The organism is Vibrio sp. 11986-1-5, assembly GCF_963878025.1.
Lineage (GTDB): Bacteria > Pseudomonadota > Gammaproteobacteria > Enterobacterales > Vibrionaceae > Vibrio > Vibrio injensis.
Genome location: NZ_CAWNVW010000044.1, coordinates 171,877 through 229,547 on the forward strand (window position 1 = coordinate 171,877; position 57,671 = coordinate 229,547).

The 57,671-nt window shown below is 44.3% G+C and carries 59 protein-coding genes and 2 tRNA genes (2 of these 61 only partly in view); 30 read left to right on the top strand and 31 right to left on the bottom strand.

The annotated features are described in order from the left end of the window. The 4 genes in view from AACS00_RS10810 to AACS00_RS10825 are tightly spaced (at most 50 nt apart) and all read right to left on the bottom strand, a layout consistent with a single transcriptional unit that may run on beyond the window. Positions 1-354: the 5' portion of a substrate-binding domain-containing protein gene (locus AACS00_RS10810; protein WP_072670698.1), read on the bottom strand. Its footprint begins 738 nt before the window's first position; only the first 354 of its 1,092 coding nucleotides appear in the window; the start codon lies at positions 352-354; the stop codon falls past the left edge of the window. 50 nt (positions 355-404) lie between these two features. Beyond that, entirely contained in the window at positions 405-686 is a 282-nt protein-coding gene (locus tag AACS00_RS10815; RefSeq protein WP_110167411.1) for a GIY-YIG nuclease family protein, read from the bottom strand. Positions 687-688: 2 nt separating this feature from the next. Continuing rightward, positions 689-1,321, bottom strand: coding sequence for a YceH family protein (locus tag AACS00_RS10820; RefSeq protein WP_110167412.1), 633 nt, complete (start codon positions 1,319-1,321; stop codon positions 689-691). 42 nt (positions 1,322-1,363) lie between these two features. Beyond that, positions 1,364-1,567, bottom strand: a complete 204-nt coding sequence (locus AACS00_RS10825) for a hypothetical protein (protein WP_072670701.1) — start codon at positions 1,565-1,567, stop codon at positions 1,364-1,366. Between the two features lie 100 nt (positions 1,568-1,667). Here AACS00_RS10825 and AACS00_RS10830 point away from each other — a divergent pair, with 100 nt between their 5' ends. From AACS00_RS10830 to AACS00_RS10840, 3 genes are all read left to right on the top strand, one after another. After that, positions 1,668-1,907, top strand: coding sequence for a hypothetical protein (locus AACS00_RS10830; RefSeq protein WP_139299841.1), 240 nt, complete (start codon positions 1,668-1,670; stop codon positions 1,905-1,907). Positions 1,908-1,965: 58 nt separating this feature from the next. Further along, positions 1,966-2,289, top strand: a complete 324-nt coding sequence (locus AACS00_RS10835; RefSeq protein ID WP_072670702.1) for a DUF496 family protein — start codon at positions 1,966-1,968, stop codon at positions 2,287-2,289. 327 nt (positions 2,290-2,616) lie between these two features. Then, the gene (locus AACS00_RS10840; protein ID WP_072670703.1) at positions 2,617-2,868 is read left to right on the top strand and encodes a YgjV family protein; all 252 of its coding nucleotides are present in this window, start codon (positions 2,617-2,619) and stop codon (positions 2,866-2,868) included. A gap of 104 nt (positions 2,869-2,972) precedes the next feature. Here AACS00_RS10840 and glpK read toward each other — a convergent pair whose 3' ends face one another. After that, the gene (glpK, locus tag AACS00_RS10845) at positions 2,973-4,493 is read right to left on the bottom strand and encodes a glycerol kinase GlpK (protein ID WP_072670704.1); all 1,521 of its coding nucleotides are present in this window, start codon (positions 4,491-4,493) and stop codon (positions 2,973-2,975) included. A 50-nt stretch (positions 4,494-4,543) separates the two neighbouring features. After that, on the bottom strand, positions 4,544-5,398 hold the full coding sequence (locus tag AACS00_RS10850; protein ID WP_072670705.1) for an MIP/aquaporin family protein: 855 nt from the start codon (positions 5,396-5,398) through the stop codon (positions 4,544-4,546). A 652-nt stretch (positions 5,399-6,050) separates the two neighbouring features. On the opposite strand from AACS00_RS10850, the gene glpA reads away from it, so the two are divergent. Genes glpA through glpC form a run of 3 tightly spaced genes read left to right on the top strand, consistent with a single transcriptional unit; the run spans position 6,051 to position 10,233 of the window. After that, on the top strand, positions 6,051-7,703 hold the full coding sequence (glpA, locus tag AACS00_RS10855) for an anaerobic glycerol-3-phosphate dehydrogenase subunit A (protein WP_110167413.1): 1,653 nt from the start codon (positions 6,051-6,053) through the stop codon (positions 7,701-7,703). Further along, positions 7,700-9,010: a glycerol-3-phosphate dehydrogenase subunit GlpB gene (gene glpB, locus AACS00_RS10860; protein WP_110167414.1), complete on the top strand. Its 1,311-nt coding sequence runs from the start codon at positions 7,700-7,702 to the stop codon at positions 9,008-9,010. Before glpA ends, glpB begins: the two co-directional genes overlap by 4 nt. Continuing rightward, entirely contained in the window at positions 9,007-10,233 is a 1,227-nt protein-coding gene (gene glpC / locus AACS00_RS10865) for an anaerobic glycerol-3-phosphate dehydrogenase subunit GlpC (protein WP_110167415.1), read from the top strand. Before glpB ends, glpC begins: the two co-directional genes overlap by 4 nt. 115 nt (positions 10,234-10,348) lie before the next feature. Here glpC and AACS00_RS10870 read toward each other — a convergent pair whose 3' ends face one another. Further along, complete coding sequence (locus AACS00_RS10870; RefSeq protein ID WP_110167416.1) at positions 10,349-11,440, bottom strand: ketoacyl-ACP synthase III; 1,092 nt, start codon at positions 11,438-11,440, stop codon at positions 10,349-10,351. Between the two features lie 179 nt (positions 11,441-11,619). Between AACS00_RS10870 and trxC the strand changes: the two genes are divergently transcribed. From trxC to AACS00_RS10885, 3 genes are all read left to right on the top strand, one after another. Further along, entirely contained in the window at positions 11,620-12,054 is a 435-nt protein-coding gene (gene trxC, locus AACS00_RS10875; RefSeq protein WP_110167417.1) for a thioredoxin TrxC, read from the top strand. A gap of 194 nt (positions 12,055-12,248) precedes the next feature. Further along, positions 12,249-13,403: an MFS transporter gene (locus AACS00_RS10880; protein ID WP_110167418.1), complete on the top strand. Its 1,155-nt coding sequence runs from the start codon at positions 12,249-12,251 to the stop codon at positions 13,401-13,403. Positions 13,404-13,499: 96 nt separating this feature from the next. After that, positions 13,500-13,691: a DUF2986 domain-containing protein gene (locus AACS00_RS10885; RefSeq protein ID WP_110167419.1), complete on the top strand. Its 192-nt coding sequence runs from the start codon at positions 13,500-13,502 to the stop codon at positions 13,689-13,691. Here AACS00_RS10885 and AACS00_RS10890 read toward each other — a convergent pair. Next, entirely contained in the window at positions 13,680-14,153 is a 474-nt protein-coding gene (locus AACS00_RS10890) for a LabA-like NYN domain-containing protein (protein ID WP_072670713.1), read from the bottom strand. The two genes, AACS00_RS10885 and AACS00_RS10890, sit on opposite strands and share 12 nt — an antisense overlap. Before the next feature lie 328 nt (positions 14,154-14,481). Here AACS00_RS10890 and AACS00_RS10895 point away from each other — a divergent pair, with 328 nt between their 5' ends. Both AACS00_RS10895 and AACS00_RS10900 read left to right on the top strand, forming a co-directional pair. Continuing rightward, a complete protein-coding gene (locus tag AACS00_RS10895; protein ID WP_110167420.1) occupies positions 14,482-16,062 on the top strand; it encodes a BCCT family transporter in 1,581 nt (526 codons plus the stop codon). A 209-nt stretch (positions 16,063-16,271) separates the two neighbouring features. Continuing rightward, positions 16,272-17,573, top strand: a complete 1,302-nt coding sequence (locus tag AACS00_RS10900; protein ID WP_110167421.1) for a methyl-accepting chemotaxis protein — start codon at positions 16,272-16,274, stop codon at positions 17,571-17,573. 66 nt (positions 17,574-17,639) lie between these two features. Here AACS00_RS10900 and AACS00_RS10905 read toward each other — a convergent pair. From AACS00_RS10905 to AACS00_RS10940, 8 genes are all read right to left on the bottom strand, one after another. Then, positions 17,640-17,713: transfer RNA gene (locus AACS00_RS10905), tRNA-Cys, on the bottom strand. 26 nt (positions 17,714-17,739) lie between these two features. After that, positions 17,740-17,826: transfer RNA gene (locus tag AACS00_RS10910), tRNA-Leu, on the bottom strand. Beyond that, positions 17,814-18,089 (bottom strand): hypothetical protein, encoded by a 276-nt coding sequence (locus AACS00_RS10915; RefSeq protein WP_110167422.1) that lies wholly within the window; start codon positions 18,087-18,089, stop codon positions 17,814-17,816. The genes AACS00_RS10910 and AACS00_RS10915 overlap by 13 nt, the downstream gene beginning before the upstream one ends. Positions 18,090-18,177: 88 nt before the next feature. Beyond that, positions 18,178-18,522, bottom strand: coding sequence for a helix-turn-helix domain-containing protein (locus tag AACS00_RS10920; protein WP_072670715.1), 345 nt, complete (start codon positions 18,520-18,522; stop codon positions 18,178-18,180). 363 nt (positions 18,523-18,885) lie between these two features. Beyond that, a complete protein-coding gene (locus AACS00_RS10925; RefSeq protein WP_110167423.1) occupies positions 18,886-20,052 on the bottom strand; it encodes a D-alanyl-D-alanine carboxypeptidase family protein in 1,167 nt (388 codons plus the stop codon). A gap of 233 nt (positions 20,053-20,285) precedes the next feature. Further along, entirely contained in the window at positions 20,286-21,212 is a 927-nt protein-coding gene (gene speB, locus AACS00_RS10930; protein ID WP_072670717.1) for an agmatinase, read from the bottom strand. After that, positions 21,213-23,123: an arginine decarboxylase gene (gene speA, locus AACS00_RS10935; RefSeq protein WP_072670718.1), complete on the bottom strand. Its 1,911-nt coding sequence runs from the start codon at positions 23,121-23,123 to the stop codon at positions 21,213-21,215. Between the two features lie 303 nt (positions 23,124-23,426). Beyond that, complete coding sequence (locus tag AACS00_RS10940; RefSeq protein WP_110167513.1) at positions 23,427-24,251, bottom strand: tetratricopeptide repeat protein; 825 nt, start codon at positions 24,249-24,251, stop codon at positions 23,427-23,429. 550 nt (positions 24,252-24,801) lie between these two features. Between AACS00_RS10940 and AACS00_RS10945 the strand changes: the two genes are divergently transcribed. Then, positions 24,802-25,374: a mechanosensitive ion channel domain-containing protein gene (locus AACS00_RS10945; protein ID WP_110167425.1), complete on the top strand. Its 573-nt coding sequence runs from the start codon at positions 24,802-24,804 to the stop codon at positions 25,372-25,374. A gap of 80 nt (positions 25,375-25,454) precedes the next feature. Here the strand turns inward: AACS00_RS10945 and hutZ are convergent, their stop codons facing one another. Together hutZ and hutX are read right to left on the bottom strand one after the other, a co-directional pair. Further along, entirely contained in the window at positions 25,455-25,985 is a 531-nt protein-coding gene (gene hutZ, locus AACS00_RS10950; RefSeq protein WP_110167426.1) for a heme utilization protein HutZ, read from the bottom strand. Between the two features lie 22 nt (positions 25,986-26,007). Continuing rightward, a complete protein-coding gene (hutX, locus tag AACS00_RS10955; RefSeq protein ID WP_072670721.1) occupies positions 26,008-26,511 on the bottom strand; it encodes a heme utilization cystosolic carrier protein HutX in 504 nt (167 codons plus the stop codon). Positions 26,512-26,791: 280 nt separating this feature from the next. Here hutX and AACS00_RS10960 point away from each other — a divergent pair, with 280 nt between their 5' ends. Genes AACS00_RS10960 through AACS00_RS10970 form a run of 3 tightly spaced genes read left to right on the top strand, consistent with a single transcriptional unit; the run spans position 26,792 to position 29,462 of the window. Next, complete coding sequence (locus AACS00_RS10960; RefSeq protein ID WP_072670722.1) at positions 26,792-27,646, top strand: heme/hemin ABC transporter substrate-binding protein; 855 nt, start codon at positions 26,792-26,794, stop codon at positions 27,644-27,646. A 17-nt stretch (positions 27,647-27,663) separates the two neighbouring features. Further along, positions 27,664-28,683 carry a FecCD family ABC transporter permease gene (locus tag AACS00_RS10965; protein WP_375152954.1) on the top strand — a complete coding sequence of 340 codons (1,020 nt, stop codon included), beginning with the start codon at positions 27,664-27,666 and terminating at the stop codon, positions 28,681-28,683. Then, positions 28,683-29,462, top strand: a complete 780-nt coding sequence (locus tag AACS00_RS10970) for a heme ABC transporter ATP-binding protein (protein ID WP_110167428.1) — start codon at positions 28,683-28,685, stop codon at positions 29,460-29,462. The genes AACS00_RS10965 and AACS00_RS10970 overlap by 1 nt, the downstream gene beginning before the upstream one ends. Here AACS00_RS10970 and AACS00_RS10975 read toward each other — a convergent pair. Next, positions 29,459-29,929 (bottom strand): TetR family transcriptional regulator, encoded by a 471-nt coding sequence (locus AACS00_RS10975; protein WP_110167429.1) that lies wholly within the window; start codon positions 29,927-29,929, stop codon positions 29,459-29,461. The two genes, AACS00_RS10970 and AACS00_RS10975, sit on opposite strands and share 4 nt — an antisense overlap. A gap of 387 nt (positions 29,930-30,316) precedes the next feature. Between AACS00_RS10975 and AACS00_RS10980 the strand changes: the two genes are divergently transcribed. Further along, positions 30,317-30,616 (top strand): DUF406 family protein, encoded by a 300-nt coding sequence (locus tag AACS00_RS10980; RefSeq protein ID WP_072670726.1) that lies wholly within the window; start codon positions 30,317-30,319, stop codon positions 30,614-30,616. 125 nt (positions 30,617-30,741) lie between these two features. Next, positions 30,742-31,341: a hypothetical protein gene (locus AACS00_RS10985; protein ID WP_110167430.1), complete on the top strand. Its 600-nt coding sequence runs from the start codon at positions 30,742-30,744 to the stop codon at positions 31,339-31,341. Between the two features lie 27 nt (positions 31,342-31,368). Here AACS00_RS10985 and AACS00_RS10990 read toward each other — a convergent pair whose 3' ends face one another. Further along, positions 31,369-31,977 (bottom strand): AraC family transcriptional regulator, encoded by a 609-nt coding sequence (locus AACS00_RS10990; RefSeq protein WP_110167431.1) that lies wholly within the window; start codon positions 31,975-31,977, stop codon positions 31,369-31,371. 178 nt (positions 31,978-32,155) lie between these two features. Here AACS00_RS10990 and AACS00_RS10995 point away from each other — a divergent pair, with 178 nt between their 5' ends. After that, entirely contained in the window at positions 32,156-33,262 is a 1,107-nt protein-coding gene (locus AACS00_RS10995) for a 1-acyl-sn-glycerol-3-phosphate acyltransferase (RefSeq protein WP_181397555.1), read from the top strand. A 69-nt stretch (positions 33,263-33,331) separates the two neighbouring features. Here the strand turns inward: AACS00_RS10995 and AACS00_RS11000 are convergent, their stop codons facing one another. Further along, positions 33,332-35,155, bottom strand: a complete 1,824-nt coding sequence (locus AACS00_RS11000) for a hybrid-cluster NAD(P)-dependent oxidoreductase (protein WP_110167433.1) — start codon at positions 35,153-35,155, stop codon at positions 33,332-33,334. Between the two features lie 201 nt (positions 35,156-35,356). Between AACS00_RS11000 and pyrC the strand changes: the two genes are divergently transcribed. Together pyrC and AACS00_RS11010 are read left to right on the top strand one after the other, a co-directional pair. Next, positions 35,357-36,385 (top strand): dihydroorotase, encoded by a 1,029-nt coding sequence (pyrC, locus tag AACS00_RS11005; RefSeq protein WP_110167434.1) that lies wholly within the window; start codon positions 35,357-35,359, stop codon positions 36,383-36,385. Between the two features lie 74 nt (positions 36,386-36,459). Further along, positions 36,460-37,392: a M14 family metallopeptidase gene (locus tag AACS00_RS11010; RefSeq protein ID WP_072670732.1), complete on the top strand. Its 933-nt coding sequence runs from the start codon at positions 36,460-36,462 to the stop codon at positions 37,390-37,392. A gap of 123 nt (positions 37,393-37,515) precedes the next feature. Here AACS00_RS11010 and AACS00_RS11015 read toward each other — a convergent pair whose 3' ends face one another. Then, positions 37,516-38,307, bottom strand: coding sequence for an AraC family transcriptional regulator (locus AACS00_RS11015; protein ID WP_072670733.1), 792 nt, complete (start codon positions 38,305-38,307; stop codon positions 37,516-37,518). Between the two features lie 97 nt (positions 38,308-38,404). On the opposite strand from AACS00_RS11015, the gene AACS00_RS11020 reads away from it, so the two are divergent. The 3 genes from AACS00_RS11020 (at position 38,405) to AACS00_RS11030 (ending at position 41,216) form a co-directional block, all read left to right on the top strand. Then, complete coding sequence (locus tag AACS00_RS11020) at positions 38,405-39,307, top strand: DMT family transporter (protein WP_072670734.1); 903 nt, start codon at positions 38,405-38,407, stop codon at positions 39,305-39,307. Between the two features lie 174 nt (positions 39,308-39,481). Next, complete coding sequence (locus tag AACS00_RS11025) at positions 39,482-40,246, top strand: DeoR/GlpR family transcriptional regulator (protein WP_072670735.1); 765 nt, start codon at positions 39,482-39,484, stop codon at positions 40,244-40,246. 247 nt (positions 40,247-40,493) lie between these two features. After that, positions 40,494-41,216, top strand: a complete 723-nt coding sequence (locus AACS00_RS11030) for a LuxR family transcriptional regulator (RefSeq protein ID WP_072670736.1) — start codon at positions 40,494-40,496, stop codon at positions 41,214-41,216. Positions 41,217-41,218: 2 nt separating this feature from the next. Here AACS00_RS11030 and AACS00_RS11035 read toward each other — a convergent pair whose 3' ends face one another. Continuing rightward, positions 41,219-41,800 (bottom strand): acyl-homoserine-lactone synthase, encoded by a 582-nt coding sequence (locus AACS00_RS11035; protein WP_072670737.1) that lies wholly within the window; start codon positions 41,798-41,800, stop codon positions 41,219-41,221. A gap of 410 nt (positions 41,801-42,210) precedes the next feature. Between AACS00_RS11035 and AACS00_RS11040 the strand changes: the two genes are divergently transcribed. The 4 genes from AACS00_RS11040 (at position 42,211) to AACS00_RS11055 (ending at position 44,170) form a co-directional block, all read left to right on the top strand. Beyond that, the gene (locus AACS00_RS11040) at positions 42,211-42,705 is read left to right on the top strand and encodes an acyl-CoA thioesterase (protein ID WP_004396713.1); all 495 of its coding nucleotides are present in this window, start codon (positions 42,211-42,213) and stop codon (positions 42,703-42,705) included. A 219-nt stretch (positions 42,706-42,924) separates the two neighbouring features. Next, a complete protein-coding gene (locus AACS00_RS11045) occupies positions 42,925-43,173 on the top strand; it encodes a DUF3297 family protein (RefSeq protein ID WP_072670738.1) in 249 nt (82 codons plus the stop codon). Between the two features lie 118 nt (positions 43,174-43,291). Further along, positions 43,292-43,543, top strand: a complete 252-nt coding sequence (locus AACS00_RS11050; protein WP_072670739.1) for a DUF2999 family protein — start codon at positions 43,292-43,294, stop codon at positions 43,541-43,543. A gap of 375 nt (positions 43,544-43,918) precedes the next feature. Next, positions 43,919-44,170, top strand: coding sequence for a hypothetical protein (locus AACS00_RS11055; protein WP_072670740.1), 252 nt, complete (start codon positions 43,919-43,921; stop codon positions 44,168-44,170). A 298-nt stretch (positions 44,171-44,468) separates the two neighbouring features. On the opposite strand, the gene malG is transcribed toward AACS00_RS11055, so the two are convergent. From malG to malE, 3 genes are all read right to left on the bottom strand, one after another. Continuing rightward, complete coding sequence (malG, locus tag AACS00_RS11060; protein ID WP_004396716.1) at positions 44,469-45,359, bottom strand: maltose ABC transporter permease MalG; 891 nt, start codon at positions 45,357-45,359, stop codon at positions 44,469-44,471. Positions 45,360-45,370: 11 nt separating this feature from the next. Next, complete coding sequence (gene malF, locus AACS00_RS11065) at positions 45,371-46,948, bottom strand: maltose ABC transporter permease MalF (protein WP_072670741.1); 1,578 nt, start codon at positions 46,946-46,948, stop codon at positions 45,371-45,373. Positions 46,949-47,026: 78 nt separating this feature from the next. Further along, positions 47,027-48,208: a maltose/maltodextrin ABC transporter substrate-binding protein MalE gene (gene malE / locus AACS00_RS11070; RefSeq protein WP_072670742.1), complete on the bottom strand. Its 1,182-nt coding sequence runs from the start codon at positions 48,206-48,208 to the stop codon at positions 47,027-47,029. Between the two features lie 712 nt (positions 48,209-48,920). Here malE and malK point away from each other — a divergent pair. After that, positions 48,921-50,042 carry a maltose/maltodextrin ABC transporter ATP-binding protein MalK gene (gene malK / locus AACS00_RS11075; protein WP_110167436.1) on the top strand — a complete coding sequence of 374 codons (1,122 nt, stop codon included), beginning with the start codon at positions 48,921-48,923 and terminating at the stop codon, positions 50,040-50,042. Between the two features lie 55 nt (positions 50,043-50,097). On the opposite strand, the gene AACS00_RS11080 is transcribed toward malK, so the two are convergent. Beyond that, positions 50,098-51,000 (bottom strand): DMT family transporter, encoded by a 903-nt coding sequence (locus tag AACS00_RS11080; protein WP_110167437.1) that lies wholly within the window; start codon positions 50,998-51,000, stop codon positions 50,098-50,100. Positions 51,001-51,095: 95 nt separating this feature from the next. On the opposite strand from AACS00_RS11080, the gene AACS00_RS11085 reads away from it, so the two are divergent. After that, positions 51,096-52,514 (top strand): aminotransferase-like domain-containing protein, encoded by a 1,419-nt coding sequence (locus tag AACS00_RS11085; RefSeq protein WP_110167438.1) that lies wholly within the window; start codon positions 51,096-51,098, stop codon positions 52,512-52,514. Between the two features lie 99 nt (positions 52,515-52,613). Further along, complete coding sequence (gene speG, locus AACS00_RS11090; protein WP_072670746.1) at positions 52,614-53,141, top strand: spermidine N1-acetyltransferase; 528 nt, start codon at positions 52,614-52,616, stop codon at positions 53,139-53,141. Between the two features lie 104 nt (positions 53,142-53,245). On the opposite strand, the gene AACS00_RS11095 is transcribed toward speG, so the two are convergent. The 4 genes from AACS00_RS11095 to AACS00_RS11110 all read right to left on the bottom strand — a co-directional run. After that, positions 53,246-53,854 carry a 2OG-Fe(II) oxygenase gene (locus AACS00_RS11095; protein ID WP_072670747.1) on the bottom strand — a complete coding sequence of 203 codons (609 nt, stop codon included), beginning with the start codon at positions 53,852-53,854 and terminating at the stop codon, positions 53,246-53,248. 209 nt (positions 53,855-54,063) lie between these two features. Continuing rightward, entirely contained in the window at positions 54,064-55,719 is a 1,656-nt protein-coding gene (locus AACS00_RS11100) for a dihydroxyacetone kinase subunit DhaK (RefSeq protein WP_110167439.1), read from the bottom strand. 329 nt (positions 55,720-56,048) lie between these two features. Further along, on the bottom strand, positions 56,049-56,690 hold the full coding sequence (gene dhaL, locus AACS00_RS11105; protein WP_072670749.1) for a dihydroxyacetone kinase subunit DhaL: 642 nt from the start codon (positions 56,688-56,690) through the stop codon (positions 56,049-56,051). A gap of 3 nt (positions 56,691-56,693) precedes the next feature. Then, positions 56,694-57,671: the 3' portion of a dihydroxyacetone kinase subunit DhaK gene (locus AACS00_RS11110; RefSeq protein WP_072670750.1), read on the bottom strand. 15 nt of this gene lie beyond the right edge of the window; 978 of the gene's 993 nt are visible here — the last part of the coding sequence; the start codon falls outside the window, past its right edge; its stop codon occupies positions 56,694-56,696.

Here is a 57,671-nt window from a genome sequence, read left to right on the forward strand (position 1 = left end):
AATGCTTTGCTGTCGGGTATCTAAACTTGGCCGAGTAAAAACTTGGTGTAATTGATATTTAATACCGAGTTCATGCATACGAGCTTCAAACGCTTTGATGTTACGTATCCAGTAGTCTGACACTTGCTGACCCGGATAGATGACTGAAATCGTGACGGGGCGCGTTTGCTCAAGTGGTAATGGCTCGGCTCTATTCTGGACACTTTCTGCCAATAAGTCAGTTAATACCTGTTGTTCGGGATGCGCATCCAAAAAGGCTTGATAATGCCAATAGTCACTCAGGATTTGCGAGGGATAGGCAAAGGCCGTGATGGGTAACCAGCTCAATAACAAAATCAGCAGTCTTTTCTTCATCCCACTTGTTATTCCTTATGGCTCGGTTTCGGTTATCTGCAACTCAGTGCTCAGGGAAGATCAAATCCCCCCATAACTAAACGCTCTTTTTGCGCTTTGGTCAGGCCTTTGATCCGATGTTCTAATTGCAAAGCTTGGCTTTTACTCGGTCCAACATGGTGCTGCCACACTAAGCTAAGCGGGCCTTTACCACGCAAAGCTTTAGCGCCACGTCCTTGTTGATGTTGAATAAAACGCCGATCGATATCGGTTGTTATTCCACAATATAGTGCATTTCTAGACGTTCGGATCAAATAGACCCACCAATCTGAGTATTGAATGGGATCAGACATACTTAGTGATTGGTGATCAACGCACGTAATTCAGCCACTTCATGACGTAACATCGCCACTTGTTGCTCCAGTTCATCAATACGTGATGATGGTAACTCCGTCTCTGTGCTTGCAGCGACACTGTGCATATCGACTTCACCGCAAAATAAATGTTGATAACGCGATTCTCGTTTCCCTGGTTCGCGAGCTAACTTAACCACCAAACCGCGCTCTAATAACTGCTCTAAAATACTTTCGGTTTCTTTCACATCACTAAAATGGCACAAACGGTTAGTACGAGTGCGCAATTCCCCCGGTGTTTGCGGGCCACGCAACAGCAAACAACAAATAACCGCTAATTCTTGGTTATTGAGCTTTAGATCACCAAACTCTGTGTTACAAAAACGATGCTGATACTTAGGCGTGCGACTATTAAAACTACTTTCATCACTGACTAGGCGACGGGCAATCAGCGCTTCAACCGTATCTTGTACCTGCGCCTCTGATAAATTGACTACCGGATCGCGATTACTCTTTTGATTACAAGCAGTCATCAAACTGTTCAGAGTTAATGGATAATATTCTGGCGTCGTGATCTCTTTTTCTATCAAACAACCGATAACCCGTGCTTCTAAAGCGGATAGTTCACTATGCATGTTGATTTCCTTCTAGTTAGCATCTGCACCTTGTACAGTAAATTAATGTTCAAGCATCAAACTCAAGCGGATGATTCTTCCTTGCTCATCAATGACAATCACTTTCGAACGGTTGAGCTCAATCTCACAAGCTAATAATTGCTCTCTTTCATGAAGATAAGCTTGGCGAAGCTGTTGATGGGCTTTGCTTTCATGGTGGGACGCAGATTGTTTAGGAATGACAATGTCTGAAAAACTAAGTAGCAAAGTATTGTCCTGTTATACGTTAAGGCAAAGAGAGATGACCGAATGGCTGAGACCAGTCGGAGCAATAGGCATACTTTATCTCCATACGCTGAGATAATCCATGCATCCGCAGAAATACGTATTGCAAAGCTGGTCAACGCAGCAAGTGGAAGGGTATAGCGTATTTCAAGTCCACAATACAAGCCCCGATAAAATAAAATCGATTTACTCGCTATTTATTGGTGATTTCTTGGTCAATACGGAAATAGGTTTGATCTTAGGTCTGTTATGCGCCTTTGCAATGTGTTTTAATTTCTCTGCCCAAGTTACCTCAAGAGGCAATGCATTCGTACCACGCTGAATTTGGCGTCTTGATATCGCCTGGGTAGATAGTGGCACTCATTATAGGAAAGGGATCTATGAACAGCGTATTTGAAATTGTGAGCTTGGCTCGTCGTAAGAACAAACTGAAGCGTGAACTGCTCGATAACGAGAAAAAAGTTCGCGATAACCGTAAACGTGTAGATTTACTGGAAAACTTAGTCGATTACATCAAGCCAGATATGACTCAAGAAGAGATCATTGAGATTGTGAAAAACATGAAGTCTGACTACGAAGATCGCGTCGATGATCATATCATCAAAAGTGCTGAAATTTCTAAAGAGCGTCGTGATATTAGCCGCCGGATCCGTGAGTTAACTGAGCAAGATAAACTCATGACACAAGGTGGCGCTAAAAAATAATTGATTTCATATCAGTAAGCCGAATAAACATGAGATTTATTCGCTGCGATGCAAGTCCGCTATCAAGCGGACTTTCTTTTGTCATTGATTCAATAATCAACAAAATATGTAATAACAAAACTATTATTAGCATTAATCGTTTGCGTAATCGCTAACCCTCTCCGAAGCTATTTTTGAGGGTTTTATCACACATTCACCGTTGCTATAGTTTTAGTTAGTTAAATTAATCCAGCCATTATCGGTAAAGCGTTGTTCATTTTTCATCGTGAAAAGCAGCGTAGCGCGACTGACCCGGCTTGGGCCAACGGCAAGAGGAACACACAAATAATGGATATGAATATGGTTGATATCATGGGCTATGCGGCCTCTATCATGGTTGCAATTTCCCTAACGATGAAAGACATCGTAAAACTTCGCGTACTTAACTTTATTGGTTGTAGCTTATTTGTCGGCTATGGACTGATGATCGATGCTTGGCCAGTGGTCGCAACCAACGCCTTTATCGCTTGTGTTAATGTCTACTTTTTAGCTCGGATGCAACAAGCAAAAAAGAGTGAAGGCGTACAGAACGCCGCTTAAACTCTGTAACCAATTAAAAAACCACGCGCCGAACAGTAAGAGACTCCGAGCGCGTGGTTTATCTTCACTAGTTTTAGGCTAGTTTATCCATCAGCGATATCGATTTAGTCCTCTTCGTGATGCTCAGCCGCCCATGATTGAGCGCACTTCACCGCACGTTTCCAACCTTTATAACGACGTTGACGTTTTTCTTCATCGTGGTGTGGCATAAAGGAGCGATCAATTTCTGCTTTATTTTTCAGCTCATCCAAACTATCCCAAAAGCCAACCGCGATACCCGCTAAGTAGGCGGCACCTAACGCAGTCACCTCGGTCACTTTTGGACGATGAACTTCAGTATCTAATACATCGGATTGGAATTGCATCAAGAAGTTATTGGCGACAGCTCCGCCATCAACTCGTAAAGCAGCCAATTTAATGCCTGAGTCCGCTTGCATGGCATCCAAAACATCTCGAGTCTGATACGCAATACTTTCTAATGTGGCTCGAATGATATGGTTCGAATTCACACCACGCGTTAAACCGACAATAGTACCGCGAGCGTAAGCATCCCAGTATGGCGCACCTAAACCTGTAAAGGCAGGCACCACATAAACGCCATTGGCAGTATCGACCTTAGTAGCAAAATATTCTGAATCGTGAGCATCGGAAATTAATTTCAACTCATCACGTAGCCACTGAATGGATGCCCCACCCATAAACACCGCGCCTTCAAGAGCATAACTTGGCTCACCTTTAGGACCACAAGCCAACGTCGTCAATAGACCATTTTTTGAAGTCACTTTCTCTTTGCCCGTGTTCATCAACAAAAAGCAGCCCGTACCATAGGTGTTTTTTGCTTGTCCTGCTTCAACGCACATTTGACCGTAAAGTGCCGCCTGTTGATCGCCAGCAATCCCAGCAATTGGGATACGAGTTCCGCCTTTACCACCAATGTTGGTTTGGCCATACACTTCTGAAGAAGACTTCACTTCAGGCATCATGCTTAATGGAATATCAAACTCTTTGAGGATTTTCTCATCCCAGTGTAAGTTATTGATATTAAATAGCATCGTCCGAGAAGCGTTGGTGTAATCCGTAACATGAACACGACCTTGAGTCATCTTCCAGACCAACCACGTATCTACCGTACCAAACAGCAGTTTACCCGCCTGCGCATCTTCACGGGCTCCGGGGACGTTATCTAAAATCCATTTGACCTTAGTGCCTGAAAAATAAGGGTCAAGCAGTAAGCCAGTATTCTCACGCACATACGCTTCTAACCCATCACGCTGTTTTAGTTGCTCACAAATTTCAGCGGTACGGCGACATTGCCAAACAATCGCATTATAAACGGGTTTCCCCGTCTCTTTGTTCCAAACAATGGTGGTTTCACGCTGGTTGGTAATACCAATCGCGGCAATTTCATCACTACGGATGCCCGATTTGCCCAGCACCTCAATCAATGTTGAACTTTGTGTAGCATAAATTTCCATTGGATCATGTTCGACCCAACCAGCTTGTGGATAAATCTGAGTAAATTCACGCTGAGAAACACTGACGATATTGGCATCATGGTCAAGCACGACCGCCCTTGAGCTGGTTGTACCTTGATCCAATGCAACCACATATTTTTGCTCAGTCATGGTCTATTCCTTATTTACGTTCTAATAAATGGGTTAATAAATTATGCACGTTAAACATGTGCTTGTTCGTTATCTTCTACCACATCGCATTGATTAGGTATGGTACAGCCCGTACCTTCTGTTGGCAGGTAAGCAGCGATAAATTTAGGGTAAGCCCATGCACCAAAACAAGCTCCAGCAATCGGCGCAATGATCGGCACAATAAAGTATGGGATCTCTTTCGCTCCGGTTAGGGCATAATCCCAACCAGCAAAATAAGCAAATAATTTAGGTCCAAAATCACGAGCAGGGTTCATTGCAAAGCCAGTTAGTGGGCCAAGAGAGCCACCAATGACAGCAATCAAAATACCAATCAATAGTGGGTTCATCGCGTTACGATGCGCACCATTATTCTCATCACCGAGAGCGAGAATGACAAACATCAGTACTGCGGTGATCACAAACTCTACGGATATTGCCCCAAAGAAAGAGAGAGAAGGATGAGAATAGGTCGAGAAAATCCCTGCGGTCGCTAAACCAGCTTCACTGCTACGGACAAAATTGTGGGCGATTTCATAATCGACAAAAAGGTTGCTGTATAAACCGTAAACCAGCGCAGCAGAACAGAATGCTCCAAGCAATTGCGCGATAATGTAGGGCAGTACTTTCGCTTTATCAAAACCATGAAATGCAGCTAAAGCGATGGTCACCGCTGGGTTAATGTGTGCACCGGAAACACCTGCGGTACAATAGATAGCAATGGCGACCCCAAGTCCCCAGATAATACTAATTTCCCACTGACCAAATTGCGCTCCAGTCAGTACTAGCGCAGCGACACAGCCTACGCCAAAAAATATCAGCAATCCTGTGCCGATAAACTCTGCGATACACTCTCCTAAAAGAGTCTGTTGTTTTGTTCGAGCCATAAGTAAGTGTCCTTTTCCGTTTACACCGTTATTGCACACCGCCACAGGGTGATACGGGGCAAAATCTCGCATAAAAAGATCACTTCGAAAATGAAAAAACCTCACAAATGAGCGTTCGAACACAATTTTGTAATCAATAAGAGTAGTTTTTGTTAATTAGAGCCGTATTTTGATCTCAAAAAATATCGCCATCACGGTGAAAAATCACCGCTATTAACGCAGACGAATTACGTGATGTGAAGAATGCTTTGATGGTAATGAAAGGCGTACTTATAACTAAATATTAGCAAAAAATGATATAAACATCGAAGATATGTCAAATCGGAAGGCAGAAACCATTAAAGCAATGATCAAGTAACAAAGTTTAAATCAAAGACCAAGATACTTTTTATTCACTCATTTAAAAAAATTTGCGTTTACGTTCGTGACTCTACGCTTTATCACTCACCAGCCCACCATGTGAACAATAAGTAAATAAATGTCGTCAAACATTGCTCATTTTGTTTATTTATTCTCTATCAATAAGCAACTTGATGACAAAAACCTACTATTAAATTTTCGTTCGAGCTTTTGTGAGCAACCTATCGAACATTTTAAGCTTAAAATGACACACTAATGGTAAGTTTATTGTAAATAGATTGAGGCAGAGGTCATGACGACGAAGCAAACCATAGAAACCGATGTGGTGATCATCGGCGGCGGCGCGACAGGAACTGGAATTATGCGTGATTGTGCCTTGCGAGGCATTCGCTGCATTTTGGTTGAAAAAGACGATATCGCCTCTGGTACAACCGGAAGAAACCATGGTCTACTCCATTCCGGCGCTCGTTACGCCGTCACTGACCATGAATCCGCCAAAGAATGTATTCAGGAAAACCTGATTTTAAAACACATTGCTAAACATTGTGTGGAAGCAACGGAAGGCCTATTCATCACACTGCCAGAAGATGATATCGCGTTTCAAGATACCTTTATCTCCGCTTGCCAATCAGCAGGCATTGCCACCAAACGACTCAGCGCAAAAGAAGCGCTGCGCCTTGAACCAAATGTCAACCCAGCTTTAATTGGCGCGGTGCAAGTTCCTGATGGCACTTTAGACCCCTTTCGGTTATGTGCGGCTAATGTGCTTGATGCCAAAGAGCATGGCGCGCAAATCCTTAACCGCACTGTCGTTACCGGCCTTATTCGTCAGGGTGATACTGTGCTCGGTGTCCACTGCCAGCAACTTGGCACTCAGCATCAATTTGATATTGTTGCCAAACAAGTGATTAATGCCGCTGGTATCTGGGGACAAAATATCTGTGAGTATGCTGATCTCAATATCAAAATGTTCCCAGCCAAAGGCTCACTGCTCATCCTCGATTATCGCATCAATAACCTAGTGATCAATCGCTGCCGAAAACCCTCCGATGCCGATATTTTAGTGCCCGGAGATACCATTTCTTTGATTGGTACCACTTCAGAACACATTGACTACGACCAGATTGACAACTTACACGTCAGCGAGCAAGAGGTGGATATTTTGCTTTCTGAAGGGGCAAAATTAGCTCCCATCATGGCCAATACCCGAGTATTACGTGCTTACGCAGGAGTAAGACCATTAGTGGCGGTGGATGATGATGGCAGTGGCCGCAATATCAGCCGCGGGATTGTGTTATTAGATCACCAAGAGCGCGATGGCCTGAAAGGGCTAACCACCATTACTGGCGGTAAATTAATGACTTATCGCTTAATGGCTGAATGGGCGACCGATATGGTTGCCAAAAAATTAGGCAATACGGTTGCCTGCACCACTCATACTCGCCCTCTTCCCGGCTCCAACCAAGCAGAAAAACCCATCAAAAAAACTGCTAGCCTAGCTAAGCCTGTTTATGCATCGGCGCTTTATCGTCACGGTGAGCGAGCTGAACAGTTTTTGTCGGCGGATAGCAAAAGCCAAGCCATCATTTGTGAATGTGAAATGGTCACCGCGGGTGAGATTGAGTACGCCATTAAACAGTTAGATGTTAATAATCTCGTTGATCTGCGTCGCCGTACACGCCTGGGTATGGGGCCATGCCAAGGGGAATTATGCAGTTACCGAGCTGCCAGTTTATTTCAAGACTATGCAGGCGTCTCCGGCCAACAATCAAGCCAACTATTAGTCGAGTTTTTAGAAGAACGCTGGAAAGGTATTAAACCCATTTTCTGGGGAGACGCACTGCGCGAAGCAGAATTCAGTTATTGGATTTATGAAGGACTATTGGGTGCGAGCGATCTCCCTCCCTCTGCAACGCAACCTAATCAAGAGGAGACGCTAGGATGAAATATGATGTGATCATTATTGGGGCTGGCATTGCAGGTTATAGTGCTGGGATCCGCTGCTTGCAAGCGGGGTTAAAGACCGCCTTGATCAGCCAAGGACAAAGCGCGCTGCACTTTTCATCCGGTTCCATTGATGTCCTGGCTAAGTTACCTAGCGGACAACTGGTTGATTATCCTTTTCAAGGGATCACCCAACTGAGCGAACAAGAACCGAATCACCCTTATAGTAAAGTCGGCGCCTCAACGTGCCGCCAAGCCCTGTCTTGGTTTCAAGCCACACTTCAACAACATGGTCTGCCATTAAAGCAGCAAATGGATGACAGCAATCATTGGCGTATTACTCCTCTGGGAACCTTGAAAGCGACTTGGCTATCACAACCTTATGTCTATCAACATAAAAAGTCGTGCGATTTTAAACGGCTTGTGTTGGTGTCCATCGAAGGTTACCGAGACTTTCAGCCACCGATGCTACAAGATAACTTACGTTATTTACCGGAGTTCTCAACCATCCCCAGCACGATTGTCTCAATCTCGATTCCTGGCTTTACTGAGCTACGGCATAATCCCCATGAACTGCGCTCGATTGATATCGCAAGGCTACTTAAAACGCCCACGGCATGGCAGGCATTTTGTGATCAATTAACGCAAGCAGCTAGCAGTGATGATTTAGTCATTCTACCCGCGATTATGGGTAACGGTGATGGGCTGCAGTTACTCAATAAATTACATTCCACGACGGGTTTAACCTTGCATGAAGTGCCGACCATGCCGCCGTCATTGATGGGAATAAGAATCGAAGAGTCGCTGAACCGAACGTTCTTATCCCTTGGTGGTGTTCATTTAAAAGGCGATAAAGTCTGCAAAGGCGAGTTTAGCCATCAGCGCTTGAACGCGATATACACTAAAAACCTAACGGATATGCCGCTTTACGCTGATCATTTTGTCATGGCGACAGGCAGTTATTTCAGTCAAGGCTTAGCCGCTAACCATCAGGGGATCCGTGAGCCTGTCTTTGAGCTGGATATGAGCTGTATTCAGGATCGGAAACGATGGCGTAACCACGATTTTTTTGCTCAGCATCCTCATCCTTTTATGGGCTTTGGCGTCACCACTACCGCTTCCTTGCATCCGAGTCGTCAAGCTGAAGTGATTAATAATCTCTATTGCTGTGGCTCGATGCTTGCGGGCTATGATCCCGTCTTCGAAGGCTGTGGCGGCGGTGTTGCCATTGCGACCGCTTACCATGCGACATCGCAAATCATCACTCAATATCAGGCACAAGCATCGACTCAGGAGGCTCTGGTATGAACCATTCTTTTGTTGCCAATGCACCGAAAAACACCTCATTTGATCAGTGCATCAAATGTACCGTGTGTACTGTGTACTGCCCGGTTGCCAAAGCGAATCCACTGTATCCTGGACCCAAACAGTGCGGCCCAGATGGCGAGCGCTTGCGGATCAAAAGCGCGGAATACTACGATGATTTACTAAAATTGTGCACCAATTGTAAACGCTGTGAAACCGCGTGCCCTTCTGGTGTGCGCATTGGTGATTTGATTGCCGTTGCACGAGGTAAATACGCGAAGAAAGCTTTAAATCCTAAATTAATGCGTGATTATGTACTCAGCCATACCGACTTGTTTGGCTCTCTCGCGACACCTTTTGCTCCCGTCGTCAATTTTGCCACCTCACTGCCGCTGGTGAAAAAAATCATGCACAAAACCATCGGTGTGCATGATCACAAAGCTCTACCGAAATATTCTCATGGCACCTTTCGTCGTTGGTTCAAACAACAAAAACAGCAACAAGCCAGCTATCGCCGCCAAGTCAGTTACTTTCATGGTTGCTATGTCAATTACAATCATCCCCAATTAGGGAAAGATTTTGTGAGAGTGATGAACGCGATGAATATTGGCGTCAGCTTGTTGGATAAAGAAAAATGCTGCGGCGTACCTTTGATTGCCAATGGCTTTCACGATAAAGCGCGCAGTAATGCTCTACTGAATGTCAAAAGCTTAGAAACCGCAGTGTTGGAAAGACAGACCAAGGTGCTCTCAACCTCATCGACCTGCTCTTTTACTCTGCAACAAGAGTATCCTCATGTGCTAGGCGTTGATAATAGCCAAGTGGTGGCAAGCATTGAGTATGTCACGCGTTTTTTACTCAAAGAGTTTATGAGTGGCAATGCGCCGAAGATGAAGCCCGTTAATCTCAAAGTGGTTTATCACACCCCTTGCCATTTAGAACGCAGTGGTAATGTTATCTTTACGATTGAACTTCTGAAAATGATCCCAGGTTTAGAGCTGGTGGTTTTAGATAGTGAGTGTTGTGGTTTAGCCGGTACTTATGGCTTTAAAGCGGAAAACTACGATGTGTCAATGAAGATCGGCTCACACCTGTTTGATTCCATCAACACGGCCAAGGCAGATTTCGCGGTCACCGACTGTGAAACCTGTAAATGGCAGATAGAAGAAAACACCACCGCCGAAAGCATTCACCCGATCACACTGCTGGCAATGGCGTTAGCCTAAAACAGGATAGCCAGCGTATTCATGTACGCTGGCTATCAACAGTGGCGCTCATTCATTGAACCCCAAAAGGGTTACCGTTGCCACTAAACTGCTATTGAGCTATTGAGCTATTGAGCTATTGAGATAATGGGCGCTGCTGACAATGCTCAATCGCTTTTTCTAGCAATTGCAATGCGCTTTGCTCACAGGCCGGTAAGTGGGCATCACTACGGCCTAAAGGCGTTACCCGTGAACCCCACTTAATATGGCCAGCGCCCCAGGTTAAGCCTGCACCGAACGCGGCAAGTAACACATTATTATTCGGTTGAATCTTACCTTGTTCCAATGCTTCACACAGGGCAATCGGCACGGTTGCGGCTGATGTATTGCCGTATTTTTGAATATTGATAAACGCTTTATCTTGGCTGATCCCCGACAAATCACACAAGGTTTGGATAATGCGAATATTCGCTTGGTGTGGGATAACCACATCCACATCCTGCTGCGCTAAACCACTGGTGGTTAATACTTGCGCCGCCGCCGCGCCCATCCCTTTAACGGCTCTTTTAAAGATCTCTTTGCCAACGAAATCAAACGCCCAATAACCATTATCTGCGGCAAAACGATCCATTGAGCTACCAAATTTCGGTACCGCTAAAATGTCACGTCCTTGGGCGTCACAGCCAATTTTGGCTTCTTGTAGACCGACTGCTTGCTCTGTACGGCTTAACACCACGGCACCAGCACCATCACCAAATAAAACAGCGGTGTCACGCTTAGTCCAGTCAATATAAAAAGACAGTCTTTCTGCACCAATGACTAAAGCATGTTGGTAGCGCCCCGCCTGCATCAAGCGAGTCGCGGTTTCTAAACTGTAGATAAAACCAGTACAAGCAGCATTAAGATCAAAAGCGGCTGCACTGTCTATGGCTAAGTTCTGCTGGATTTTTGAAGCAATATTAGGGATGAGCGAATCGGGTGAACAACTGGCGACAATAATTAAATCGATATCTTGCGCATCAATCCCGGCACAAGCCATTGCGTGTTGAGCTGCCACGGTAGCCAAATCAGAGGTGTTCACGTGGCTAATACGACGAGATTCAATTCCTGTACGAGTACGGATCCACTCGTCATTGGTCTCTAAAAAGGTGCTTAAATCATCATTTGAGAGCGTGGCAGGTGGCAAACATTTACCCCAACCGGTAATTTCAGCATAATATTGAGTCATTATAATCCTGCTTTTCGTTGTTATGCTCTTGCTACTGGTGAGATCAAATAGCAAAGAAATAGGCATTTATTGTTTGGAATGTTCAGCACATTCACTTAACCAAACGGCTAGTATACGCTGATTTGCCTCATCGCGCTAAGCGCGGATTGGCAAAGCAACACCATTATAAAGAGGAAACCATGTCAACGTTCACCACTCGCTGCCCAGCTTGCCATGGGCTTAATCGTATCCCAACAATCCGTGTGTCTGAAAGCCCACGCTGTGGAAAATGCCAAGCCACACTGCTTGATGGCGCTCCGATTGAAGGGACAGCAGATAATATCGAAGCACTGTTAGCCAGTGAACAGCCGATCGTCATCGACTTTTGGGCACCTTGGTGTAATCCCTGCGTCGGTTTTGCCCCCATTTTTCATGACGTAGCCGTCGAACGTCAAGGGCAAGTGAGATTTATCAAAATCGATACTGAAGCTCAGCAGGCGTTGGCAGGAAAATATCAGATTCGTAGCATTCCCACCCTGATGGTATTTAAACAAGGCAAAAGAGTCGATGTTCTCAATGGCGCTTTACCAAAAAGTCAATTCGAACAATGGTTAAACCAAGCATTAACCAAATAAATTTCATCGAAAAATAAAATGAAAAGTTGGCATTTTTCTGCCGATTATGTCAACTTTACTACACTTAATCATGGCTTATGAATTGATAAATTTATTTTATCGTCATGAGCATTATTTTTCGTTTTACCTTTCTATTTTTAAGTCCCATATTCGCCGCGAAACCCCAGTCCAATTCTTCATTCGAGGCGATAACTATGGACATGATTACTTCTCCCGTTCATCGTATTTCAGTACCTGTTATTGCACTCACTTTGTATGCTATCGCTTCAGGATATCTGATGAGTGTTATCCCACTCATGCTGCCACATTATGGGTTAGAGCTTTCTTTAGCCAGTTGGCTAGCCAGTGTTTTTTACGCTGGCTTGTTACTAGGAGCGCTGTTTATGGAGCAGTTAGTCAATCGCTTTGGGCACCGTAATACCTTTATTGGCTGTCTATTAGTGCTATTAACTTCTATCGTGATTTTGCCCGTTTTTGCCAATAGTCTAACTTGGCTTAGTGCACGTTTTATCGCGGGCATTGCGGTGGCGGGTGTCTTCGTTGTGGTTGAGTCGTGGTTACTGCATGGTAATGAAAGTGGTCGCGCAAAACGGTTAGGTATTTATATGGTATCGCTCTATGGCGGTACTGCGATGGGACAACTGGGAATTGGTTACTTAGGCGTAAATGGCTTGATTCCATTTATTGCAATTGGCTCCTTATTGTGCTTCGCAACGGTGATTTTAATCTTTGGTCAATCTGAACAACCGTCTACCGAAGCAGGACAAAGTCTGTCTTGGAAACAAGTGACCAAATTAAGCCATGCTGCCATCATTGGTTGTTTAGTTTCAGGGCTGATATTGGGCGCTATTTATGGCCTCATGCCAGTAGAGTTAACACAACGAGGCATTAGTCACTCAGAAATCGGCAGCTTAATGGCACTGATTATCCTTGGTGCAATGGTCGTTCAACCGATTGTTCCTTGGCTATCCAAACATCTGGGTAGAACCTTATTAATGGCTTTCTTTTGTTTATTAGGGGCTTCTGCGGCGGTATTACCACTATTAGACAGTAGTGTTACAACGCTCGCGATCAGTTTATTTGTGCTCGGTATGGCCACCTTTGCTCTCTATCCAATCGCAATTAATCTAGGCTGCGACAAATTAGATGCCCATTATATTGTCTCAGCCACTCAAGTGATGCTGTTTAGCTACAGTATCGGTTCTGTTTTAGGACCCGTTATCGCTGATTGGTTCATTTACACCAATCAAAGCTTACTCGGTTACCTTTTTGTGACGTTATTGATCACTTGTTTATATATGTTGATGGCAAGTCTGAAAACCAAGCGTCAATGGGTGGCCGGAGAATAGCCACACAACAAACTTGATTGAGTTCGCTATTAAAAACCAGTATGCTGCGCGGCTTTAGGGCCACTTGGCCCTAAATTGATCGTCGAGCAGATAAATATGAACCGTAAAAAGAAAATCAATCAAACACTACAAAAGCATCTTAAAAAGAAAAATGCCAAGCTACATGGTACGAATAAACCTCGTTATATTTCTAAAGCGGAACGTGCCAAATTAGAAGCCGAACAAACCGCTTTAGAAACCACAACAACCGATGCTGAACCGCAGGCCGATAACGGGTTACAACAATAAGTCTTGCTCTATTGGCACAAATTGACTGGCGACATCAATTAAGCTTTGTGCCGTCAGTCTTGGCACACCATACACCTCAACCTTAACCTGAAAACGCTGCTGAATGCGTTCTACTAAAGGTTCAAAATCGCCATCACCGGACACTAAAACGATCGTATCCACTTGTTGAGCTAGCTCATAGGCATCAAGCGCAATTCCCACATCCCAATCTCCTTTCGCGCTGCCATCACTCCGTTGGATAAAAGGTTTCAACATCACCTCAAAACCTACGCCACGTAAAATATGATGAAATTGCCGCTGTTGAGGTTCTTTACTAGCAATTGCATAAGCGTTCGCTTTGAATACATGACGACCTTGCGTTACTTGTCGCCAGAACTGATTATAATCAAAATGACGCCCGTATCGCTCTCGACAAGTGTAATAAACGTTTTGTACATCAACTAAAATGGCAATTTTTTCCATCTCATCCTGCTTATTGTATTAAATTCAACCTAGCTCCAATCACTTGGAGTTGCGAAAAAAAAGATGAGAGCAAATTATCGCACTCACCCTGCTACGAATGATGCAAACTTTACCACAGCAAACGAAGTTTACTGACATAAAATAAGCAACTATTTTAGTATTTTAAACAGCATAAAAATTTATAAATTTGACTTTTAAACAAAATTGTCGCTATTATCTGCATCGAAAAATGATTTGTACTCTAATCATTTATTTACCTTTTGACGTATTCATCACTGGTCTACACGTAGACGAGTGACGAATGCGAAGAACATGTTTGAGTCATCGTATGCAAAACACATTAAAAAAATACAGTATTGAAACAACCGATTATCATGTCGGTAGGGATAATGTACAAAAATGGGGATTTGATGTTCATAATCCCGTCTTCGGTATCAGTGCCGGATTCATTCTACTATTCCTTCTCTCCATTATCTGGGTCGGCCCTGAGATTGCTAAATCCGCACTCGACACACTTAAAAATGGCATTATTGAACAATTTGATGCCTATTTCATGTGGATAACCAATTTCTTCCTTCTCTTTGCTATGGGATTAATGCTCTCTCCTTTAGGTAAAATTCGCCTTGGTGGACGAGACGCAACCCCTGATCATTCTAGAATATCTTGGCTATCGATGCTTTTTGCCGCAGGTATGGGCATTGGTTTATTATTTTGGAGTGTCGCCGAGCCAACCGCTTACTATACCAATTGGTGGGGAACGCCCTTTAATGTCGAGGCTTATACGCCAGAAGCAAAATCTCTTGCTATGGGCGCGACCCTATTTCATTGGGGAATACATGGTTGGGCGATTTATGCGATTGTCGCCTTAGCATTAGGCTTTTTCTCTTTTAATAAAGGTTTACCACTTTCCATTCGCTCGGTCTTTTACCCTATTTTTGGTGACCGCGCATGGGGCTGGCTTGGTCATGTTATTGATATTATGGCCGTATTAGCCACTTTATTTGGTTTAGCGACCTCGCTGGGTTTAGGGGCTCAGCAAGCCACTAGCGGTATTAATTACGTTTTTGGCACCCAAGGTGGGATCGGGATGCAATTTGCTGTGATTGTCTTTGTGACCTTCATCGCGATCATTTCTGTCGTACGCGGTATTAATGGCGGCGTTAAAGTATTAAGTAATATCAATATGGCTTTTGCTCTTGCTTTATTGATTTTTATTATCAGTGTCAGCTTTCATACCGCATTACAATCGATCCCTGCGACCTTCATGGCTTATATCGAAAACATTCTTCCCCTAAGTAATCCTCACGGTCGTGATGATGAAATCTGGATGCATGGCTGGACAGTCTTCTATTGGGCTTGGTGGATCTCATGGTCACCATTTGTCGGTATGTTTATTGCGCGAGTATCAAGAGGCAGAACGGTCCGTGAATTTATTCTTGCGGTGATATTTATTCCAACCTTACTGATCATCGTTTGGATGTCCGTGTTCGGCGGTATTGCTTTAGATCAGGTTTCTAATAACATTGGTGCGCTGGGAGCACATGGGTTGACGGACATTTCGTTAACATTATTTCATGTCTACGAGCAGATACCATTGGGTAGCGCACTGTCGCTAATCTCGATTGTGCTGATCCTAATATTTTTCATTACTTCAGCCGATTCAGGCTCTCTGGTCATCGATAGTATTACCGCCGGAGGAAAAGTCGATGCTCCAGTATTACAACGTATCTTCTGGGCAACGGTAGGCGGTTCCATTGCTGCCGTACTACTCTGGGTTGGCGGCTCAGAAGCGCTACAAGCACTGCAATCCGGCGTTGTCGCTACAGCCCTACCTTTTAGTTTTGTCTTGTTACTGATGTGCGTAAGCTTAATCCAAGGCTTAAGAACCGAGCAAGGGCTTTACTCTTAATCCATCTGATCAACATAAAAAAGCCAGCCACGATTAATGGGCTGGCTTTTTTTATTAATGCATCTGTTCTCAAATCAAATGATCATTTCTAACGTTTGATAAATCAGGGGGACTGAAAAATATAGATTATATATTCAGCCCAACTTGATACTCTCTGTTGCATAGACTAAAAATAATATGAATACTTTTGCATCTTAATGGAGTTAATGATGTTTGTCTCAAAGCGTCGTCATACTAAAATAGTTTCAGACTTAATGATCGATTCATCATCGGCAGGAGCCTTTAGAGAATCATTAAAAAAAACCGTTCCTTATATCGAATTTACCCCTAGCGGCCACATTATTTATGCTAATGAGTTACTTTTAAAGCCACTTGGGTATGAGTTAAGCGAAATCATCAATAAACATCACAGCATGCTTTGCTTCCCCGAAGATGTAGAAAAAAAAGAATACCATGAACTTTGGAAAACCTTAGCGAATGGCACCCCAACAAGTTCAAGATTTATTCGTCGAGATAAAAATGGAGCCGCTATTTGGCTTGCTGCCACTTACTTCCCAATCATCAATAATGGGAAAGTAGAATACGTAGCTAAAGTTGCTTCTGACGTAACCAAAGAACAAATGGAGCTAGAACGAAATCAAGCGCTATTGAGTGCTCTAGATAAATCACTCGCTGTCATTGACTTTACTCCGGATGGTATCGTTCTTGCTGCCAACAAAAACTTTTTGACTTGCTTTAACTACTCACTCAATGAGGTCGTAGGCAAACATCATAAGCAATTTTGTGATAGTGATTTTTATAGTCAAAATCCAAATTTTTGGCGAGATTTAGCGCAAGGTAGAATTCAAAGCGGCTTATTTAAGCGTACTGATAAACATGGAAAGACAGTATGGTTAGAAGCCACTTATAATCCCATTTATAATCATGCGGGAAAAGTCATTAAAATTATCAAGTTAGCTAGTGATATTACTGAACGTGTAGAAAAAGCAATGAGAGTAAAAGAAGCTGCACTAATTTCACACCAAACCGCTCAAAAAACCGTTCAATCAGCTGCTAAAGGGAAATCAACTATTGAAGTGTTACTCTCAAACTCACAAGATATTAATCAATCTGTCGAGGGGGTGAACGAATTAATCACTCAACTTAATGAACAATCTAAAAATGTGGATGCTATCGTATCTACAATTAGCTCCATTGCTGATCAAACGAATTTATTGGCTCTCAATGCAGCGATCGAAGCCGCTCGAGCAGGGGAACAAGGAAGAGGTTTTGCAGTCGTGGCTGACGAAGTAAGACAACTAGCAGCTCGCACATCTCAATCAACAGCAGAAATCGCCGATGTCATTACTAAAAACTCGAATATTGCACAAAATATTGATGTAAATATCCAAGTGGTACTTGAGAAAACATTATATGGAGAAAAGCAAGCAATAGAAATAAAAGACGTTATCGATGATATGGTTGCAGATGCAAGTTTAGTCTCAGAGTCCGTTAAAGGGTTATCATTATAAACTTGAATATTTATATTACCTACCATAATTACAAAAAAACCAGCATCTAGGCTGGTTACTTTATAATGGAGGCGCGTCCCGGAGTCGAACCGAGGTTCACGGATTTGCAATCCGCTGCATGGCCACTCTGCCAACGCGCCTTTGTATCAGTATGTATCTTGGCTGATGGTGCCCCGGGCCGGACTTGAACCGGCACGACTCGAAAGTCGAGGGATTTTAAATCCCTTGTGTCTACCAATTTCACCACCAGGGCAACGCAAATTGCGGTATGGCAACACCATCTGCTCTTTCGGGCTTTGCCCTGAGAACGAGGCGTACTTTACCGCATTCCTCAGCAAGGTCAATAAAAAAATGTGATTTATCAATCAAGTGATCAATAAATGAACCACGCCGTATAATAGACAACCGAACCGAACAAAGTTCAAACACCGAGTAGGCTTTATTCTCTAGATTGGGATTTTCAAATAAAAGTAGGATTTCAGGATTACTCGATAAACATGGGGCCAGCCGCATCATCGAAGCCTCTCAGCGTTTCTGACCTCAAGGTATTAGCCCATCAAATTGTTTTCATTTTTAGACTGCCGAACTTTATTCTTTACCGCCATTAAGCATAATGAACATATTCGATAATGACTTGATTACCTTCTATCGACACATTCTGAATATCACCATCAATGATCACTCGACTTTTGAGACTGATTACCTGCTTATCATAAGCAGATGCCGTTTTTAAGCTCGGTATCACCCTATGAGGCTCAAGGTGCAAATGCCGACAAAATTGGCTAATGAAGCTCATCGATAGCGGTCTATCGCCCCGCAGCAGTTGAGAAAACTCTATCTGAGTTAAGTTGAGTTGTTTCGCCATCTGCATCTGAGTTAAATGCATTTTCGCTTTTTGTGACATCCATACATTATACAAGGCTTGGCGATCTTCGGCGCTAAACTCCATTTTTCATCCTTTAATGAGTGCAATAGATAATACTTTACACAGGGTGACAAAAAGGACTCGTGATAATGTCAGTGGCAAGTTAAGGTCTGTTTAAATTTAGCTTGCTTAATATTGAATATTATTCAGCCGCCAGCATTTACTGAGCGCTGGCTAATCAAAAATGAGTAAGATATGTAATCAATATTGCCTTTCTACTTGACGCTGCAACGGTGTTGGCTAGGCCCGTTATCCCAATCACATAGTCTGCCTATGCTCATAGGGCTGCATTCACTTACCGCCTACCTGCAACTTCAAATAATTTGGGTATCGAAGTGTAACAGCAGAGAAAATGTCTCTCTGCTGTTACATGATGAGAGAGGGGGCTTAGAACCAGCTAGCGAATAAACGCTTGATTCTATCGACTGTTCGCTTAAACCAACTGCCTTGCTCAACGCTTTCTAAAGCAACCAAGGAAACCTCACCGACCTTGCGATCATCGACTTGGTATATCACTTTACCAACGATATCACCTTTTTGGATCGGAGCTTGTAAATCCTTATTCATCTCGATCAAGCCACTGAGTTTAGGTAACTCACCTTTAACGACGGTTAAATAAGTTGTCTCTGCAACCCCAACAGGCAACTGATCTTTTTTGCCCATCCACACCCTCGCCTGCTCAATCGGCTCTCCTGCTTGATGAGGCACTATGGTTTCAAAGAAACGGAAGCCATAGCTTAGCAACTGCTTACTGTCGGCTTCTCGGCCTTTAGCGCTATTGGAACCCATAACCACTGAGATCAAACGCATGTTACCATTGGTCGCCGAGGTGGTTAGACTAAAACCAGCTCCGCTAGTGAACCCTGTCTTCATACCGTCAACATTCATGCTCCGATCACGCAATAAACCATTACGGTTATATTGAGTGATGCCATTATAAGTAAACGATGTTTCACTGTAGAGTGGGTAAATTTCCGGTAGATCACGAATAATCGCTTGCGCCAGCTTAGCAATATCATAAGGCGTACTGTATAGACCTGAGCTGTCTAAGCCATGAGGATTAGTAAACGCCGTATTGGTTAGTCCAAGTGTGGCTGCCCAAGAATTCATTAAATCAACAAACGCGTTTTCAGAGCCAGCGACGTGTTCTGCGATAGCCACACTCGCATCATTACCAGATTGAACAATCAAGCCGCGATACAAATCCATCATATTGACTTTGGTACCGACCTCAATAAACATTTTTGAGGAATCGGGAAAGTTTCTTGCCCATGCTCTTTGGCTAATCACCACTTGATCATCAGGGCTAATGTTACCCCGCTTCATTTCTTGTCCGGCAACGTATGACGTCATCAGTTTCGTTAAACTCGCTGGATTCAATTTATTATGAGCATTGTGTTCAACTAAAACCGTACCCGTATGGTAATCCATCAAGACATAACCTTTCGCAGAAAGCTGCGGAGGATTGGGTACCACAATCGGTGTTGCATTACTTACCAGGGGAATAAAAGACAAGCACGTCGCAGAAACGACAATAGACTTGATATTTTTCATAACTCGCATCCCAAAATCAAAGAGAAAAATAGTATAACTAACTGACTAGATTACCCTGTTTTTCTTTACTCACTCTTACAGTAGTGTAAATGAACGTAACAAGCCTTCCCATACTTAACCACTGGAAAAGCGAAAAGTGCCAATAATTCGTCTTTATCACTGAGAATGTGTGCGTTAGTTAACAAAAAACCGAGCCTGATGACTCGGTTTTAAAGTAGATACCGCCAAACAATTTAGGCTTTATTTTGATTGGCAGACCAAACGTACAGCAGCTCCAATGCGATGGTAGCCCCCGCTAACGCGGTCATTTCACTTTGATCGTAGGCCGGAGCGACTTCAACCACATCCATCCCGACTAAGTTGATGCCTTTCAATGCGCGAATGATCTTCAAAATTTTATCGGTGTTCAGTCCGCCACACACGGGTGTACCAGTACCTGGAGCAAACGCAGGATCGAGGCAATCGATATCAAAGGTTAAATATACTGGTTTGTCTGCAATGATAGTGCGAATTTGTTGCACAATCTCTTCCACCGACATATCGTTGGCTTGCATCGCATTGATAACATTAAAACCATGCCCTTCTTGCTTATACTCAGTGCGAATGCCAATTTGCACCGAATGTTTAGGGGAAATCAACCCCTCTTTCGGCGCATGATAAAACATCGTCCCGTGATCGTAAGCACTACCATTGGCATAAGTATCGGTGTGTGCATCAAAATGAATCAGCGCCATTTCACCAAACTGTTTAGCATGAGCACGTAAAATCGGTAGCGTCACAAAGTGATCGCCGCCGAGTGCCAGTAAGGTTTTACCACTTTTGATAATTTCACCCGCCGCCGCTTCAAGGCGATAAGTAAAATCTTCCGCATCACCGCAATCAAACACCAGATCACCAGCATCAATCACTTTTGTCTGAGCAAATAAGTTGAAATCCCATGGGAATTTCTTTCCTTCCCAAGCAAGATTCACCGAAGCACGACGAATGGCGTCTGGCCCCATACGTGCACCAGAACGACCTGAAGTGGCCATATCTAAAGGCACACCCAGTACGACCACATCCGCATCGCTATCGATCGGGTTTCTCATATATGGACGACGGACAAAGGTCATCGCATTGGAGTAGAGTGAATAATCAGTTTTCGTAAACAAATCATTCATTTAAAAGTCCTCTAAATAAGTATAACCACTCAAGCCCTGCTCTAGCTCTGCTAAAACAATCGCTTGTTCTTCGGTCGCCACACGTTGGCTAACCAATTGACGATAATTGGCACGAATCGCATCAACATCGATATGCACATAACGCATCATATCTTCTACGGTATCCCCTTCATTGATCGAGGTAATTTCCGCGTCTCCGTTATCAGTAATATTGACCACGACACTGTGGGTATCACCAAATAAATTGTGCATATCACCCAAAATTTCCTGATAAGCACCCACTAAGAAAAATCCCATCAAATAAGGCTTATCTTTTGACCAAGCCGGTACTGGAAGGGTGGTTTCAATCCCTTGCCCCTCGACATACTGTTCAATCGCACCATCTGAATCACAGGTGATGTCTAGCATGACAGCACGACGATCTTCAACATTATGCAAGTCTGATAAAGGAAGTACGGGGAACACTTGATCGATACCCCAGGCATCCGGTAATGATTGAAATAAAGAGAAGTTGACAAAGAATTTGTCGGCTAATCTTTCTTGCAACTCATCAAGTATTGGGCGATGGAAACGATTCTTAGTGCTCATTTTCAAGCGTAATTCATAGTAAATACGCAGTGAAAGCTGCTCAATCCATGCACGATGTTGTAAGTTGATCACACCTGAAGCAAACAGAGTATGCGCTTCTGATAAATCACTTTGCGTATCATTATAAATTTCAATTAATGCACGCGCATCAGTACCTTCACGTAAGGTTTCCCAGCTACGCCACATATTTTGCATCAAAATTGGATCATCGGTTTCTGGTTCGCTGATCTGCTCAGGCATATACGCTTCAGTACCAATAACATTGGTAATCAATACCGCATGGTGAGCGGTGATTGAGCGACCAGATTCAGAAATGATGATCGGTTTCGGTTGCTCATACAGATTACACATATCGGCAACAACATTGACAATATTGCGAGCGTATTCTTGTAGACCATAGTTCATCGAGTTCGATGATTGGCTCCGTGTACCGTCATAATCTATCGCTAAACCGCCACCGACATCAAAGTAATCAATCTTGGCACCAAGTTCTCTGAGTTCACAATAAAAACGAGCGGCTTCATTGACGCCATTACGTACGTCACGAATATTGGCCATTTGCGATCCCAAATGGAAATGCACTAACTGCAGAGCTTCAAGTTGGTCTTCAGCTCGTAGACGCTCAACCACCGTTAATACTTGTGAAGCTGCTAAACCGAACTTAGATTTTTCACCACCACTGGATTGCCATTTACCAGCGCCCTGCGACGCTAAACGAATGCGTAAGCCTAAGCGAGGTTTTACGCCAAGGCTTTTGGCTTCTTTTAGGATCAGATCGAGCTCGGAAAGCTTCTCCAAGACGATGAAAACTTTATGACCTAATTTCTCACCGATCAACGCAAGACGAATGTATTCGCGATCTTTATAACCATTACAAACAATGACTGAACTGGCCTGTTGCGCCATCGCGAGTACGGCAAGAAGTTCTGGTTTACTGCCCGCTTCCAGACCAAGTTGCTTAGTTTCAAGTTCAGCTTGACTGGCGAGTATCTCATCCACCACTTCTTTTTGTTGGTTAACTTTAATCGGGTAAACCAACAAATATTTATTAGGGTAATCACACTCTTCAATCGCTTGATTAAAAGCGTCACAAATATTGTGCACACGTTGGTGCAGAATCTGTGGGAAACGAACCAATACCGGAAGATTAAGATTACGAGCTTCAAGTTGTTTGACTATCGAACTCAATGCGGTTGGATGAGCATTATCTTTTCTTGGTGAAACGATCACTTCACCATGGTCATCAATGCCATAAAAACCTTGGCTCCAATAATGAACATTATAATCCGCACGAACACGATCTAATTTGGATGATTTTTCCACTTGATATCTCACAAAAACAGAGAGAATGTAGTGATAGCCACATTATGCCATCACACCTGACACCCTAAATGTCACGCGCTTTATCGGCGAAAAGAGAGGGTGTGTCTAATGATAATAATTTGTCGTAAAGACAAGCTTTAGTTATGGCTACCACTGATTAATTAAAGTCATCAAAACCTCCGTATCCTATCGCTCCATAGAGAGTTAACCAACTCATCGACATCGATAGACGAACCCAAGCCATTCGGTATGCCGATCGTCTAGGTGATTCACACGACGTCACGTGAACGACCCAGCTCAAGCTTAACCGTGGTTAATCAGCGCATTAAAGTTTTTGTTACCGTACAGCGATTCAAAATCAGGCTCTTCAAGAATTAAATCACGCATTGATGGGCTTATCTCTATTGCTCGTTGAATATCTTCCAATGCTTGATCTTCTGCTCCTAAACGAGCATAAGCACACGCACGCTGATACAACGCTGGTCCATTATCGTTATCCAGCTCTAACACTCGATTACAGAGACTCATCGCCCAGTGATACTCTTGCATTTCCATTACCGCATCAGCTTTATAAGTCAATGCTTCAAGATCGCCGGGGCGAATTTTGAGTATTTCGTCATAGACATCGATGCGCTGCTCTGCCGTCTGTACACTTTGCGATCTCAGCCATAAATTATGGATCTCATTAATCACTTCAATTTCACGGTTATTTTCAGTAATGATGCGGCTTTTACGCTTTAAATCTTGCTCTAAGGCGACAAACTTTCGTTCATATTCTTGAGCGATTTTATTAATGCTTTTATCGGCCATTTCCCTGGTATTGTGTTTAACTTCCCGTAACGATTGCCAACCAATCAAAGCAACTAAAGAAGCTACACCAGCGATAACATAGAAAAAATAAGTCACGGTAACATTGGAATAACTGAGCGACCGATCGGCGACGGATAATTCACGGTCAGTGATTTGAATGGTTAAGCGGCGCTCTAAATCTTGCTGATCCTGACGTAACGCTCTTAATTCATCGAGGATATAACGTTCAACTAATGGTCTATCCAAAATCGGCGATTCTGAATACAGAGGCTCACGCTCTTCCTGTGCCCAAGCCACTGAACCGATCAGTATCATCATGGCAAAAATTACTCGGCAAATGTGTCGCACGTGCAAGGCTCCTTAATAGCTTTACTGCCACGTAGCGTTTCATGGTTGGTCTAGCTTGAAGCGATGACGATAGATATGGACCATCTGGTTTTGACATTCTTCACTAACCAGTCAGCCGATGTTACGTGAAGATATCGATCACCAAAAAACATTTCAATTCAAAGCATCAACAACCAAAAACTGGGCATATTTTTTATAATTAAGCGGTAACATTAACAAACTTAAGTCAAAAAATCATCAAACTGCTTAACAAGCAGCACAAAAAAGTGTTTCGAACTCTATCAATACTTCATCTACCTTGTCTCAACGAAAAGAATTCGATTGAAATTACGCACAGTTCAGTTATTTTCACCCCCATTTAATGGGTTAAACCCAAGCCACTTGTCATTATGAGTAAGTGGTGGATAAGCGTCCACTATGGCACTCCTGAGCGTTATTAATATAGATAAACAGTAGGGTTGGAGATAAACGAACGTCGTCAGTACCGCTGCGTTTCAAGTAGAAAGGGGATAAATGTATTATGCAATTGCTTTCTTTATTACAAGAGAATTACCAATGGGCACTTTCTGTGCTCATATTACTGCTCTACCCTAAACTGGTTTTTTTAAGTTTGCGGATATTAGATAAAACGGTTGGACAAAGAGAAGACAGTGATCGATTACAGCGAGTCAAATGGCTACTCAAAACCTCACTTTTTATGATGATTCTTTTAGGGATCATGATGATTTGGGGGATCGAACTACGCGGGCTGTTGGTGATTGGTTCTTCATTGTTTGCTTTAATCGGGGTGGCGTTATTCGCAAGCTGGTCTTTACTCAGTAATATCACCTCCTTCTTAGTGCTGTTTATCCAAAATCACTTTCGAATCGGATCTTGGGTAAAAGTCATCGATGGGAGCAATTTTATCGAAGGACGCTTAGTGGATATGACACTATTTAATGTGGTACTCGAGACTCTAGATGGAAATCGAGTCCTCTACCCGAATAATTTATTCATTGTTCGGCCGGTCGTCGTGTTGGCTAAAGCTCCCGAAAAAAATGCTAAGAAAACAGTGAAAAAACAACTACCAAAGCTCACGACACCCAATCTTTAACTAATCATAGCACCTCTCTCATGACATCATCAAAGGCCAATCTTAGCCTTTGATGATAACAGCGTAGCCAAGTTTCAGCTTTATGCGTTGGCGATTTGTCTATGCCCTTCTTCAAGATGAACAAAATCAACCAAATCATCTCCTGAAACTTGGTAGGCTTGGCCAAAACCTTTTACGAACAACCCATGCTCTGGCTTTAAGCAAAACAACGAGAAATCTTCTAGCTGGCTTAAATTAGTGATGATCTCGCCAAACCGCTGTTGCATTTGTTCAATCACCTGTTGCCATAGCGGCGAGTGACGTTCAATCATGCTCGCTTGAGCATCAAACGTTAACCGCTTGCGAGCAAAAAGCTGCTTCGCACTTGATTCATCTTCAATCATCATGATCGATACTTGAGGATTCACCGCTAAATTACGCGCATGACGCGCAATATGGGAAATCAGAATAAAGTAACCCTCTTGGTTTTGTACAAAGGGAGCATAGCTGACATTCGGTTTACCTTGCGCATCGACGGTTGCTAACTGTAATGTCGTACGTTGTTGACGAAATTCTTTAATTTCTGGCTCTAAACGGCCTTGTAGTCTTTCTTGTTTAACTTGCTGTTCCATTGACGTGCTCCTTACAAGGCGGTTATTTAAATTGTTGTTGCATGGTTTGAAAACGATCGACCTGCTGAGCGATAAGCTCACGCTTATCGTCACGGCCTAAATAAATCTTAAAAATAGAGTCTCCCTGCTGAGTGAAAAAACCAAAGTAATGACTTTCTCGTCCCATAAATGGCTTACTCACTAAAGCAATATGATGAATTAAATCTATTTTTAAGTGACCATGGAGTTGACCTGGCTGCCCAAATAAATTGTAGTAACCACGTGCCTCTTTACCCTTAGGTAGCGGAGCCTTAATTTCAAAAATAGAGCCAAATGACTGTACGATGGTAGTGACATTGGTCTCCCAGTCTGCAATCTCCGTTAATACCATCTGCGCGTGATCACCCGAGAGCAGGGTAACCATTTCGCTAGGAAAAGCAGACACAACAGCAAACTCACTCACCGCTAAACGTTCAGCAATTTGTGCTGGAAGTAATGTGGGCTCATCATTCAATAGCTGCGCCACTTGGTGTGATAATTGTTCCATTTTGTTATCCAATACGATTACGTGGGTATCTCAACGTCATTAAGAATAATTAGAGACAAATGATAATGCAATTGATAATTGATATTGTTTGTATTGTGAGTAATAATTTGCGCTCTTGAAACTAGAAACTGCCAAATACCTCATACGCCGTCAGTACTCAGTAAGTCAGTGAATCCCAAGCGCATAGATAACGCGGTCATTAGGGAATCTGAGCCTCGCTAACCTAACTGTAGATTGAAGTAATATGAGGATCATTGTGGCGATTGAGTGAATGAGCATCATGAAATTTTCTGCACCTTTTCGTCGGCTACTTGCCAGTATTTTATTCCTCTTGTGCGCTAATAATCTTTGGGCAGCTGAACGTGTGATCAGTGCGGGCAGCAGCGTCACAGAACTTATCTTTGCATTAGGTGGACAAGAGCAATTAATTGCGGTGGATGTCACCAGCAATGAGCCGCGCACTCGTGAATTACCTCAAGTGGGCTATCACCGACAGCTCTCGGCAGAAGGCTTACTGGCTTTAAATCCAACCCAATTAATTGGTTCAGATGAAATGGGACCAGAAAGTACCTTACGCCAACTGCGCTCCGCTGGAGTCAAGGTCAGCGTCATCAATAGTGATCCTGATGCGCAAGGATTGCTTGAACGTATCGACCAAATTGCTCAATTAATGAATCGCCAAACAGCGGCAAAGTCATTAAAACGTCAAGTTAATGATTCTTTACAACAACTTAAAGATGGGCAACCAGAGCAATCACCACTCAAGGTGTTATTTTTACTGCTTCATGAAGGACGAGCAGCCAACGTCGCTGGTTTAAATACTATCCCTGATACGCTGATCACTTTAGCTGGCGCTCGCAACCCTGCTGCAGAAATGATTTCCGCCTATAAACCCTTATCGATGGAAGCGCTGATCACCATGCAACCAGACGTTATTTTGGTCAGTGGCCGTAGTTATGATCAACTCGGCGGAGCAGAGGCTATCTTAGAAGCGCTACCAATGTTAAAAGCTACCCCAGCGGGAATTCATCAACGTATCGTTACCATTGATGGTCATGCGCTCGTTGGTGGCGTAGGACTGAAAACGATTCAAGAAGCACTGCGTTTGCAAGCACTGCTCTATCCAAAAGGATAACCGCAGTGTTGCGTCATGTGCCTATTCACTTATTACTTATTATCCTCGCCCTCAGCTTAGGGATATTAAGTTTAGCGTCAATTACCGTTGGCCCTATGTCGATCAGTTTTCGAGATAGCTTGCATAGTTTAGTGTTTCACTCTGATGATATCGCGGCTCATATCAATCTGGTTATTCATCAAATCCGCCTCCCTCGCACTCTTCTATGCTTATTAGTGGGCGCAATATTAGCGCTCTGTGGCGTGGTAATGCAGGGCTTATTTCGTAATCCTCTCGCTGAACCGGGGATCATTGGGGTATCTGCAGGTGCGTCATTAGGCGCAGCACTTGCGATTGTAGTACTCGCCTCTTTTGAGTTCGATGCCACTTGGATGAGTGTATTCACACTTCCTTTTTGTGCTTTTATCGGCGGAGTATTAACAACGTTACTGGTTTATCGACTAGGCACCAGTCAATTGGGAACTTCAGTGACTATCATGCTATTGGCTGGCGTGGCGATCAGTGCGCTTTCCGGAGCGGGTATTGGCTATTTAAATTTTCTGGCTGACGATCAAATGCTGCGAGATCTGACCTTATGGTCAATGGGCTCCTTTGCTGGCGCTAATTGGCCACAAATCTATTTATGCCTGATCACCCTTGGATTATTGGGATATTGCTTTCACCGCCGAGCAATGGCACTCAATGCGCTTTTGCTGGGTGAATCTGAAGCTCGCCATCTAGGTATTGGAACACAACAACTTAAACGAGCGCTGATCGTACTCTGCGCCGCAGGGGTGGGAATCACCGTCAGCGTGGCTGGGATGATAGGCTTTGTCGGCTTAGTTGTTCCTCATTTGGGACGCATACTGGTTGGCCCTGATCATCGATATTTATTGCCCGTTTCCGCTCTTATCGGTGCACTACTGCTGACTTGCGCGGATATGTTTGCCCGCGTTGCGGTGGCACCGAGTGAATTGCCGATCGGCATTGTCACTGCGCTCGTCGGTGCTCCCTTTTTCCTCTACCTATTGTTTAAACAAAAAGGGAAACTGTTTTAATGCCCACTCCAGCTATTCAGGCTCATCACTTAACGGTCTGTTTTCATTCAAAATCAATATTAAAAGATATCAATATTGAACTTCATCACGGCGAGGTTACAGCTTTACTTGGTCCCAATGGGGCGGGTAAAAGTACCCTACTAAAAGCGTTAAGTGGTGAAATTGACACTCACGCTAAAATTCGCTTTTTTGGTCAAACTCGTGCCAACTGGTCAGCTAAGCGCTTAGCAAAACATGTCGGTGTTTTACCGCAAAGTAGCTCATTAAACTTTCCATTTACCGCTCAAGAAGTGGTCAAGCTTGGAGCGATTCCACTGGACATTAGCCACCAACAAACTCGACAATTGGCACAATATTATATGCAAAAGACCGATGTTTTACCGTTAGCCAATCGGCTTTATCCTGAACTCTCAGGTGGAGAAAAACAGCGCTTACACCTAGCAAGAGTGCTCACCCAACTGCATCAATCCGGCGCACAAAAAGTCTTAATGCTTGATGAACCGACTTCTGCATTGGACTTAGCTCACCAACACAAAACCTTGCTTATCGCTCGTCAATTAGCTCGAGAGGAGCAGTGTGCCGTCGTGATTGTATTGCATGATTTGAACTTAGCGGCGCAATACGCCGATCGGATGGTCATACTCCATCAAGGACACATTGTGTGTGATGCTCCACCTTGGCAAGCTCTGAGCCCTGAGATGATCAAGCAAGTCTATGGTCATGATTCGATGATCGCACCACACCCAACGTTAGGTTTTCCTATGGTCTACCCAGTTTAATCACGCTCACTCATCGCGATAATCGATTTACCAATTAACCACTCCAACTGTTGGCGACTTTGTGGTCCCCATTTATCCTCAACCATTCTATAAAGCCGAGTCATCATTTGCGCTGCAAAAAACTCGGCGCGCTCCGCCATGACCAAATGTTGAAATAATAAACGCAACGTTGCCATAAAAGCTGGAGCAGTACGTAGCGCCTTCAACCAGCTCTCAGAGAACTCATTCAGCCCTTGCTCTAACTCTAAATACTCGGTGAATTGATTAAAAATTTTGCTTTCTAATGCCAATGCAAAATCAGTTTTTTTAGGAAAATGGTGGCTAATACCCGTTCGAGAAACCCCAGTCTGCTGACTTAATGTGGTGTAAGACATTTTGTCGTATCCTAAACTGAGCAACTGATCGATAACGGCATCCATAATTCTTTGAATCGTAATTTCGGTATCTTCTTTACTACGTTTTGGCATGGCTCATGCTCTTCATCAAAGGGTGATTGTTCGGCTAGATAGTTCAAAGACTGTTGATCTTGCAAGGTTAAATAGTCAGCAAACCGTCGAGATCATCTTACAAAGTCTTAGTGAAGGCAATGAAACCGGTAGCATTATGACAAAAAACTGTCACTCATTCGCACAAACTCTTGACGCATATCACAAGATATTGCCACGTACTCGTCGTTCATCTACGCTGCACTGACTACTCAATCATAGTATGAATCATTGATTGATCGAGATTATGCCCAGATAACCACTTCAACTGATATCAACATTAACCAATCCGATCGGCAGCAGATATTGAGTGGTAACCCGCAACATAGCAGGCTAAAATAGCCTTAGTTTTTATAAGAGGATAACAAGATGACCAATCAATGCTACGTAGAAGATGAAGTATGTGAAGCATGTGGTGTCGCGGGAGAAATGGGATTTATCATTAAAGAAGGTGACGAAGTTGCCGAAGTCACCATTTTTGCGACCGAACAAGATTTACTTCAACAAGAGTTTGATAAATATCTGCAACTCGCTCAACAAGTGTGCGCCAACGTTGAATATCAAATTCTTCCCTCTCAAGAAGCCAATAAACTGCAAGCTCAATTCAAATTTGAAGTCAGCGCAGAAAAATTGATTTTTGAACTCAAGTCTCGTTCATTATTCCGCTAAAATGAACAAGGTGAGCGATAACTCGCTCACCTGATATCTGTGACAGTAAAATACAATCATCCGTTGAAAATCCACACCATTAGACCGATACTCTTAGCACGATCACCAATACAAGGATGTCAGCCATGCGGCGCTGGTTACTGGGTTTATTGAGCGTACTATGCGCTTTGCCATTGCTCGCCATCCCTCTTGATTACTATAAGATACTCAACCATTTAGATAATTATGGCAATCTCAATTTACGCAATAAACCTTACACTGAGCTACCGAATGGCCTTACTGTCAAAGGCAACCTGAATATTGCGCAAACCTCAATAAAAAGTCTGCCCCCGCAACTTCGCGTTGAAGGCAGTTTGGAAGCGAGTAATAGCCAGCTACAGCGTATCCCTCGTGGCACCTTTATTCGCGGCTATGCCAATCTACTCGGTTCACAAATTACCCGCTGGCCTGCTGGAGTTAATGTTGGAGGGTACATCAATTTAACTGATACGCCACTTGAACAGTTGCCGCCAAGGTTAGTCGTTAAAGGGGATTTAAGCGTGGTTAGAACCCCGCTAACCGAACTGCCGGAGAGGTTGGTAGTACAAGGGGATCTGTATATTGGCGGTTCGCAAATTACCCGCTTCCCAGAGACGATGACCGTCAATGGCAATATCTTTTTAGGTGGGAATCAGATTCAACAATGGCCAACGAACCTTACCTTAGGCGGAGCCGTAGCACGATAAGGATCGGATGGGCTTGGCTGAAATGAGTTAAGGTTGCTCACCTAAAATCAACTGACACAGTTGCTGATACTGTTCAACTTGACCAGCAAATAATGCCTCGACGATTTGTGCCTCTTTTACACCAGACAAACGACGCTTGCGCGCTTCACGCACTAATAAAGCCACATGACACTCTTTACTGATCCGAGGATGGCTGTCTGGTGTCCATTGACTCAACACTTGGCTTAAACCGGTGAGTTTGAGTTTAGGTTCAAAGTTTTGTACTTCATACTTAAGCACTTGCAGCAAATGAGGATACACTGGGCTATCAGAGACAGGCTCTTGCAGACATTGTAAAATACTGCGACTGACATCGCTGAGTTTAACCACTCCAGCCTGCTGAGGAAAAGGAACACGCAAACGCACCGAAAAATCAACCCGTGTAATTTGAGTATTCGGAAAGAACGTTAATGCACACAAGCAATCGATGGGAATCCATAGTGCTTGCTGGGCTTCTATGGCGTATTCATGTTTACCAAGTCGAAATAAGACTAAACCATGATTCACTTGGATTAAGCTATGCTTACTCGTTCGTTTTCGCGCCGTCGCTTGCAAATAAGGAAAAGTACAAGTTTCAGATTGAATCGCGTAGTTCATGGTTGGCCTCATGGATTTTAAGGGCGCTAAGAGTAACGCTTCTTGATAAAAAAGCCAACTGAACTGAACCTTATCAGACTGATTCTGGTCTGACCTTGTAAATTATGTGCTTATGATAGCTGCGAGTCACTCAGAGTATGCGTAGAATAGGCGAGCTTTTTATTTGATGTACAATACTATGACCTCAACCAACGATCCTTATCAAGATATACGTCCTTATAACGACGACGAAATTCCTGCGGCGCTTGACCGCTTAATCAATGATGAAGAATTTATCTCAGCGATTTTGCAGCACCGCTTTGCGCATCAACCTACTTGGCTCAGACCACTATTGAGTCCAATCGTAAAAATTTATTTGAAATTTAAATGGGCCAAACTGACTTCCGTTGAAGCCATTCAGTTAGAAGTAAAAAAATACCTTGAGCAAACGCTAGAACACACTACCAGTGGTGTGACTTATACAGGGCTTGAGCAATTAGATAAAAACCTCTCTTATCTTTTTATTTCCAATCATCGCGATATCGCCATGGATCCTGCGCTGGTTAATTATGGTTTGCATAAAAGCGGTCATCGAACGGTACGCATTGCCATTGGCGATAACTTATTGAAAAAACCTTGTGCTACCGAGTTAATGCGTCTTAATAAAAGCTTTATCGTGCAACGTTCTGCCAAAGGGCCACGTGAAATGATGAAGATGCTCGGCACACTATCAGGCTACATTAAACACTCGCTGGATACGGGCAACTCGATCTGGATCGCCCAGAAAGAAGGACGAGCCAAAGATGGTAACGATTTTACTGATGCGGCAATTTTAAAGATGTTCCATGTCGAAGGACGTAAACAAAAAGTTGATTTTGCTGAGTACATGCAATCACTTAATATCGTACCGGTGTCGATTGCTTACGAAAATGACCCTTGCGATGTCGCCAAAGCACGCGAACTGTATGAAAAAGCGACTCACGGTCAATACCAAAAAGCCGAATTTGAAGATATTGAAAGCATTATTCAAGGGATTGTTGGCGAAAAAGGACGAATCCATGTTGCCTTTGGTGACGTGATCAGTAAACCTTTTGCCACTCCAGAAGCCTTAGCCGATGAAATTGATCGCCAAATTCATGCTAATTATCGTCTCTATCCAATCAATTACTTGGCGGCGAATGTCGACCACGAGGAGATACAGGATGAGCATAAAGTGCAACTGGAAGCGAAGTTAGCTCAACTCCCTGTTGATGCCCATCGTTATTTACTCGATAGTTACGCAAACCCTGTGCGTAATAAAGCTTAATTGTTGACCGCTTAATTGAGCCACCCCTGACCTTTCAGGAGTGGCTTTTTCTTTTTACCTGCCACCGATTTATGAGCTTACGACTTCAATATCGGTTTCAGGAATACTGCAACACGCCAATACTTTACCAAGATGACGTTCATGATCGGGTAACGCTAATGTCTCCGGCTGTTCAACTCGCCCCGACTGCACCGTCACTTTACAAGCACCACAAAAACCTGCGCGACAGCTATTAGCCACTTTTAAACCCGCACGTTCAATCTGCTCAAGTAATGTGGTCTGATTATCGCCTTGAAACGCCTTTCCATTGAGTGTGATGGTGAGGGGCTGATACGCCCGATTAACCGATGGGGTCACCGTAAATACCTCCTGATGATAAGCCGTTTCTGGAACACCCAGTTTTAGCAACAGGTTTTTTGCTTTTTGCATAAAGCCATCAGGCCCACAGACAAAAACCTGCCGCTGTGTCACATTTTCTATTTTTTTCAGATGAGATAAGGATAGTCGCCCTTTTAAAGCAAACCAATCTATCGAAGGCTGAGTCAAACTGAGCATCAAGGTCAATCCAGGATGATCCCTATGCAGAGCTTCTAGCTCATCACGTGCGGGAATATCAGCTTCACTACGACATTGATGATAAAATACAACATCTCGTATGCTCTGGTGGTCCGCTAAATAACGCAGCATCGATAACATCGGCGTAATCCCGCTTCCCGCAGACAATAATAATAGCGGCTGAGATAAATGCTCATCGCGCAAATGAAAATTTCCCTCAACAGATTGGGCAACTAAACTGTCCCCCACCTGAAGATGTTCCAATAACCAATGAGAAACTTGCCCACCATCGATCGCCTTAACGGAAATCGCTAAACGTTCTGGTCGAGAAGGGCTTGAAGAAAGCGTATAGCGACGATGATGCACTTTACCGTCAATAATCACTTCAATCGGTAAATGTTGGCCGGGGAAATACTCGGAGAAATCACTGCGTTGTGGTTCTAACCAAAAAGTCACAAAATTATTAGCGATGGTCTCGCGCTCAACACAGCGCATTTGATAATGGCGCTGTCCTTGATCAAGGTAATGCTCTTTTTCTTTGTATTCCAAGACTTCTATCGGATCATTAACCGAGATCATCCCCTCATTTTTTGCAATCAAGTTTTGACCGAAAAACACACCGCCGCGTTGATTTGCGCGAAATTGCGCTAAGGTTCTTAACGGCTCCGTACTGGGGCGAAACTGTCCCGTACTCATATCAACCGTGGTCAAAACACAGCGTTCACAGGGTTTGACCAGTTCAAATTCAACCTGACCAATTTTGATCCGCTTCCAGCTATCTTCGATAAAGGGTTCCCCGCCAGAAACAACCAAATTGGTTCGAAATTGCGCCATACTATGTTGCTCAGGACTACGGCGGTTCAACTCATCTAATGAAGCTTGGCTAATTAATAACAAAGGATAACCATCAGCAAAGCTGACGTTGCTACCCACTTTCTCGCGGACTCGATTCGACTGCTCCCCCGTGAACAACAATTCAACCCGTTGCCCCAGCACAGCACTAAACCAATCATCCGCTTCGTCGGTGGTGGTATAAGCGGTAAAATTATCATCCCAGACTTGAGCCTGCGCCACTTGACGCTTAAACGTACTATAACGCAGCGTTAAGGGCTCACGACCTGGCGCGGTAAAAATCAAACCATCCGCCGTTAATGCAGAGCGAATCGCGACCATCGATGGGTATTTTCGCGCGGTCACCATACTGCCATCCGCCAAAGCGACCATGAAACGGCGATCAAACATCAATCCTTGTTTTTCAACCCAAGCGGTAGATAGCGATAACCCTGCCGTCGATTTAACCGGATAAATACTAATTTGTGAAAGCTGCACAGCCAACATGGTGATTCCTTATTGGTATTTTTATTGACGCTAAGCCTAACGGAAAAACAAGGGAAATAAAAAGCCGAAAACAAAGAAAAAGATGATATTAAGCCACTTTTCCTCTATCATCCTGTCGCCTAAACGGAAGCGTTTGCGTCATAAGTACGTGAACATGGTTTAGGCTCCAATCATTCAACTTTTCCATGGTGGGAGCAATTCATGACAACCTTTACCCTGACTCGTCCCGACGACTGGCATGTTCATCTACGCGATGGTGATGTTTTACAAGATACCGTTCGAGACATTAGCCGCTATAACGGACGTGCCCTGATCATGCCCAACACCGTCCCACCCGTCACCACGACTGAGATGGCTCTTGCTTATCGTGAACGCATCTTAGCCGCCCAACCTCACGCGCACTTTCAACCCTTAATGACTCTGTATCTCACCGACAATACTTCGCCTGATGAAATCCGTAAAGCCAAAGCATCCGGTGCGGTTGTAGCGGCGAAACTTTACCCAGCTGGTGCGACCACCAACTCAGATTCTGGTGTCACTGACCCGAAAAAAATCTACCCAGTTCTACAAGCGATGCAGCAAGAGGGATTACTGTTATTGGTGCATGGCGAAGTAACGACACAGGATGTCGATATCTTTGATCGAGAAAAGACCTTTTTAGAGACCGTATTAGCGCCTATTGTCAACGACTTCCCAAACTTAAAAATCGTCTTAGAACATATCACGACCGCAGAAGCCGTCGCCTTTGTCAAACAAGCTGGGGAGAATGTCGCCGCGACGATCACTGCACATCATTTACTGTTTAATCGTAACCATATGCTGGTCGGCGGAATACGCCCCCATTTCTACTGTTTACCGATCCTAAAACGAGCAACCCACCAAGACGCCCTAGTTGCCGCGGCAACCTCTGGTAATAAAAAATTCTTTTTAGGCACGGATTCCGCGCCCCATGCACAAGGCCAAAAAGAATCCGCGTGTGGCTGCGCAGGATCGTACACCGCGCACGCCGCCCTTGAGCTGTATGCAGAAGTATTTGAGAAACAAGGTAAGCTTGAAAACCTTGCCGCATTTGCCAGTTATAATGGGCCTGATTTTTATGGCTTACCACGGAATACGGATACTGTGACGTTAACTAAGCAAGCTTGGTCCGTACCTAATACGATGCCGTTTGGTAACAATATGGTCGTTCCAATACGAGCGGGTGAATCGATTCATTGGACGGTGAAATAAACCGAGACACCAATTGCAGTCGCAGCTCATAACACTTAAGCTCATGACTTTTCTTACTCTCACTAGGGAAAGTCATGACTACTTTTAATCGTTACCCGATTGGCACACTCGGTCAACCATGGACTGAACAAGAACGTCAGGCTTGGCGTGCACAAACTAAAATTCAGCGCCCTTATCAAACGGTGGTGGAGGCGATTAAGGCTTTATCGGATCAATTTTGCGTTGAACAATACGGCGCGCTGTCTTACGACCCTGAGCGATATCCACTGCTGTGTGTCAAAACTCAGCCTTGGCAAACGGATAAACCGACCCTTTTAGTCACTGGCGGAGTACATGGTTATGAAACCAGTGGTGTTTTCGGTGCTCTGCAATTTTTAACCGAACAGGCTCACCGTTACGCAGAACAGATGAATATTGTCGTGGTGCCTTGCGTCAGCCCTTGGGGGTACGAAACAATTCAACGCTGGAACCCGAATGCGTTAGATCCTAATCGTTGTTTTTATCCAAACAGTCCAGCAGAAGAGTCGGCGGCCCTGATGGCGCTGGTCAAAACACTACCGACGATACTTGCTCATCTTGACCTGCACGAAACCACCGACAGTGATGAAAACGAATTTCGCCCCGCATTGGCGGCGCGTGATGGTATCGATTATCAACCGGGACATATCCCCGACGGCTTTTATACCGTAGGAGACAGCGAGAATCCGCAATTGGATTTTCAAGCCGCAATTATTGAATCGGTACGTCAAGTCACTCACATCGCGCCCGCCGATCAACAAGGTCAAATTATTGGCTCACCGGTTATCCAAGAAGGAGTGATTGTTTACCCAGTAAAAGAACTCGGTTTATGCGCTTCTGTCACAAATAGCCAGTACTGCTCAACCACTGAAGTGTACCCAGATAGCCCACGGGTCAATAGTGACGACTGTAATGCGGCTCAAGTGGCAGCCATTGTGGGCGCTTTAAACTATTTATACCCAAAAACTACTTATACCCAAACGACTTGAGTTGCAGGTAGGCGGCAAGTGAGTGAATCCCCATGAGCATAGGTAAACGATGTGATTAGGCTGAACGAACGTAGCCAACACTGCTGCCACTTCAAGTAGGAAGAGGATACTGGCTTGATAAGCTTAAGACAGTAACCGGTTCTTATACTGCTCCGGCGTTTGTCCGGAGTATTTTTTAAACATACTAATAAACGGGCTGGCCTGATTGTAGCCTAAGGTTAATGCCACTTCTTTGACCGATTGCCCATGACGCAATAACTCCATCGAATGCAAATAACGCACTCGCAATCGCCATTCAGTAAAACTCATGCCTAATTCTGCCTGACAATAACGGGCTAACGTACGCTCGGTAGTATGGATACGCTGTGCCCATTGAGCAAGCGTTGTTTCATCGGTTGGATTTTCTTCAATCGCTTTCAGTATCGGCGACAAATATTTGTGATGACTAGACGGCAGGAAATGGTGCTGAGTCTCCTGCGTGGCTAATTGGTCGAGTAATACCTGTACTAAACGCTGGTCTTCACGACTGGTTGCGACACTCACTGAACGCTGACGAAAGTCATCAATGATCGCAGAAACAATCGGGGTGACTTTAATTAGGCTGGTTTTTTGCGGGAAACCTTCGGTCATTTCAGTCGCAATATTTAACGAACAGTACTCGATAGGTCGCCGATTATAACTTTTATGGCGGATCCCCGCAGGAACCCAAATAGCCAGATGTGGTGGAGCCAAAAAGCGCATCGCTTCTGCTTCCATCTCAAGAATACCTCCGGAAATTAACTGCACTTGCCCCCAAGCATGGCTATGCGCTCGAGTCTCCGTATTGGAAAGAAAAGCTTCAAAATTCATAAATACTGCCGACGGAGCCTGCTCAATCGAGAGGGAGGGATGAAGGTTTCTGCTGCGTTGATTCAAACTTGTCTTCCTATCGCTCAAAGTGTCTTTTTAAAGATATATATAATCATAGAGACCTGTCAAACTATCACTAATAATCTCCGACTCTGAGGCAGCAATGATTTATTTTCTCCCTTTATTCACCGTGCTGATTTGGGGTGGCAACACCATTATTAATAAGATGGCCGCCAGTACTATAGAGCCGAGCGCAATGAGCTTTTATCGCTGGTTGCTCGCAATGCTGATCTTAAGCCCTTTTTGCTTACCAACCGTCATTCGGCAGCGTCACATTATTCAACCTTATTTGCCAAAACTCGCTTGCTTAGCGTTACTGGGCATGGTGTTGAATCAATCTTTAGGCTATTACGCAGGCTTAACCACCAGCGCTTCAAATATGTCACTCATCACCTCATTAGTCCCCCTATTGAGTGTGTTTATTAGTGTTCCTTTGCTCAATAAGCGCATTTCTAGCTTGAGTATTACTGGTGGCCTACTGTCATTGTTCGGTCTTGCATTAATGCTCGGTCAGGGCGATGTGTTATTTTTCCTTCATCAATCCATCACTCCTGGGGATGGTTTGATGGTCTTAGCCGCACTGGTTTATGCCTTATATTGCGTACTGCTCAAACGCTGGAAGATGCCCTTAAGTAGCTGGTCAATTATCTACTTACAAGGCGTATTAGCCGTATTCATGCTGATTCCATTATGGTTAACCAGCGAACAGCTTCTGCCTACCGAAGGGTCATTGCCACTCATCGCTTACGCTGGTATTGCCGCCTCACTGCTTGCGCCATGGATGTGGGTAAAATCCATCGACGCTATCGGAGCAGATTCATCAGCGATGTTTATGAACTTATTACCGGTTGTCGCGGTAACATTGGCTGCCACATTGTTAGGTGAGCATATTCATCAATACCACTTTATTGGCGGACTCATGGTGATTAGCGGGGTCATTTTATCCCAAGTGCGCATTCGACGTCGTTCGACTTTAGAACCGATAGAAAAAGCCTCAACACCTTAAACCAAGACTAAGGGTTCGCTCAAAGATGGCTTGTCGATAGAACAGATAATCATGTTCGTTTTGTGTGAAACGAAGCTTAAAACGAACTAAAAACTGGAATAATTTGTTCTCGTTGATTGAATTTAGTCCATTAAACCGTACACTTAGCGCACTTCAACGTATAAGGATAGGCCTGTGAAAGCGGTTAAACGTCATCAAGAAATCATTGAACTGGTGCAAACCCAAGGGTTTGTGAGCACTGAAGAACTGGTCGAACGATTTAATGTGAGCCCGCAAACCATTCGTCGAGATCTTAATGAGTTAGCCGATGCTAACCAACTGCGTCGAAATCATGGTGGAGCCACCATCGCCACCAGTTCGGAAAACTCCTCCTACCATACTCGTCAAGTCACATCACAAGCGGAAAAAGAAACCATCGCCGCCGCTTTAGTCAAGCATATCCCTGATGGCGCAACACTGTTTATTGATATTGGCACCACGCCAGAAGCGATAGCTCGCGCATTAATGGTTGAACACCATCACTTACGCGTTGTCACCAATAACATTAATGTGGCAACCATTTTAATGAGTAAACCTGATTTCAATATTATTCTGGCAGGCGGTGAAGTGCGCAATAAAGATGGTGGTGTGACCGGAGAAGCCACTCTCGATTTCATCTCTCAATTTCGGCTCGATTTCGGTATTCTGGGGATCAGTGGTATCGACTACGATGGATCGCTGCTCGACTTCGATTATCATGAAGTACGGGTCAAACGCGCGATCATCGAAAACAGTCGTTGCGTCTATTTAGGCGTTGATCACAGTAAGTTTGGACGTAACGCCATGGTCAAATTAGGCACACTCGCCGATATTGATCTGATCATCACCGATCAAGCTCCGCCAAAAGAAATCGAACATTTTGCGAAAGAACATGACGTCACTATCCAAGTCACGCTCTAAGGGTTTAGCGCTGGATACTTTGCATAAGCAATAAACGACAGATAATCTCGATTGGCAGCGCCGAGTGAGAGTCAAGATAGGCTCTCACCGTTGCGATAAACACAAATAAACGATGTCACTGGGATAATCGAATATTACCTCTACAGCAGTAAGAAAAAGGGATAACACCATAAGGATAATTGCGGACATCACCTCTATTTAAGTATATTATCAGTTCAGTTAGCGCCTTTGTTGTCAATGGTCATTTATGCAAAAAATTCTGCGCCTGATCCAAGAAAATCCTTTTATTGATAGTTTTCAAGCTCTGCAATCTACGTTGGCTAAGATGAATCATCTTATTGAGCATGAATACTTTTTATTTGGCCTTTCTTTACAGACGACATTAACCAACAACGACACCCTCATCGCCGATAATTACCCTCTCGCTTGGCGTCAACAGTACGACGAATCCCAATTTATGTTGATTGACCCGATTGTTCGCTACAGCATGAGCAACTTTTTACCGATCCGCTGGTCGGAGATTCGTGCACATCATCAAGATAGCCAGATCATTTTTGAAGAAGCTCGCCTTAATGGCTTAAAAGAAGGATTCTCAATTCCAGTGCACGGATTAAGAGGCGAATTCGGGATGCTCAGTTTCGCGACCTCAGACACACGTCATTACGACCTTAATCTTCCGGCTATTCAGACCTCGCAATTGCTTGTTCCCTTATTGGCACAAAACATAGACAATATTGTGCGCTGCCACCGTAATGCAAAGCCAAGAGCAGAGTTAACCTGTCGTGAAGGACAATGTTTAAGTTGGGCGGCCGAAGGAAAAAGCGCTTGGGAAATCGCGCAAATTATTAATACTTCTGAACGAACGGTAAAATTTCATCTCTCTAACGCTTGCAAAAAGCTTGGTGCGACGAATCGCTACCAAGCCATTACCAAAGCAATTTTAGGCGGTTATATTAACCCTTATTTATAATATTAAGCGCCGACACTCTCACGATACCGCTCATTCATTGGGATAGATAAAGCGACAGAGCGCGTTGAACCGAGTACATGTACTTGTTGATTGCCTAACCTTTCACAAGGAATACCCAAGCGTTGAATGAGTTTTTCGACACCAACCGACGTTACGGTTACATAACGAGTAATATGGCGTTGCTGCGCATGGTGGTACAGCGATTGAAACATCTTCATCGTCACGTTACTCACCCCGCCAGCCAGTGCTGAGAACTCCTTATCTACCGCAAAACGGCTCAATTCATACACCTGCGAATCTCGCGGTGCAGTCATCGCCCCAAGTAACTCTGGGAAGGTATTTTTTAACATATAATCCGAGGTGGTCGGTAAAATTCGCCAACAGCCGACAACCTGTCCTTGTTCTCCCTTCGCATATAAGTAATGCGCTTGGGGTATATCATACTCATCGCTTTCTAAACCACCTGCGGTTTTTAACTGCCAATTAAGACGCTGATAAAAAACCTTATAGCGTAAGCTTAATAATGCAGCATAGTCTTGCTCAGGCAATGTCGTAAATGAATGGCTGTAAATAGAAATGGTCATAGGACTTCTCCTTTGGTTAATGGAGAAATCACGCTATACAAACTTAACACTCAAGAAACCTGTTCGATCGAACAGTTACATCATGTATCTTGATCCTCTATGATCAGCTCAGCTGAATTACTAGCAATCAGTTGGCAAATTGATTAGGTACATACTTCAAAAAATTCAATTCGTACCGTGTAAAAACCCCCTCTTTAGAGGGGGTTTTTATTGCGCCCAAGATATCCATCCCGTTGATACTCCACTGGATAGTAGAGCCGCCAAATGCGTATCACAACGCTCAGAGCATTAGCTATTTTACCTTATCGGTATCGCGACCACTTCACAAAGCCAAATGACGCTAAGATACGCTTCGTATGATCTATAGTAATCTTATCAAGATAGCGATAGTCACATTAAGGAATGTATACATGAGTTTTGGCAAACGAGAGATAACCCTACGCTTTTTAGCGGAACCTGGCGATGTTAACTTTGGCGGTAAAGTTCATGGCGGCGCGGTCATGAAATGGATTGACCTTGCCGCTTATGCGTGCGCTGCTGGCTGGAGTGGTAAATATTGTATTACCGCTTATGCCGGTGGCATTCGATTTGTGGCCCCAATCCATGTGGGTAACTTGGTTGAAGTCAACGCCAAAGTCATCTACACAGGTAAAACCTCTATGCATGTCGCGATCGATGTGCAAGCCAGCGAGCCGACCGCACTAAACAATCGCCTCACAACACACTGTATCGTGATTATGGTTGCCGTCGACGAACAAGGTAAACCCACCCCAGTGCCAGAATGGCAACCCACCTCAGCTGAAGACATCGCTTTACGTGAGTCAGCAATACGTTTAATGAATATGCGCACCGAAATTGGCGAAGAGATGGAAGCTCACGTCAAATACCTAAAACCCAAAACCTAAGCCTCACTCTAATGGCAAAGAAATAGCCAATCCCTTATCGGTTGTCGTGTACCTAAACACCTTAGCGTTGTCGGTAGAGGGTTGGGACGAAGAAATACAGCGAGTGGTCGATGGCTACACACTGCAGCAGCTGCAAATAAGCGGAGATAAACGTGGCTTGAACACTCCGCTCGCACTGTCTACAATAGCGCACTTTTTCGTAACTTCAGGTCACATATGATGAATGACATAACCGCAAAACCAGCCTTACCCGATCGTCTAGCCAGTAATTCTCGTAGCCCTTTCTTTGTCGCAGAATGCTTTGATCATGCGATTGGCATTCGCTTTAACGGCAAAGAACGCGGTGATGTAGAAGAATACTGCATTAGTGAAGGCTGGATTAAAATTCCTTCCCCTAAAGCGAAAGATCGTTACGGTAATCCGATGCTGATTCAACTCAAAGGTACGGTAGAAGCGTATTACGTATAATACTCTCGCTATTTATGCGTTAAGAAAGGCAACATTCATCCCGATGAATTCGAATCGGGATGAATGGGCCTGACATGCATGGATAAGCCAGAGAAGAGAAGAAAATAAAGGAGATCTCATGAATCCAATTATAGCCCTCTTAAAAGAGCACGCGATCAGCGACCAACAAATCAATGACGTATTTCAAGCGCTGACCCAAAATCCGCTCGCGGCAATGGCCACCATCAGCCAACTGGGTTTACCTCAAGATAAATTACAACTTTTGCTCGCTCAAGTGATGCAAAATCCAGCGTTAATTAAACAAGCCGTCGAAGAGCTTGGCTTAGATTTTTCAAAAGTCGAAGAAGCACAAACCAAACTTCGTAGCTAAGCGTTTCATCGCCTTTTTCTCGTTCCACCTCAAAGCAACATTCAAAGACCTATCCATACCCAGACGACTTGGAGTTGCAGGAAGGCGGCAAGTGAGTCAATCCCCATGAGCATAGACAAACGATGTGATTGGGGTGAACGAACGCAGCCAACACCGCTGCAACTTCAAGTACGAAGAGTATTAAGACATCCACTGTCATTGAAACGTCATATCGCTTTGCTTTAATTGGTCTGTAGCACCGATAATACCCGCACAACTGACGCCAATATCAGGTCATGATAAAGCGGCTAAACTGGGCTGAGTCCGTGTTCTATCCCGAGGAATGAACGTACTCTTATCCCCGATAGAGGTTAAATAATAACAACGAGAAAGACCATGTCCTTAACACTCGATAAAATTACGCTCAGTGAGTCAACCCTAATCGATGCAAAAGCAGTTGAATATCAATGGGTTCGTTCGTTGTATGTCGAAGGCTACTCTGCCCACGAGATTAATCATTATATAAAAACCTGTTTTGGCGGCGATGACACCTTTGCCGATCTGTTTCGAAAGGTGGCTCTAAAACAAGAAAGTTTATATGTCCTTTTGCAATACATGAGCTGCGCTCCCTCGACTCGAGAGCTGTAACCCGCGATACAAAATCTTCGAACTACCTCGCATCCAAATGGCATTCTGCTGTTCGTTCTCTGCTTATTGTTTATCATCTTCATCCGTAGCGAACTTGGCAAACGTCAGGCATAAAAAAACCTGAGTTAAACTCAGGTTTCGGTTACAAAAACTGTTAGTCATGAAGCTAGTAAGGAATAGAGCTAACAGCCAGCTATGCGTAACGCCAGAACTCGTATCCAACTCAACTGATCGGCGGCCAAACCAAAAGTGTTGAGTCGATACAAAATGGGCGACCTGATGGTCGCCCTTATTATTGTTATCCTTTCACACCGCCAGCGGTTAGGCCTCCAACGAGCCAGCGCTGTGCAATTAAAAAGACCGCAGTAATAGGTAATGCTGACAATACCGCCGCCGCAGCGAAATTACCCCACAAATAGTTTTGCGGATAAAGGTATTGTTGCATTCCAACAGCCAACGTATAAGAGTTTACATCAGATAGTAATAAAGATGCTATCGGAACTTCACCAACGACCATGATGAAAGATAAAATAAACACTACGGCTAAAATTGGCACCGATAATGGCAGCAAGACCAATCTAAACGCTTGCCAAGGTGTCGCACCATCCAACGCCGCCGCTTCTTCTAACGAACTATCGATACTTTCAAAATACCCTTTAATCGTCCAGACATGTAACGCGATACCACCAAGATAAGCAAAGATCAAACCGCCATGGGTATTTAAACCTAAAAACGGGATGTATTGACCTAATTTATCAAACAACGCATAAATGGCGACCAAAGCCAATACCGCAGGAAACATTTGAAAAATCATCATCGCTTTTAAGATGGTTTCTTTGCCCTTAAAACGCATCCGTGCAAACGCATAAGCCGATGTCGTCGACAGCGCCACTATAAATACCGAGCTTATTACCCCAACTTTAACCGAGTTCCACAACCAAGTCAGGACTGGGAAAGGAGGCGGAATCACCGTACCGTCGGCGTGCGTCACGGTCATACCTAATGCTAATTTCCAGTGCTCAAGTGACGGCCGATCGGGGATCAGGCTGCCCGTCGCAAAGTTACCCTCTCGAAATGAGATAGCAATAACCATTAACAATGGAAAAATAATCAGTGACAAAAATGCCCATAACGCGATGTGTGAGGCCCACACTCGATATTTGAGCGACTTTCCTTGAACCATAGCCATATTCTTCGCTCCTATTTGGTTTCTGATACTTTGGCAAAACGTAAATTAATGAGTGCTAAGGCGCCGACCAACAAGAAGATGAGAGTCGCAATCGCACTAGCCAGACCAAAGTCTTGACCGCCCGCGCCTTCAAACGCGATACGATAGGTATAGCTCACCAATAAGTCGGTATAACCAGCAGGCTCTGATGTACCAATCATATTAGGGCCACCCTGAGTTAATAACTGAATCATCACAAAGTTATTAAAGTTAAAAGCAAAGCTGGCTATCAGCAGTGGGGTTAATGGCTTAATCATCAAAGGCAAAGTGATACGAGTAAAATTGTGTACAAAGTTCGCACCATCAATTGCCGAAGCTTCATAGAGATCATCAGGAATCGCTTTCAGTAATCCCATACATAAAATCATCATGTAAGGGAAACCAAGCCAAGTGTTAACGATCAACACCATGGTCTTCGCCAAGAAAGGATCCGAGAACCAAGCCGGGCTTATGCCAAAAATGGCTTGCAGCAGCATGTTTATTTCACCAAAACTTTGGTTAAATAATCCTTTAAAGATCAGGATAGAAATAAACGCAGGGACAGCGTAAGGCAAAATTAACAGCACTCGATATACCGCACGACCTTTTAACGACTCCCACTGCACCAAGCTCGCCAATACCAAACCAATCACCAAGGTAAAAGCGACGGATAACACCGAGAAAACGATAGTCCAGATAAAGATGCTGATGAAGGGTTCTTTAATACCATCATCTTTCCATACTCGCTCAAAGTTATGCGTGCCGATTGACACGATAAATCCGGGAGACACTGTCGGACCGACAAACTCACCTTGTTCGTCAATCACCTGATAAAAACCGATCTCCATGTTCGGACGTAACCATTCACCGGTTCGATTATTGAACAGTGTTTCGCCATCTTCTTGCACCGTGTACAGGGGCACCACACCAGCAAATTGGCGTAAGCCACTCATCCGAATATCAATGCCTGATGGGAAATGCAAATCAATCCCCGATAAGGTACTGCGATAACCAACAATGGTGCGTACCGGCTCAGGCTCACCGAGTGGGCTCTCAAGCGGAGCAAGATACAAATCAGTAGGGACAGAGCCTGTTAGAGGAAAGCTTTCGGTGATATACCACTTATCACCATCTTGCACAGCGATGCGATAACCATCATCCAGCTTATGCAACGTAAAAGGATAGCTATCACCACTTTGATAAGTACGATTTAGTAACACCGTCTGCGCCCGTTCAAAGGAGAGCTGATTTTTAGCGCTGTAGTTGGTAAATGCTAAATTGACGGTATAAGCAAGAGGAAAGAGGATAAATAGAATCATCCCTGCGACACCGGGATAAATATAACGATGAGCATAGGTCTTCTTACTGCCGAAAATATACAAGGCTAAAACAGTAAGAACCAGAGTAAGCATAGCGAATGCGAGCTCACCGCGAGAATACATTAAAATCGTTGTATAGCCATTTACGATACCTACTGCACTTAAAACGGCCCATTTAAGGATAGAGCCTTTGCTGATTGATCGTATTTTGGCTGAAACTGATATCGCCTCTGTACCTTGAATTGACTGCATATAACAACCTGCTAGCGAAATGAAAACTGAGAAAATAAGGAGAGGTTACCCTCTCCTCAAAAGTATTACTGAATGAAATTATCGCGTCATTTGTCTTTCTGCATCCGCCAATGCGGCATCAACGGTTTGACGTCCATCAACGATATTGATGATAGCGCTCTTCGCCGCTCCCCAGAAAGCATTCATCTGTGGGATGTTTGGCATCACTTCACCATTTAACGCGTTATCCATGGTTGCGGCGATACGAGCATCAGAATCTAGCTCACGTTGGAAAGAGTTCAGTGCAACAGCACCCAATGGTTTATCGTTATCCACCATACGTAAACCTTCGTTGGTCAGCAGGTAGTTTTCCAAAAACTCCACCGCAAGGTCACGGTTAGGTGAAGCGGTGCTGATCCCAGCGGTTAATACGCCAACAAACGGTTTTGAAGCTTGACCATTAAATCTTGGCAGCGTAGTCACACCATAATTGATGCCTGAACGTTCAATGTTGTTCCAAGACCAAGGACCGTTAATGGTCATCGCAGTATTACCTTGGTTAAAGGCAGCTTCAGAAACTGAATAGTCCATATCGGCAGAGATGATGCGTTTATCGACTAACCCTTTTACAAAGTTCATCGCATCTTTAACACCTTGTTTAGCAATACCAGCGTCTTTAACATCGTAACCACCGCCAGTGTACTTAAAGGCATAGCCACCATCAGCAGCCATCAGTGGCCAAGTGAAGTAAGGTTCTTTTAAGTTCCACATAATCGCAGATTTGCCTTGCTTCTTCAGTTTTGCGTCAAGCTCAGCCACTTCTTCCCAGTTCTTTGGCGGATTAGGAACCAAATCTTTGTTATAAATCAGCGAGAGAGATTCAACGGCGATTGGGTAACCAATCAGTTTGCCATCATAACGAACGGCATCCCATGCAAAATCAACAATACCGTCTTTAATGCGTTGTGAAGGTTTAATTTCAGCAAGTAAACCCGCTTCGGCATAGCCACCAAATCGGTCATGCGCCCAAAACACAATATCAGGACCATCACCCGTTGCCGCCGTTTGTGGGAAACGGTCTTGCAAACCATCAGGGTGAGCAACGGTAACTTTAATCCCCGTGTCGGCTTCAAATTTCTTACCAACTTCAGCCAGGCCGTTATAACCTTTATCACCGTTGATCCAGATTGTGAGTTGTCCTTCTTGAATAGCAGCATTTGCACCAAATGAGCCAAGCGCAACCAAAGTGCTTAGCGCGACAGTGCTTAGGGCATTTTTCATCTTCATATCCTTGTTATTTGTGTTGTAGGGCGAACACCGATTGAGGTTTTGCCGTATTTCGCCATCTATCATCAGCAAAAAACGGGGCTTGCTCATCCTCCTACTCCCTACGCCCTAGCCATTATGGCCTAGTTTCGTGATCTACATCGTCACTGGTTAGCGATCATAATCACAAAAAAAGCATTGACTGTGATGAAGTTCAACTTCATGACAATCAATAATTTGAACTGGATCTATATGATGGTTTTATCCCCTCCTCCGCCTCATCCTTCACTACTCCCCCCATAAAAAAGAGTGACGGGAGGATGTAAGCAAGCACATCATCAAGGAAACTAAGCACATCCAAGAGTGGATGGTAAGAACCCTTTCCAGTATCTATTGCAGTGCTGGCTTGCATTGCCGAATGGGTTTGCTGTCATAACTTGAGCGTTCGTGGTAATTATTGTACGGGGGAGACGTTCAAGCATGGCGGGGGAAGCAAACTGATTCTTGGCTTTGATGGGTGATGCTCTCTACAAATGATGTATTTGTAGGCATCACCCTTTCTTTTCTTACTGATGAAATGAGAGGTAATGCAGCATCGCTGCTGAATCATCGGCATTCACCATGAAAAATGATTCACCTTAACGTATTCCTACTGTTATTGCCTGCAAGATAATTCATATAATGATAGGCAGTAATCATTAAAAAATCTTGACCGAGGACGAGCGACATGGCGAGTGTCACGTTAAAAAATGTATGTAAAGCTTATGGCGATGTATTGATTTCTAAAAATGTTGATTTAGAAATCCCAGAAGGCGAATTTGTCGTTTTCGTAGGTCCATCAGGTTGTGGCAAATCCACCTTATTACGCTGTATTGCCGGCCTTGAGGAGATCACGTCGGGCGATCTTTACATCGGCGATCAACGCATGAACGATGTTGAACCATCAAAACGCGGCGTCGGCATGGTATTTCAATCGTATGCCCTTTATCCGCATCTTAATTTATACGACAACATGTCGTTCGGGCTAAAACTAGCCAAAGCCAGTAAAGCGGATATTAGTCAACGAGTGGAAAAAGTGGCGGATATTCTGCAACTGAGCCACCTATTGGATCGTCAACCCAAAGCGCTCTCTGGTGGCCAACGCCAACGGGTCGCGATTGGTCGAACGCTCGTCTCTCAACCAAACGTTTTCTTACTCGATGAACCACTGTCTAACTTAGACGCTGCGTTACGTGTGCAAATGCGTTCTGAAATCACCAAACTACAACGTAAACTCGGTTGCACGATGATCTACGTCACCCATGATCAGGTTGAAGCGATGACCATGGCCGATAAAATCGTTGTTTTAGACGCAGGATACGTCTCTCAAGTCGGTAAACCTTTAGAGCTCTACCACTACCCAAAAAACCGTTTTGTAGCAGGATTCATTGGCTCTCCGAAAATGAACTTTATGAGTGTCACCATTGAAGAAGCGGAAAAAGATCAGGTCAAAGTAAAGCTGTCCAATGGCGTTGCTTTCTGGATCCCCGTTGATGGCACGACGGTTACCGCAGGTGCTCGTATGTCACTTGGTGTACGTCCTGAGCATTTGTTAGAGCCAAAAGAGGGTGATGCTCAAATCGATGGCAAAGTGATGATTGTTGAAAAACTTGGTAACGAAACCCAAGTGTATATGAACGTTAAAGGCTCAGACTCTGACATCATCTACCGCCAACCAGACACGCTCGATATCGAAGTCGGTGATACGCTGACGATTGGTCTGCCCGCTCATCGCTGCCATTTATTCCACAGTGATGGCCGTGCATGTCAACGCTTACACCAAGAAAAAGGCGTCGTGATTGAGCGTTAAATCTCGTCCTTGCAGACAACGGTCTGAAACCGTTGTCTGCCACATGCAAAATAACTTAATTTTCCAATATTAAGCCTCGCTTTCGTCCCCATAGCTTCGGCTTTTTGACGACAAAGTACACCGCTAACGCGGTTAATATAAAACCTAATATCCCCAATCCATCCAATAATTCATCAAACGCAAACCATGCCTGAATCGCCGTCGTCGGCGGAACCAAATAAAAAATAGAGGCCACATTGGATGAAGCACCATGCTCGACCATGTACAGCAAAAGTAAAACGGCAACACATGATAAAACAACGACTAACCAAACCATGGTCAACACAAACGTCGTCGTCCATTGAATACTCATACTTTCAACCTTAATCGCAAGAGGAATAAATAGTATGGAAGCCGCCATGTATTGCACCAAGGTTCCCCCCAATAGATCAATCTGTTGACAAAATCTTTTCTGGTACAAAGTGCCAACAGTGATACCAAACAAAGAGAGAAGACACATTCCTATCGCGGCCCATTGCTTCTCTTCTGATTGCCACTCAAGGTTACCGAGCAAGACCAAGCTGATGCCGACAAATCCTATCCCCAGCCCAATCCATTGACTAACAGTAAAACGTTGTGGCGTCATGATAACCAACAGCAAAACGGTCATCACAGGTTGAGTACCGACTAACAATGAGGTTAACCCTGCCGGCATGCCCCAATAAATCGCCTGATAAGTTCCGCCCAAATACAATCCATGAATCAGTAAACCAGCAACACTTGCGTGCCATAGTGCTTTCCCTTTTGGGATAGATTGCCGTTTAAAAAGAGCCAGCAAACCACCGAATAAAAGTACCGTTAACAGCATACGTAAGCTGAGCAATGTCATAGGTTCAGCATAAGTCAGCCCATAACGAGCCCCCACGAAGCCTGAAGACCATAATATGACAAACAGAAAAGGGATCATTTTAATGAACATAGAAAATCTCTCGCCATGAGGATAACAATTACGCTACTTTAATTGGGTACAGAAAAACAAAAAGGCACAGTTTCCATTATTTCAACGGGTACAGAATGGTCAAAATTTGCAAATATAGACAAGTGGAAGCGTATTTACGCCACGCCATTGAGCAACGTTTGTTTAATCCACACGAAAAACTGCCATCCATTCGTGAATTAGTCCTTGCCCTATCGGTGAGCAAAAATACCGTCATTCGAGCCTATCAGGTGTTGGAAGCTCAAGGATGGGTATACGCTCAGCCACGAAGTGGTTACTGTGTTTCGCCACCACCATCATCGTTAGAAATCAGTAGCCAAACACCTCGCCAAGTCGATTTGTTGTCAATGTCGAAAGACATTCTGGCCAATCCAATCAAGCAATATGAAATGCCAGCAGGTTCCGCACACCCGAATATCGACTCTAGTGCCATTCGTAGTTTGTATGCACATATCGGACGTCACAGCCGTAAACAAACACATATTCCCAGTCACTATCAACTGCCACCGGGGAATAACCAACTCGTAAAACAGCTAGCAAAACTTTCACAAGAGAACGGTATTTTTGCCCAGAGTCGAGACATTGCCATTACGCATGGAGCGCAACAAGCCATCAGCTTAGCTTTTCGAGCGATCACTCAAGTGGGAGACATCGTGGCCGTCGAGTCGCCTTGTTATTTTGGTACCTTATTGTTAATCGAGTCTTTAGGGTTAAGAGTGGTGGAAATACCCAGTCACACAATAACTGGAATTGTTCTGGATGCACTGGTTGATGCTTTAGAGCGCTGGCCAATCAAAGCACTATTGCTTACGCCCAATTTTACTAATCCAACTGGGGCATTGATGCCACTGTTACACCGTAAAATGCTGCTAGAAAAAACACCCTCGCTGCCAATCATTGAAGATGATGTCTTTGGTTATTTAGGTTTTAACGCTCCAATCCCCAGCTTAAAAAGCTTGGATAACCACGATAGAGTTATTTATATTAATTCGCTTTCTAAAACGTTAGATTCTCGACTTCGAATTGGCTGGATAATTGCTGGACAATACATGGAAAAAATAGACAAGATTTTACTCAGTGAGAACATGGGCAGCCTAAATTTAATACAATCAGCAGTGGCTGAGTTTCTCTCTTCCGGTCAGTACAAAACTCATCTTGCTAAAATGCGCCGCCTATATCAATATCGCCAGCAAAAGTTTACCACCATGTTGAACCAAGCATTCAATGGCCAACAAGCATTACAGGGACAATACCACCTCTGTCATCCAGAAGGTTCCTTTTTAAACTGGCTAACACTACCGTCTCATATCGATACTTACGAGCTCTACCAACAATGTCTACCCAAAAAAATCAGCTTCTTGCCAGGGCATCTATTTGCGACCCAACATCAATTCACTCACTGTATTCGCTTTAGCGTGGCAAATTTGAATGATGAAAAAAAATGGCAACTTAGCTTAAATCTTCTGGCACAGATGATCACGGCTCAACTAAAATAAAGATAAACCGAAGTAAATCATCTTAGTTCGCAGAGATCTGCCCCCATTAACCACTATGATGTACAGTGAAATACAATAAAAGAATAATAAGGATTATCCATGAAACACCAGCTATCTCTTAGAGCTTTAGAGCGCGGCGACTTGCGCTTTATTCATAATTTGAATAACAACCGCAACATTATGTCTTACTGGTTTGAAGAGCCGTATGAATCGTTTGATGAACTGGAAGAGTTGTACAACAAACACATTCATGACAATGCAGAACGGCGTTTCGTGGTTGAGAATCAGCAAAAAGATCTGATTGGCTTAGTCGAGCTCATCGAGATTAACTACATCCACCGCAGTGCTGAATTTCAAATCATTATCACTCCTGAACACCAAGGTAAAGGTTACGCACAAACCTTAATTCATCGTGCGCTGGATTACTCTTTCACCATTCTTAATTTGCACAAAATTTATCTGCATGTTTCGATTGAAAACGATAAAGCGATTCATCTATATGAAAAATGCGGGTTTATTGAAGAAGGGCATTTAGTACAAGAGTTTTTCATTAATGGTCGTTACCGAGACGTCAAACGGATGTACATCCTGCAAAGTGACTATTTAAAAAAAACCTATCCAGAATAAACGTCCAACCTGTACTTACCTTGCAGCACAGCGTGACTCTTTATGAGCGTAGATAGACTTAGGTAATCATTGCACGAAGCGCATCCGTCGCTTCGTGCTTATTGCTAACGAGCAATATCCAAGCGGTTTTCGGTTACCCCGTTAGTTCGAAACCAGCCCGCGATACTGATCCGCTCCGCTTGAGTCGGCAACACTTCATGAGGGAATTTCTCCGATAAAAACACCACTAAACGACCTGAAATAGGCGCAATCGTCTCAATCAGCTGATCGTTCAAATCATAAAGTTTTAATTCTCCACCATCGGCAGCGCACCAATTAGGATTCATGTAAAACACTGTCGTTAGCTTACGATTTTCATTACCGCGAAACGCATCGAGATGTTTTTTATAAAAATCACCGGCTTCGTATTTCGCAAAATGCGCTTCGTATTCAAATAATCCTAAAAAGAAGTCTTGATTCACTTGCTGGCGAATCTGCTCCATCCGCTCCAAATAATCTTGTATTGGCTGACCCATCGATTCTCTCAGCCATTGAATCTTATCACTGCGGATCTGGCTAATTCGCTGGGCTTCATCTTGCCGACCGATACGTGCTTGCTGCCAACTTTCAGGAGCGCAAGATCGTAAACGGCTGACTTGATCGGGCGTTAAAAAATCATCCCACACATACCAACCTTGCTCCGCTATCGCGTCCAGCAACTTCTCTAATCCCATGATGTTCACTACTTAGTTAATGAACCATGGGTTATAACCAGACTCGGTTAGCCGCACAAATCACGATGTTAATCCATAAGGATAATAATCGTTATCGTTGTCAACAATAGGCGTAACACAAGGATGCGAGGAATATTGAGTTGCTTCGATAATAAAAAAACCACCGGAAAATCGGTGGCTAAGATAAAAAAATCGTTAATCGCTAAAGCTTAACGATTCAGCTTGGTCAGCGCTGCAAAGACGCTCTCGACCGCTACCGCACCGGGGTCTTTAATACCACTTAAACTGTCACTGGCTAAATAAGACGAGCGACCAGCATTGGCTTTGTTCATTAATGCGGTGGAAGCACTGCCTTGCTCAGCGGCGCTTGCCGCTTCGGTTAGACTTTGCCCAGCGACTAACGCTTCCAGTGCTGGCTGCAGCGCATCAATCATGGTTCTGTCACCCAACTCAGCGCCGCCGTACTGTTTCATTTTATTTAATCCCGCCACTAGTGCCCTCGCCAGTGGTTGACCTTCACTCATCTGTTGGCCCGCAGCGGTAAAGAAAATCGATAGTAACACGCCACTTGAGCCGCCCATCACGGTGGCAAGGCGCTCACCCACTACGCCTAATAACTTATCGACTTGCGCGAATGGCAATTGATTCGCTTGGCTCTCACGATAGACTTGTCGTGCACCAGCAGCAAAGGTTGAGCCTGTATCTCCATCGCCAACTAAACTATCGAGACGATTAAGCTCACTTTCATTAGCGATCAAGGTCTGGCAAATACAGTTGACTATCATTTGATGCTCAGCATGCTCGGAGGCTTGATAGTGCAGTTGATCGGCTTGCTTTTCGACTGCGCGACGCGCCACATCATTGACCGCTAAAGGCGTTGGCCAACTGCTGACCTCGGTTGGAGCCAATAATGCCGCTTCCAGCTGCGCATCTAAATGCAGTAATGAGATAGAGAAGCCTTTCATGTCCAACGCCGTCATCAAGGGCGCTGGACCCACTAAATATTGGATTGATGGCGCAAGAGAAGAATGACACAGATCGCGCGTTAACAAACTCATTTCAAGATTGGATACGCCACCCAAGTTATTGAGTAGCACCGCGACTTTATCATCACTGGTTAACGGATAAGCGCTCAGCAGCTTTTCAATCATCATCGCCAGAATATCGCGGCTATTTTGCGTTGCTAACACCGAAACGCCAGGCTCACCGTGAATGCCTAAGCCTAGCTCAGCATGACCCGCTTTGACTCGCTCACTGTGCGTTTCACCCGGTAAATGGCAACTGGAGAGTGCCACGCCAATACTGGCGGTGCGTTGAATCGCCACTTGCGCAGCTTCAGCGACTGCAGACAGTGATTGACCTTGCTCCGCCGCATAGCCGGCCACTTTATGCACAAATAAGGTACCAGCCACACCACGAGGCTGCTTATTATCGGGCAAGGCAATGTCATCACTGACCATCACCATTTCAACTTGATAACCGAGACGCTTAGCTTTTTCTGCCGCTAAACCAAAATTTAATCGATCGCCGGTGTAGTTTTTGACAATCAACAAACAGCCCGCTTCACCGGTCACTTGAACAATGGCATTAAACACCGCATCAACACTGGGCGAGGCAAACACATCACCGCACACCGCGGCGGTCAGCATATTCTTACCCACAAAGCCAACGTGAGCCGGTTCATGGCCCGAGCCACCGCCAGAAATAATCGCTACTTTGCTTTTATCCCAATCACGGCGAACCACGATGCGAATGTGTGGATCGATATCCAGTTGCTCTAGGTTTTGCCAAGGGCTGGTTAACACCGCCCCTTCAATCGCTTCATTTACCAATTGCTCTTTATTATTAATAAAAAATTGAGTCATCACGTTATTCCTTGGATTGAAAGTAAATCAACAGCTTCGATTGTGCGGATGACAGCTAGGATCAACAAAAAAATTTTCACGTTGCAAAATGAAACAGGATTAATTTCGCGATTGATTCATAATGAAACACCATTGACGCTCGCTTTTCTTAGAGTGTGAGCTTAGGCGAGATGACGTGAAAGCCATTTGCTCCCTAGCCTCAAAAGTTGATGCCGCGCCAAAACGACTCAGCATAACAGATAGAGAGCAGCAGAAACGACCAAGCAGCCGATACGAGCGCTGCTTGATTTAGATAAGAAATGGAATAAACGGACTTAAGAGAGAAGATTCTAAGAAGCGCAGAGATGCTCAAACGCTTGCTGTAAACTGGCGATCATCACTCGGCTTGACTCAATACCAGGGTCCAAATAACCGCAGCTTTGCTCGCCTAAGTAGGCCGCTCTACCGCGCTTAGCGGGCAGAGCAATCGAATCACGAGCCGCTTGCTGACAGGCCTCATTCAATACCGTGAGGCTTTGCGCCATAGTGTATTGACTAGCCACGCAGCGCTGTAACGTTTCTGTCGCCACATACCAAATGTCGTATAAGGTTTTATCTTGGTACTGCACATAGCCGCGCGTTTTCACTCCCTGCTGGCCATTCAATAACGCTCGATAAAGATCATCGACACTGAGCGCGGTTTTACCTTCCACGCTGTGCGCCGCTCGCTGAAATAAGGTGTAGTACAAAGGCCCGCTGGCCCCGCCAACGCCGGAAAGAAACACAAAGCCCAAATTTTGCAATAAATTGGCAATACTCATGTCGGCTAAACTCGGCAATTTGCTGACCAATAACGTACAGCCACGCTGAATATTCACGCCGTGATCGGCATCGCCAATTTCGGCATCCAGCTGATTAAGATATTCACTGTGTTGGAGTAAATTTTGACTGAGTAACTGTAACCAGTGATAGACCATCGCTTGGCTGAGCATGGTTTATTTCCCCCATTGCCAATAGGCGGTGTCTACCGGAGCTTGCCAACAAGATAAAGCCCGATCATCAAGGGTGAATAGGCTCACAGAGAAAGCATTCGGATGCGCCCCACGACAGACCGCTTGCGCAATGGTCTCGACAATGGTCATCTGGCTCTGGGTTAATTGTTGAGTGACCCATTGACAGAGATGGTCTAACTGCTGCTGATTTTGCCCACTTAAGCCATTGAGTAATAATAAATACTGCGGTTCTGCCACTGCAGCCGTAGTGATAAACTGCTGCTGCCAATCATGGGTTGCACTCGACCACTGGATTTGCAATCGAGCGCGCTGTGACGCGTTCGCTAGCTGCTGTTGCAGATGTTGCAACACTTCGGCAAACGTCCCCGAGGTTAACTGCATTATTCCTTGCTCATTGTGCAACCCCACCCCGACTTTGATCTGCTCAAGTATTTGATCTGGCTCGGGAGCTTGAGCCCCGACAAACCCCACGCTAATAGTATGGCATTGTGCTGTCCATTGCCGCGCTTGCTCAGTCAACACGCTCAGTTGCTGTTGACTAGACAATCCCGAATCAGCCAATTGCAAACTGTAAGCACCTAACAGTTTTTGTAATATGACAATTCCCGCTAACCCTTTGCCACCCATCATGCAGTGCGCGGGTAAAGGAGCACAATCATCATCGACCAGACAAAAATCCACCTGATAGCCTTGCTCGCTTAGCCACTCGGTGGCGAGTTGAAAATTCAGCACGTCACCTGTGTGATTTTTTACTAAAAACAAGATAGGAGTCGAGGATAGAAAATGCTCTTTAACGTGCTCCGTAATTTGCAGCGCTGATGGCGCGGTGAAATGCTCACCGATACACGCAGCGGCCAACATACCTCGGCCAACAAATTCACTGTGCAAAGGTTCGTGGCCCTGCCCACCGCCGCTAATGACCGCGACTGGGGAAGGAGTATCATTCAAAAAGCGGGGATC

Coding starts and splice junctions, on each gene's coding strand:
- AACS00_RS11085 (WP_110167438.1), top strand. CDS start 51,096: ATGGTCAAAATTTGCAAATATAGACAAGTGGAAGCGTATTTACGCCAC.
- AACS00_RS10880 (WP_110167418.1), top strand. CDS start 12,249: ATGGACATGATTACTTCTCCCGTTCATCGTATTTCAGTACCTGTTATT.
- AACS00_RS10895 (WP_110167420.1), top strand. CDS start 14,482: ATGCAAAACACATTAAAAAAATACAGTATTGAAACAACCGATTATCAT.
- AACS00_RS10830 (WP_139299841.1), top strand. CDS start 1,668: ATGCATCCGCAGAAATACGTATTGCAAAGCTGGTCAACGCAGCAAGTG.
- AACS00_RS11045 (WP_072670738.1), top strand. CDS start 42,925: ATGAATGACATAACCGCAAAACCAGCCTTACCCGATCGTCTAGCCAGT.
- trxC (WP_110167417.1), top strand. CDS start 11,620: ATGTCAACGTTCACCACTCGCTGCCCAGCTTGCCATGGGCTTAATCGT.
- AACS00_RS10820 (WP_110167412.1), bottom strand. CDS start 1,321: ATGCATAGTGAACTATCCGCTTTAGAAGCACGGGTTATCGGTTGTTTG.
- malK (WP_110167436.1), top strand. CDS start 48,921: ATGGCGAGTGTCACGTTAAAAAATGTATGTAAAGCTTATGGCGATGTA.
- malF (WP_072670741.1), bottom strand. CDS start 46,948: ATGCAGTCAATTCAAGGTACAGAGGCGATATCAGTTTCAGCCAAAATA.
- AACS00_RS10970 (WP_110167428.1), top strand. CDS start 28,683: ATGCCCACTCCAGCTATTCAGGCTCATCACTTAACGGTCTGTTTTCAT.
- AACS00_RS10840 (WP_072670703.1), top strand. CDS start 2,617: ATGGATATGAATATGGTTGATATCATGGGCTATGCGGCCTCTATCATG.
- AACS00_RS10870 (WP_110167416.1), bottom strand. CDS start 11,440: ATGACTCAATATTATGCTGAAATTACCGGTTGGGGTAAATGTTTGCCA.
- AACS00_RS10920 (WP_072670715.1), bottom strand. CDS start 18,522: ATGGAGTTTAGCGCCGAAGATCGCCAAGCCTTGTATAATGTATGGATG.
- AACS00_RS10990 (WP_110167431.1), bottom strand. CDS start 31,977: ATGAACTACGCGATTCAATCTGAAACTTGTACTTTTCCTTATTTGCAA.
- AACS00_RS10995 (WP_181397555.1), top strand. CDS start 32,156: ATGACCTCAACCAACGATCCTTATCAAGATATACGTCCTTATAACGAC.
- AACS00_RS11035 (WP_072670737.1), bottom strand. CDS start 41,800: ATGACCATTTCTATTTACAGCCATTCATTTACGACATTGCCTGAGCAA.
- AACS00_RS10940 (WP_110167513.1), bottom strand. CDS start 24,251: ATGATGATACTGATCGGTTCAGTGGCTTGGGCACAGGAAGAGCGTGAG.
- AACS00_RS11020 (WP_072670734.1), top strand. CDS start 38,405: ATGATTTATTTTCTCCCTTTATTCACCGTGCTGATTTGGGGTGGCAAC.
- AACS00_RS10815 (WP_110167411.1), bottom strand. CDS start 686: ATGTCTGATCCCATTCAATACTCAGATTGGTGGGTCTATTTGATCCGA.
- speG (WP_072670746.1), top strand. CDS start 52,614: ATGAAACACCAGCTATCTCTTAGAGCTTTAGAGCGCGGCGACTTGCGC.
- AACS00_RS11055 (WP_072670740.1), top strand. CDS start 43,919: ATGTCCTTAACACTCGATAAAATTACGCTCAGTGAGTCAACCCTAATC.
- glpK (WP_072670704.1), bottom strand. CDS start 4,493: ATGACTGAGCAAAAATATGTGGTTGCATTGGATCAAGGTACAACCAGC.
- AACS00_RS11050 (WP_072670739.1), top strand. CDS start 43,292: ATGAATCCAATTATAGCCCTCTTAAAAGAGCACGCGATCAGCGACCAA.
- hutZ (WP_110167426.1), bottom strand. CDS start 25,985: ATGGAACAGCAAGTTAAACAAGAAAGACTACAAGGCCGTTTAGAGCCA.
- AACS00_RS10890 (WP_072670713.1), bottom strand. CDS start 14,153: ATGGAAAAAATTGCCATTTTAGTTGATGTACAAAACGTTTATTACACT.
- AACS00_RS11030 (WP_072670736.1), top strand. CDS start 40,494: ATGCAAAAAATTCTGCGCCTGATCCAAGAAAATCCTTTTATTGATAGT.
- AACS00_RS10925 (WP_110167423.1), bottom strand. CDS start 20,052: ATGAAAAATATCAAGTCTATTGTCGTTTCTGCGACGTGCTTGTCTTTT.
- dhaL (WP_072670749.1), bottom strand. CDS start 56,690: ATGCTCAGCCAAGCGATGGTCTATCACTGGTTACAGTTACTCAGTCAA.
- AACS00_RS10985 (WP_110167430.1), top strand. CDS start 30,742: ATGCGGCGCTGGTTACTGGGTTTATTGAGCGTACTATGCGCTTTGCCA.
- AACS00_RS10900 (WP_110167421.1), top strand. CDS start 16,272: ATGTTTGTCTCAAAGCGTCGTCATACTAAAATAGTTTCAGACTTAATG.
- AACS00_RS10835 (WP_072670702.1), top strand. CDS start 1,966: ATGAACAGCGTATTTGAAATTGTGAGCTTGGCTCGTCGTAAGAACAAA.
- glpC (WP_110167415.1), top strand. CDS start 9,007: ATGAACCATTCTTTTGTTGCCAATGCACCGAAAAACACCTCATTTGAT.
- pyrC (WP_110167434.1), top strand. CDS start 35,357: ATGACAACCTTTACCCTGACTCGTCCCGACGACTGGCATGTTCATCTA.
- AACS00_RS10960 (WP_072670722.1), top strand. CDS start 26,792: ATGAAATTTTCTGCACCTTTTCGTCGGCTACTTGCCAGTATTTTATTC.
- AACS00_RS11010 (WP_072670732.1), top strand. CDS start 36,460: ATGACTACTTTTAATCGTTACCCGATTGGCACACTCGGTCAACCATGG.
- AACS00_RS10975 (WP_110167429.1), bottom strand. CDS start 29,929: ATGCCAAAACGTAGTAAAGAAGATACCGAAATTACGATTCAAAGAATT.
- glpA (WP_110167413.1), top strand. CDS start 6,051: ATGACGACGAAGCAAACCATAGAAACCGATGTGGTGATCATCGGCGGC.
- AACS00_RS11080 (WP_110167437.1), bottom strand. CDS start 51,000: ATGTTCATTAAAATGATCCCTTTTCTGTTTGTCATATTATGGTCTTCA.
- speB (WP_072670717.1), bottom strand. CDS start 21,212: ATGAATGATTTGTTTACGAAAACTGATTATTCACTCTACTCCAATGCG.
- AACS00_RS10945 (WP_110167425.1), top strand. CDS start 24,802: ATGCAATTGCTTTCTTTATTACAAGAGAATTACCAATGGGCACTTTCT.
- malE (WP_072670742.1), bottom strand. CDS start 48,208: ATGAAAAATGCCCTAAGCACTGTCGCGCTAAGCACTTTGGTTGCGCTT.
- AACS00_RS11100 (WP_110167439.1), bottom strand. CDS start 55,719: ATGACTCAATTTTTTATTAATAATAAAGAGCAATTGGTAAATGAAGCG.
- AACS00_RS11040 (WP_004396713.1), top strand. CDS start 42,211: ATGAGTTTTGGCAAACGAGAGATAACCCTACGCTTTTTAGCGGAACCT.
- glpB (WP_110167414.1), top strand. CDS start 7,700: ATGAAATATGATGTGATCATTATTGGGGCTGGCATTGCAGGTTATAGT.
- AACS00_RS10850 (WP_072670705.1), bottom strand. CDS start 5,398: ATGGCTCGAACAAAACAACAGACTCTTTTAGGAGAGTGTATCGCAGAG.
- AACS00_RS10915 (WP_110167422.1), bottom strand. CDS start 18,089: ATGATGCGGCTGGCCCCATGTTTATCGAGTAATCCTGAAATCCTACTT.
- AACS00_RS10885 (WP_110167419.1), top strand. CDS start 13,500: ATGAACCGTAAAAAGAAAATCAATCAAACACTACAAAAGCATCTTAAA.
- AACS00_RS10980 (WP_072670726.1), top strand. CDS start 30,317: ATGACCAATCAATGCTACGTAGAAGATGAAGTATGTGAAGCATGTGGT.
- malG (WP_004396716.1), bottom strand. CDS start 45,359: ATGGCTATGGTTCAAGGAAAGTCGCTCAAATATCGAGTGTGGGCCTCA.
- AACS00_RS11000 (WP_110167433.1), bottom strand. CDS start 35,155: ATGTTGGCTGTGCAGCTTTCACAAATTAGTATTTATCCGGTTAAATCG.
- hutX (WP_072670721.1), bottom strand. CDS start 26,511: ATGGAACAATTATCACACCAAGTGGCGCAGCTATTGAATGATGAGCCC.
- AACS00_RS11095 (WP_072670747.1), bottom strand. CDS start 53,854: ATGGGATTAGAGAAGTTGCTGGACGCGATAGCGGAGCAAGGTTGGTAT.